The following is a 57,488-nucleotide window of genomic DNA, read 5'->3' as shown; positions in this document are numbered from 1 at the left end:
ACCTGGAACCCGACACCGTCGAGCGGGACCTGGTGAAACTCGTGCTCACCGTCGTGGAGCTGCTGCGCCAGCTCATGGAGCGGCAGGCGCTGCGCCGCTTCGACGAGGGGGACCTGAGCGAGGAACAGGAGGAGCGGATCGGCCTCACGCTCATGCTCCTGGAGGACCGCATGGCCGAGCTGCGCGACCGCTACGGGCTGCGGCCAGAGGACCTGAACCTCGACCTCGGACCGCTGGGGCCCCTGCTTCCCCGGAAGTGAGCACCCGGGAACGAGGGGAACGAGGGAAACGAAGGGAACGCGGCGCCGGGGTCAGACCTCCTTGCGGCACAGGATCTCGCCGTGCAGAACCGCGAACCAGCCGTCGTGCCGCCCGCCCCACTCCCGCCACGCCGCCGACACGGCCCGCAGCCGGTCCTCGGTCGCGTGTCCGCCGCCGACGGCGCGCCCGGCGTAGGCCGACGCCAGGGTGCGGTCGGCCCAGAGCCCGCTCCACCAGGCGCGCTCGTCCTCGGTGGCGTAGGTCCAGGTGCTGGAACCGGCCGTGACGTCGGTGAAGCCGGCCGCCAGCGCCCAGGACCGCAGCCGGCGTCCGGCGTCCGGCTCGCCGCCGTTGGCGCGGGCGACCCGCCGGTACAGGCCGAGCCAGTCGTCCAGTCCTTCCACCCGCGGGTACCAGCTCATCGCCGCGTAGTCCGCGTCGCGCACGGCGACGTACCCGCCCGGCTTCGTCACCCGCCGCATCTCGCGCAGCGCCTGCACGGGGTCGCCCACGTGCTGGAGCACCTGGTGGGCGTGGACGACGCAGAACGTGCCGTCGGGGTGGTCGAGGGCGTGGACGTCGGCCACCGCGAAGTCGACGTTGGTCAGACCCCGCCCGGCGGCCGTGGCCCGGGCCTGCTCCAGGACGCCGGGCGCCCGGTCGACACCCGTGACGTGCCCCTGGGGGACCAGGGCCGCCAGGTCGGCGGTGATGGTGCCGGGGCCGCAGCCGATGTCGAGGATCCGCATATGGGGCCGCAGCGAGCCGAGCAGGTAGGCCGCGGAGTTGGCGGCGGTGCGCCAGGTGTGCGAACGCAGCACGGACTCGTGGTGCCCGTGCGTGTAGACGGCCGTCTCCCGCTTCGGCATGGCTGTACCCCTTCTCGTCCCCTGATCCCCGTGGGGCCCGCGGCCCCCGGCGGCACGGATCACGGTACGCCTCCGCGCCGAATGGTGAGACCCTGGTTTCAGGATACGAGACGGATGGTGGGTGGGCGGTCAGTCGCCGGGGAGCGGCCGGTACACCGCCAGCGCCTCGGGCAGCTTCTCCAGCCACAGCTCGTCCGCCACCTCCATCACCTCGCCGTCGTGGGCGAGCAGGGTGCCGGGCGCGACACCGGTCAGACGCAGCCGTCGCACCTGGACCGCCGCGTGGGCCGGGGACCGGGTCAGCGGGCCGGCCAGGGCCGCGGACAGCAGGCGCAGGGCGGGCCTGCGGCCCCCGTGCACCACCCGGACGTCGAGCTTTCCGTCCGTCAGGTGGAGCCGGCGGCCCAGTGCGAGCCCCCTGCGGTGGTACGTGCCGTTCCCGGCGAACAGCAGCCACAGCGGGTGGGTGTGGCCCTTCACCACCGCCCGCAGCGGATGGCGGTCGGCACGCAGCACCTTCAGCGCCGCCAGCACCCCGGCCGGCCAGGTGCCGATCCGTCCGGCCAAGCGGTCGCGCAGGCGGACCAGTTCCGGGTACACGCCGAGGCTGAAGGTGTTGAGGAAGACGCCCCGCTTGCTCCCGGAGCGGAAGCGGCCCACGTCGACGCGGACTCCGTGACCGCGCTCCACGGCCCGGGCCAGGGCCCGCGCGTCCTCCACGCCCAGATCGAGGGCGAAGTGGTTCAGGGTTCCGCCGGGCAGCACCGCGAGCGGCAGGCCACGGCACAGGGCGACCTCCGCGGCCGTGTTCACGGTGCCGTCGCCGCCGCACACCCCGAGCACCCGGGCGCGGTCCGCCGCCTTCTCCAGCTCGGCCCGGACCTCCTCCGGCCCGCACTCGACGATCTCCGCCTCCGGCAGGAGATCCCCCAGCGCGCCGGCGCGGTCCGCGGTGCCCGAGGCCCGGTTGGCCACGAGTACCAGGCCCTTGCCGCCGGGCAGCGCCGGCAGGTCGGCGTGGGAGCGGGCCGGCGGATCGGTCCGGTCGCGGGTGGGCACCAGAGCCCGGGCCGCGAACGCGACGCCCGCCCCCAGCGCGGCACCCGCCAGCACATCGCTCGGGAAGTGGACCCCGGTGTAGACGCGCGAGAGCGCGACCGACGCGGCGACCGGGGCCACCGCCGCCCCCCAGGCCGGGGACTCCAGGGCGACGCCCGTCGCGAAGGCGGCCGCGGACGCCGCGTGCCCGGAGGGGAAGGACGTGGTGAACGGCTGCCGCTTGAGCCGGCGCATGAGCGGGACGGGGTCCAGGGCCGGCCGGTCGCGGCGTACCGAGCGCTTGCCGATCGTGTTGACGGTCAGGGACGCCAGGCTCAGCGAGGCCAGGCCGCGGGCCGCGGCCCTGCGGGCCCTAGGGCTGCGGCTCGCGGTGATGGCGGCCGCCACCGCGCACCACAGCACGCCGTGGTTCGCGGCCCGGCTCAGCCTCGGCAGCACCGGGCCCGCGCCGGGCCAGCGGCGCTCGGCCGCGAACTCGAACAGCCGGCCGTCCAGGGCCGACAGGCGGTGCAGGAGGGCGTGGGCGCCGGTCTTCGCGGCGGTGAGGTCGACGTCTGGGCTCATAGGGGACCGCTACCCTGAAGTGGCCGTTTCTTGTGTGCCCTGTTTCCGGTGCGCTGTTTCCGGTGCGCTGTTTCCGGTGCGCTGTTTCCGGTGGGCTGTGCGCCGTGTCCGGTGCGCGCGGGGCGGCACCGGCCGTCGTAGGGACCCCGCATGCGTCTGCTCCTCATCCGCCACGCCCAGACCCTCTCCAACGTGGGCCACCTGCTGGACACGCGGATCCCCGGGCCGGGCCTGACGCGGCTCGGCGAACAGCAGGCCGCGGCGCTGCCGCGGGCGCTCGCCGGGGAGGAGATCGAGGCGCTCTACGCGTCCACCCTGGTCCGCACCCAGCTCACCGCCCGGCCGCTGGCCGCCGAGCGCGGACTCGACGTGATCGTCCGCGACGGCATCCGCGAGGTGTCCGCGGGCGACCTGGAGACGGAGCCGGGCGACTCCGAGCGCGGCCGGACGTACATGCGCACGCTGCTGGGCTGGGCCGCCGGTGACACCCGGTCCCGTATCCCCGGAGGCGAGAGCGGCACCGAGGTGCTGGCCCGCTACGACGCCGTCGTCGCCGAGGCCACCGCGGACGGCGCCGGAACCGTCGCCCTGGTCAGTCACGGCGCTGCCATCCGCCTGTGGACCGCGGTCCGCGTCCGCAACCTCGACGCGGAGTTCGCCGCCACCCACCCCCTGGAGAACACCGGGGTGGTGGTCCTCCAGGGCTCGGCCCCGACCGGATGGACGGCCCTGGCGTGGGCGGACGCCCTCGTCACCCCGGCGCGGGAGAGCGGCCCGACGGGACGGCCCGTGGACTTCGGATAAGAGTTTGCCGGGCCCGTACGGCCGCCGTCAGAATGCCTGACCATGGGACATCTGGAAGCCGCGCACCTGGAGTACGTCCTCCCCGACGGGAGGACGCTGCTCGGCGACGTGTCCTTCCGGGTGGGAGAGGGGGCCGCCGTGGCCCTCGTCGGACCCAACGGCGCCGGCAAGACCACCCTGCTGCGCATGGTCTCCGGCGAGCTGAAACCGCACGGCGGCACCGTGACCGTCAGCGGCGGCCTCGGCGTGATGCGGCAGTTCGTGGGATCGGTGCGGGACGAGACGACCGTGCGCGAGCTGCTCGTGTCGGTCGCGCCGCCGCGGGTGAGGCAGACCGCGCGGGCCGTCGACGAGGCCGAGCACGCCATCATGACCGCCGACGACGAGGCCGCCCAGCTCCAGTACGCACAGGCGCTCGCCGACTGGGCGGAGGCGCGCGGCTACGAGGCCGAGACGCTGTGGGACATGTGCACCACGGCCGCGCTCGGCGTGCCCTACGACAAGGCGCAGTGGCGGCAGGTGAGCACCCTGTCCGGCGGCGAGCAGAAGCGGCTGGTGCTGGAGGCGCTGCTGCGCGGCACCGACGAGGTACTGCTGCTCGACGAGCCGGACAACTACCTCGACGTGCCGGGCAAGCGCTGGCTGGAGGAGCGGCTGAAGGAGACCCGCAAGACGGTCCTGTTCGTCTCGCACGACCGTGAACTGCTCGCCCGCGCCGCCGACCGGATCGTCTCCCTCGAACCCGGCCCGGCCGGCGCGGACGCCTGGGTGCACGGCGGCGGCTTCGCCACCTACCACGAGGCCCGCCGCGAGCGCTTCGCCCGCTTCGAGGAGCTGCGCAGGCGCTGGGACGAGAAGCACGCACAGCTGAAGAAGCTGGTGCTGAACCTGCGGCAGGCCGCCACCGTCAGCCATGAAATGGCCTCCCGCTACCAGGCCGCCCAGACCCGGCTGCGCAAGTTCGAGGAGGCCGGGCCGCCGCCGGAGCCGCCGCGCGAGCAGGACATCCGGATGCGCCTGAAGGGCGGCCGCACCGGCGTCCGTGCCGTCACCTGCCAGGGCCTGGAGCTGACCGGCCTGATGCACCCCTTCGACCTGGAGGTCTTCTACGGCGAACGCGTCGCGGTGCTCGGCTCCAACGGCTCCGGCAAGTCGCACTTCCTGCGGTTGCTCGCGGGCGAGGACGTGGCGCACACCGGCGCGTGGAAGCTCGGCGCGCGCGTGGTCCCCGGGCACTTCGCCCAGACCCACGCACACCCCGAGCTGATGGGCCGCACCCTGCTGGACATCCTGTGGAAGGAGCACTCCCAGGACCGCGGGGCCGCCATGTCCCGGCTGCGCCGCTACGAACTGACCGGCCAGGCCGAGCAGACCTTCGACCGGCTTTCCGGCGGACAGCAGGCCCGGTTCCAGATCCTGCTCCTCGAGCTGGCGGGCGCCACCGCGCTGCTCCTGGACGAGCCGACCGACAACCTCGACCTGGATTCCGCCGAGGCCCTCCAGGAAGGCCTGGAGGCCTTCGAGGGGACGGTCATCGCGGTCACCCACGACCGCTGGTTCGCCCGCTCCTTCGACCGGTTCCTGGTCTTCGGCAGCGACGGCCGGGTCCGCGAGACCCCGGAGCCGGTGTGGGACGAACGGCGGGTGCGGCGGGCGCGGTGACACCCCGCCCCAGCCGCCGGAGCGCTCACTTCCAGCGCAGGACCGCGCCGAGGCCGCCCGACGGGACGTCCTCGCCGACGGGGACCGCCGGGTCCAGCGACAGGGCCGTCGCGTCCTGGCAGACCGCCGAACGCAGCAGGGCGTCGTCGGCCCGGGCCGGCCAGGCGTCCCGCTCGCCGAGCGCCCTCAGCTCCGTACGCCGCACGGCGAGCTGGTCGGCGTCCTCGCCGATCCACACCTCGCGGTGGGCGTCGGCGCCGTCCGGGCGGATCAGCAGTTCCTCCAGACGGTGCTCGCGGGCCGCCTCGACCAGCGCGGACACCCCCTCGGCGGCCGCCGACCGGCCCTCGTCGTCCGGTGTGCGCGCCGCCCGGAAGCGGTCCAGCCCGGACTCCACACGCCGGCGCACGTGCTCGGCGCGGATCCGCTCCACGTCCTCGTCCAGCAGCCGGCTGCCGGTGCCGTGGGCGGCCTCGGCCACCCGGTCGTGCAGCCGCTTCGGCAGCCGCTCGCGCACCTCGCGCCGCTCCCGGTCCTCCCCGACCAGGATCAGCAGGTCAGCGTCCGCCTCCTCCTGGCAGACGCTGAGCGCGTCGGCGATCTCCGCCGCGTTGTGCTCCCAGGTGTTCTCGACCTTCAGCTGGAAGTGCCGCTCCGACCAGTCGGCGCTCCCCGTCAGGTGGATGGGCCACTCCTGCCCCACCACCGCCCCCGCGTCCTGCCGGCCCAGCGAGCTGCGCAGCTCGAAGTCCGCGCCCCTGCGGTCCACGTAGGCGACGATCGCGACCGGATCCTCGCCCGCCAGGTCGAGGAGCGGCGCCACGCGCGGCAGCGGCGCCCACTCCGCCCGGCTGCCGCCCTGCGGCGGACGGGCCAGCAGCGGGTCGAGCACCACCGTGCCGGCCCGCGCGAACAGCACTCGCCCGTGCGGGTCGGGGGCGTGGCGCAGCTCCCGCACGGCCGCCTCCACCGCACGGCAGGTGGCCTCGTCCGCGCCCTGCCGGGCCAGCTCGCGCCCCAGCGCCCTGGCCGTCAGCTCCAGCTGGTGCGCCGTGTCCTCCGCGTGCCGCGAGGTGTCGACGTACACGGAGGCCCAGGGGCCCGGCTGTTCGTACAGTGGATGCAGGAAGGCGAGATTCATGGCTCCCTCCCGGAGACCGTTCGGTGGTGCCGCACGCCGGGCGGGTACCCGGAGCGCAGTCACGAACACGACGAACGGGGCACCACCATGACCGGAGTCGACCCGGGACGGCTGGACGACCAGCAGCTGATGAAGGAGCTGGAGACGATCCACCGCACGCGCCACGACACGCTGCTGTACGGCTCCAACGACGCGCTGCGCGCCCACAACGAGCGCATGGCGCAGCTCGAGGGCGAGTACCTGCGCCGCAATCCGCGCCGCCCGGTCGCCTCCGGCCGCACCCGCGAGGGGGCCCGGGAACGCGGGTGCGGGGAGTCGGCGACTCCCCGCACCTGAAGAACGTCCCGGACGCCTCCGGGTTCGGCCCGCCTTCTACCCGCTTTCTAGTGCCGCGGCGGGCAACGTTTGCCCATGAAGGAGCGGCGTCCGGTGCGTGCTCTCGGCGTGCCGGCCGGAAGTCCTCGTACTGGACGTACTTGGGCTTTCGGCCGGTGCGGCGAGTGGGGGTCCCCCTGCTCGAAGAGCTCGGGGGAGCGTGCCGGGCGTCGCGACGGGGCGAACGTTGCCTGTCGGGGCACTAGGCGGCGAGGACGTCGAGGAACGTCTCGCAGAACGCCTTCAGATCGTCCGGCTTGCGGCTGGTGATCAGCTTGTTCGGGCCGTGGTCGCAGACCTTCACCTGCTCGTCGACCCAGACGCCGCCCGCGTTGCGGATGTCCGTGCGCAGACTCGGCCACGAGGTCAGCACCCGGCCCCGTACGACGTCCGCCTCGACCAGCGTCCACGGCGCGTGGCAGATCGCGGCCACCGGGCGTCCCTGCTCGAAGAACGCGCCCACGAAGGCCACCGCCTTCTCGTCCATCCGCAGGAAGTCCGGGTTGGCCACGCCGCCCGGCAGGACCAGCGCGTCGAAGGAGTCCGGGGAGGCCTCGTCGACGACCGCGTCCACGGGGAACGTGTCGGCCTTGTCCAGGTGGTCGAAGGCCTGGATCCGCCCGGACTTCGTCGAGACGAGCACGGGCTCGTGACCGGCGTCCTTCACCGCCTTCCAGGGTTCGGTGAGCTCGACCTGTTCCACGCCCTCGGGCGCGGTCAGAAATGCGATGCGCATGATGCTTCAACGTCCTTTCACCGCCCCGGGGACGGGCGTTGCCGTCCTCGGGGCGCTCTTCTCTGTTCGCCTCGGCCGCCGCACGGAGTCGGCCGTACCGCGTGCGTCCGGTCCGTACCGCGTCCGTCCGGTCCGCACCGCGTGCGATCCGGCCGCCAAGCTGGGCGCCGGCCCGTCGCGCGGGGCGTCGGCCCGTCCAACCGGGTGCCGTCCGGTCGTGGCGGGGACCGTCGTGGTCGGCCGGTGCGGCCGTGACATGCGGGGCCCGTCGTGGCGCCCGCCGGCTCGGGCCCGGTGGGCGGGCCCGAGCGCGTCGGCCTGGGCGCACAGGCCCGGGCAGGGCGGCCTGAGCCCGGACGGCCTAGGCGCGGTCCTCCCGTGCGGGCCGCTCGTTGTGCGTCAGCTCCCGGGCCAGCTCCTGCACATTGGCGTAGCGCGCCTTGTTCGGCAGCCGCTGGAGCGCCTCGATCAGCGCGTCGGGCGCGTTCTTGCGCCGCAACGCGCGGGCCAGTTCGCCCGGACCCGCGGGAAAGGCGCTGCGGCCCAGGATCCTGGCCAGCTCCAGGCGCACGGTCTCAAGCGACGCCCGGGAGCCGCCCGGCGCCACCGGTCCGCCCCACACCTCCGGGTCGTCCTCGGCGGTCGGCTCCGGGTCGTGCCACTCCTCGCTCCGCGTGGGATGTCCGGACCTGAGCAGCCCCTGCAGCTCGTGTTTCATCTCGTCGTCACGGTGGACACTCAGCCGGTCACTGCCTCGCTGCATGTCTCCCTCCAGATCGTCGGGGGTGGCCACCGCGTACCCGTGCGCGGCGGGCCGACACCGGTTTTCCGGGACGGAATGACGGCCGGGTGCCGCCGGTGCGCCGGCCGTCGCGCAGGGCCGTCCGGGTGGGGTGCGGGGGCGCCGTGTTTGGGCGCCCGGGACCGGGGGCAGGCGCGGACCCAGTGCTTCGGACCGTAGGCACGCCCGTGGGAGCGGCGCAACGCGCCCCACGGCGCGGCCGTCCGGTTCACGCGCCCGCGCTCCCACGGTGACCGTCCACCCGAGAGGACTGCGAGGGAGCTGCGACTCACCATGGCAACGCGAGCGAGCGCCAGGCATCACCCCCACGACGACGCACCCGACACCGCGGAGGCCTTCCGCCTGCTCGCCACGCTTCCGCCGGGGCAGCGGCGGAACGAACTGCGCGACGAGATAGTGGAAGCCTGGCTGCCGATGGCCGAACGGCTGGCCGGCCGGTTCCGCAGCCGCGGCGAGAGCTCCGAGGATCTGCGCCAGGTCGCCGCGCTCGGCCTGGTCAAGGCGGTCGACCGCTACGACCCCGAGCGCGGGAACGCCTTCGAGAGCTACGCCGTGCCCACCATCACCGGTGAGATCAAACGGCACTTCCGCGACCACATGTGGACCGTGCACGTCCCGCGCCGGGTACAGGAACTGCGCAACCGGGTCCGCTTCGCCTCCCAGGACCTGTCCCGGACGATCTCCGGCCGCGGCCCCACCCTCGCCGAGATCGCCGAGCACGCCCACCTCAGCGAGGAGGAGGTGCGGGACGGCCTCGAGGCGCTGGAGAGCTTCACCACCCTCTCGCTCGACGCGGAGCTGTCCGGCAGCGAGGACGGGTACTCCCTGGGCGACTGCCTGGGCTCCTCCGACCCCGCCCTGGACACCGTGGTGGACCGCGAGTCCGTCAAGCACCGGCTGGCGGCGCTGCCCGAACGGGAGCGGGCCATCCTCTACATGCGGTTCTTCGGCGACATGACGCAGAGCCGGATCGCCGAGCAGCTCGGCATCTCGCAGATGCACGTGTCCCGCCTGATCAGCCGGTGCTGCGACCGGCTGCGGGAGCAGGTGATGCAGGAGGGTGCGTAGCCGCGGCCCGTCGTCCGGGGCGGGGCAGCGGCACCGGGCGGCCGACGGCCGCGCCGTGGCCGCGCCCGCGCCCGCGCCGGCGTCACCCGATAGGCCGTTGGTGTCAGGCTAATGGGGCTCGGCCGCGCGCGACCCGCGGCCCCAGCGGCTGTGATGGCAGCGAGGGCACGAATCCGTGCCGTCAGCCGCCGCCGGTCCGAGGAGCCCCGCTCATGCGCCGTACCGTCCCCCGCGCCCTGCCCGTCGCCGTCCTGGCCGGAGTCATCGCGGGCGGCGCCACCTCGGCCGCCCTGGCGGCCCCGGCGGTACAGCCCCACCCGCCGGCCGAGGGTGCCGTCGCCACCGCGGCGTGCGCCCCGGCAGGCGCCGCCACCCCACGTGCCACGGCGGAGACCTGCGCACCGGCTCCCGCGTCCGGCACGAGCAGATACGGTGCGATGCCCGTGCCCCCGTCCACGACGGCTCCGCGTGCCCCGGGCGCGGGTTCGTCCGGGAGCGCGGTCCGTGACGCGGGCACGGCGGTGCCGGTGGACGTGGACGCGTCGCAGGATCCCGTCCCGCAGGACGTGTTGGCCCATGACCCTTCCCGTCTCCAGGCCGCGCGGACTCCGCCGCGTGATCCGGGGGAGGGCCGGTCCGCGCAGACTTGGCCCCGTGACCAGGCCCCCGGGCTGTCCGCGCAGACTCCTCCCCGTGACCCGGCCCCTGGGCTGTCCGCGCAGACTCCGCTCCGTGACCAGGCCCCCGGGCTGTCCGCGCAGGGCTCTCCCCGTGAGCCCGGCCCCGGCCCGGCCTCGCGCGACACCGCTCGTGACGTCCCGTCCTACGACCCGTCCCGGGCCCAGGCCGCGCCCGATCTCAACGGCGGTGCTTCCTTTGAACCCTCCCGCCCGCAGGAGTCACGGGACCCCGCCCGGGGGCCGTCCGCCGCCGACGCGGACCGGGACCCGGCCCAGCACGGCGTACAGGCCGGTTCGGGTGGGTCGTTCACCGCGTCCCTGCCCGCGCTGATCGGTGGCGGCGCGCTGATCCTCGCGGCGCTCGGCGGGGCGGTTCACCGGGCGTGGCGGCGCGCGAAGCCCGGCGGCTGACCTGACGGGCGGACGCCGTGCGGGGGCCTTCCCGGCCGGGCCGGTGGCCTTGGGACCGCGTCACCCGGGGTACACGGAGGCCCGAAGGCACGGCCCGCGCCGGGCGACCAAGCGGCGGCACCACACGGCATCAGGGACTTCGCGGAGGTACCCATGCGGCGGACGGAACCGGAAGGACACGGCCCCGTCCGCTACGGACCGTCCGCCCTCCCCGACGACGGACTGCCCGTCCTGCCGGAGGTGTCCGCCGCGCTCGCCGGGGCCGCGTACCGGACCCGGCGCAGACCGATCGGCGGCGGCCCGGAACTGCTGGACGCCGCCTGCGGCTACTGGCTGCGGCGCGGACTGCCCACCTCGCCCGGCCGGGTCGCGGCCGCACCCGGCGCCCCCGCACTGCTGCTCGCGCTGACCGCCGCACTCGGCGGCGACGTCCTGGTGCCCCGGCCCTGCGCGGCCTGGTGGGCGCCGTACGCACGCCTGCTGGGCAGCCCCGCCTTCCACGTGGCCACCCCTGCCGAGTGCGGCGGCGTTCCCGATCCGTACGCCCTGCTGGAGACCGTCCGCAGAGTCCGCGCCGAGGGCGGCGACCCCCGGCTGCTCGTCCTGTCCGTCGCCGACGACCCCACCGCCACCGTGGCACCGCCGGAGGTGCTGCACGAGACCGTCGAGGCCGCCACCGCCGAGGGACTGCACCTGGTCAGCGACGAGACCTGGCGGGACACCGTGCACGCGCCGCACGAGACGGTGCTGCTCAGCCCCGCCGAGATGCTGCCCGACCAGGTCACCGTCGTCACCGATCTGGCCGGCGCGTTCCTGCCCGCCGGCTGGCCCGCCGCGATCGCCCGCTTCCCCGCCGGAGCCACCGGCGAGGCACTGCACGCGCGCGTGCTCGACATCCTCACCGCGCTGGACGCCCGTATCGCCGAACCGGTCGCCGCCGCGGCCGCCTACGTCCTCGCCGAACCCGGTCCCGTCACCGCGCGCCGGACGGCCGCGGTAGGCCTGCACGCGCGCGTGGCGCGGGCCGTCCACGCAGCCGTGGTCGCCGCCGGCGCACTCGCCCGGCCGCCGCAGTCCGGCCGCCACCTGTACGCCGACCTCGGCCCGCTACGCGCCGCTCTCGACGCCCACGCGGTGGGCGACGCACAGGAGTTGGAGGACTTCCTCACCGCCCGCCTGCGACTGCCCGTGCCCGGCGGCCACCGCTTCGGCGACGACCTCGGCGCGCTGCGCGTACGGCTGTCCACCACGGAACTCCTCGGCCGCACCGACGAGGAACGCGCGGAATGCCTGCTGTCCCCCACGCCGTTGGAACTGCCATACCCGCAACGCGCGTTGCTCTCCCTGAATTCGGTACTCGACGATCTCCGTGACGACGCTCAGCGATGGGAGCCTCCTCGATGACGCAGCAGTCCGAGTCGACCACGTCCACGAGCACCACCCCGCAGGAGACCGGCGATCCGGCGGTCTCGTCCCTCCTGACCTCTCCGTCCGCCCCGGTCCCGCCGCTGGCCGAACCCCGGCCGCTGGGGGAGCGGCGGGTCTGGCCGCGTACCTTCCACGACCGCCTCACCGCCCCGCTGCCCGGGCTGAAGGCCTTCGCCCGGTTCGCCCGCGAGGGCGCCCTGCGGCCGGACAAGGAGGCCCTCGCCGACATTCCGCTGCTGCCGTACCGGCCCGCCGGACTGCCCCGCGTGGACACCCGTACCGTCGCCGTCAGCTGGGCGGGGCACGCCAGCTGGGTGGTCCGGATCGGCGGGCTGACCGTGCTGACCGACCCGGTGTGGTCCCGCCGCATCATCGGCACCCCGGCCCGGGTCACGCCCGTCGGTGTCGCCTGGGAGGCGCTGCCGCCCGTCGACGCGGTCGTCATCAGCCACAACCACTACGACCACCTGGACGCGCCCACCCTGCGCCGACTCCCGCGCGACACCCCGGTGTTCGTGCCGGCCGGACTCGGCCGCTGGTTCCAGCGGCGCCGGTTCACCCGCGTCACCGAGCTGGACTGGTGGGAGGCGGCCGAACTGTCCGGTGTCCGCTTCGACTTCGTCCCCGCCCATCACTGGTCCAAGCGCACGCTCACCGACACCTGCCGCAGCCTGTGGGGCGGCTGGGTGCTCACCGACCCGGACGGGCAGCGCGTGTACTTCGCCGGGGACACGGGCTACGGCCACTGGTTCTCCCGCATCGGCCGCCGCTACCCCGGCATCGACCTCGCCCTGCTTCCCATCGGCGCCTACGACCCCCGCTGGTGGCTCAGCGACGTCCACTGCGACCCGGAGGAAGCCGTCCGGGCCGCACAGGACCTCGGCGCCCGGCACATGGCCCCCATGCACTGGGGCACCTTCGTCCTCTCCGCCGAACCCCTCCTGGAGCCTCTGACCCGGGTCCGCAGAGCCTGGCAGGAGGCCGGCCTCCCCCGAGAGCGCCTGTGGGACCTCCCGGTGGGCGCCTCCCGCGTCCTGAAGCGAACCTGAGCCGGCGCCGCGCCGGACGGTCGGGGACCGTCCGGCGGCCCTGCCCCGCGTTCACTGCGAGCGCTGGGCCGGGATCAGGCGGCGCAGGCGGCGCCAGGCGGAGGGGGCCGTGCCCAGCAGGACGGTCAGTCCGATCGCGGTGGCCACGCCCTCCCAGGGCTCCTTGAACAGTGAGCCGCCGAGGATGCCGATCAGCTGGTACGTGACCGCCCAGGCCAGGCAGGCGGGAAGGTTGCCGCGGGAGAAGCGGCGCAGCGGCCACTTCGCCAGCAGACAGGCCAGCATCACCGGTATGCGGCCCGCCGGGACCAGGCGGGACAGGACGAGCACCGCGACGCCGTGCTCGTTCAGCTTCCGCTGCGCCTGCGCGAGCCGGTCCTCCGGGGCGCGCGTGCGGATCGCCTCCAGCCACCGCGACCCGTTCCGCGACCCCAGCCCGCGCCGCCCCAGCCAGTACAGGGCCGCGTCCCCGAGGAACGCGGCCAGCGACGCCGTCACGAACACCAGCGCCAGCGAGAACGGCGCCGTCTGGTGCAGCGCTACCACCGCCGCCGAACTGACCAGCGCGCCCGTCGGCACCACCGGCACCAGCGCCCCGATCAGCACCAGCAGGAACAGCGAGGGATACCCCAGTGCCTGCTGGGTGGACTCCGGTGGCACCACCGAGGTCACGGCGGCGGCGATCCGTATCACCGGGCGCCCTCCAGGCGCACACTCTCGCCGTGCCCGAGCCGGTGCACCGCGACCCCCGGCGCACGCTCGGCGGCCAGGCGCACGAACTCATCACCCGGCGCATGGAACTCATGGGGGCGCACGGCATCCATCCCGATCGGCCAGTACGTGCCGTAGTGCACCGGCACCGCGCTCCCCGGCGCCAGCCGGGCCAGTGCCTGCGCCGCCCGCCCTGCGTCCAGATGCCCCGCCCCGAGGTACGGTCCCCAGCCGCCCACCGGCAGCAGCGCCGCGTCGACCGGCCCGACCTCCTCGGCCATCGTCTCGAACAGGCCGGTGTCCCCGGCGAAGTACGTCCGCGCCTCGCCCTCGACGACGTAGCCGAGCGCGGGCGAGCGGTGCCGTCCGACCGGCAGCCGCCGCCCGTCGTGCCGGGCCGGCACCACCCGTACGACGAGGCCGCCGACCTCGACCCGGTCACCCGGCGTGACCTCGGTGATCCGCAGACGGGCGAGCCGCCGCAGTCCCGCGACCGCCCCGAGTGCGCCCCGGGGCACCAGTAGGCGCGTGCCCGGCTCCAGCCGGGCCAGCGAGGGCACGTGCAGATGGTCGGCGTGCAGGTGGGAGACCAGGGCCACGTCCGCGTGCCAGGCGGCGGGCGGCGGTGGCGCGCCGCGGCGGCGCCGCAGGTGCGCGAGCCGGCGGGCGAACAGAGGATCGGTCAGCACGCGCACGTCCGAGTCCTCGACCGTGCAGGTGGCATGACCCCACCAGGTGATCTCCACCGGCACTCCTTTGCCCCCTTCGTGCGACTCCCCCTGAGCCTACGGGCAGGAGTAGGGTCGGCGGCGGAAACCCGGAGGTGAGGGGGGACGCCATGGGAGAAGTGCGGGATGCCCCCGGCGGGGACGCCCCGGCGGTCGTCCGCGTCACGGCGATCGCGAGCCTGACACCCCTGGAGGAGCTGCACGACGAGCCCTTCCTGGTGGACTCCCGCAGCCAGCACGCGATGTGCGCCCGCTGGGCCGCCGAACACGGCTACGTGGTCGCGCGGGAACTGATTGTCCGGGGGCTGCGCGCCGACCACAGTGCCCTGTGGGAGGGAGTGCGCCCCGGCATGGACCTGTTCGTCGCGCCCAGCCGGCGGGTGCTGGAACGGGCGCTGTCCTCCGTCGAGGAGTTCACCGACGAGTGCGCGCGGCGCGGAGTCCGGGTGGAGACGGTGGGCCAGGCCGAGCCCTCGTACGACGCCCAGATGAAGGCCTGCGTGCACCGCCGCCTCTCCATGCCGACCGCCGGCTACGACGGCCGCTGACACCTGACTCGCTGACCCCCTGGCTCACCCCTCCGCCCTCACCGCTTTGTGGGTGTTACCGCAGGTCACGGTGGTTTGTGCGGGGGTATGACAAGCTGGGACGCGTCCGTGCGGAGGCACCGGGCGGGGCGGAAGCGGAGGATGTGCCAGGCATGGGTGGCGGGCGGCGGTGGCGGCGGGCCGCCGGTCAGGTCGGGCGCAGTGTCACGGTGTGGGCCGTCTCCACGGTCACCCTGCTGGTACTCGCCGGGATCCTGCCGGACTTCCGGTTGCAGTCGCCCGACGGCGACAGCGCCACCACGATCGCCGTGACCGCCGCACTCGGCGCGGGAGCCTTCGGTGTGCTGTCGGCCGTGGTGTGGCCGCTGCTCGTCCGGCTGCTGCTGCTCGTGCCCGCCCTGGTCCTCGGGCTGCTGGTGTTCTTCCTCAACGGCTCCCTGCTCCTGCTCGCCCTGCGCGTCACCCCCTCCGGCCAGGCGGAGTCCGCCCCCGAGACCGCCGTCATCGTGGCGGCGGCGATGTCCGCGGTCGCCTCGGCCACCGGCGCCGCCCTCGCCGTGCGCGACGACGACGCCTACCGGCGCCGGCTCCACCGGCTCGCCGACCGCCGCCGCGGACGGCTGCGGCCCTGCTCGCCGACCCCCGGCACCGTCGTCGTCCAGCTCGACGGCGTCGGCCACGACGTGCTGCGGAACGCGGTCGACGAGGGCCTGATGCCGACCGTGGCCCGCTGGCTCGGCGCCGGCGAGGGGGAACCAGGGCCCACCCACCGGCTCACCCCCTGGCGCACCGACTGGTCCAGCCAGACCGGCGCCAGCCAGCTCGGCATCCTGCACGGGTCCAACCACGACGTCCCTGCCTTCCGCTGGTACGAGAAGGACACCGGCGAGGTGATGGTCTGCAACCGCCCCAGCAGCGCCGTCGAACTCCAGCGCCGCGCCGTACGGCGCACCGGCGACGGCGGACTGCTCACCGCCGACGGGGCCAGCCGCGGCAACCTCTTCGGCGGCGGCGCCGGCGAACTCGCCCTCGTCCTGTCGGTGGCGGTCCGCCGCGACCGCGGCAGCCGCTCCCGCGCGGGCTACTTCGCCTACTTCTCCGACCCCGCCAACGCCGTCCGCACCTTCCTGTCCTTCGTCGCCGAGACCGGCCGCGAGATCGGCCAGTCCCTGCGCGCCCGGCTCCGCGAGGAGCGCCCGCGTGTCTCCCGCGGCGGCCTGTACCCGCTGGTCCGCGCCTTCGCGACGGTCGTCGAGCGGGACGTCGTCGTGGCCGCGGTGATGGGCGACCTGCTCGCCGGGCGCACCGCCGTCTACGCCGACCTGGTGGCGTACGACGAGGTGGCCCACCACTCCGGGCCGCACAGCCGGGACGCGGCGCAGGTGCTGCGGCGCCTGGACCGTTCGCTGGCGCTGATCGAGAAGGTCGCCGAGCACGCCCCGCGCCCGTACCGGTTCGTCCTCCTGTCCGACCACGGCCAGAGCCCCGGCGAGACCTTCCGCTCCCGCTACGGCCTGACCCTGGGCGACCTGGTCCGGGCCGGCTGTGGACTGCCTGTGCCGCGCCGGGCTGACAGGACACGCAGTGGCGCCGAGGCCCGGGCCGCCGTACGGGCCGCGCTGGGCCGCCCGGTCGAGGAGAGCGGCGAGGACCGGCGGCCCTCCCGCCGCCCCGAGCCCGTCGTGCTGGCCTCCGGGAACCTGGGCCTGGTCTCCTTCCCGGGCGTGCCGCACCGCATGAGCCAGGAGGAGATCGACGCCCGCCACCCCGCGCTGCTGTCCACGCTCGCCGACCACCCTGGCGTCGGCTTCCTGCTCGTGCGCAGCGAGGAGCACGGCGGTGTCGTCCTCGGCCCGCGCGGCGTACGAATACCGCTGGCCGAGCTGGACACCGACCCCGGTCCGCTGGCCGTCTTCGGCCCCGGCGCGGCCGACGCGGTACGCCGCACCCACTCCTTCCCGCACACCGCCGACATCATGGTCAACTCCAGCCACGACCCGGCCGACGGGGAGGTGCTCGCCTTCGAGGAGCAGATCGGCTCCCACGGCGGCCTCGGCGGCGCGCAGGGCCGCCCGTTCCTGCTGTCGCCGCTCGACTGCTCCCCGCCGGTCGCGGAGGGCGAGGAACTCGTCGGCGCCGAGCACGTCCACCGCGTGCTGCGGCGCTGGCTGCGCGAGGCCGCCGGAACCGGGGCACCGCTCACCGCCGAACCGGAGGAGCGCGCCGCCTGACCCCGGGATCCGCCCGGCCCCGGAGGAGGCGACCTCAGGGGCCGTTCGAGCCCGGCCGCCCGAGCCCGGCCGCCCGGGACTCCGGCCCGTTCGGTCAGTGGTTCAGCGGTGCGGCCAGAAGCCCGACCGGACCCGGCCGAAGTCGCTCATCACCATGACCGCGGGCGCCATGCCGCCGCCCGGCCCGTGCGGCTGGTCGCTGAACGACACCACCCTGTCCAGCGAGCCGGTCAGGGTGATCAGCTTCTGCAGGGTGACCTGGTCGTCGCGGAACTCCCGCGCCGGCAGCCGGCTGTGCGCGGCCCGCAGCACGCGGATGTGCTCCCGCAGCCGCTTCGTGGCCGTGTCCCGGTCGCGGTCGTACAGGTCGTCCAGCGCGTGGAAGGTGACCTCGCTGGTCCACAGGCCCACCGCGTGCACGGTCACGGTCTCCTCGGCGAGAGTGAGGCCCGCGGCCAGGTCGAGTTCGTGCCGGTGCCCCTCGCGGGCGACGGTGTCGACGTACTGCACGGCCCCGGTGCCCAGCGGACGTGGTTCACCGCCCGGTGGCACGGTCAGTTCGAGGACGATCCAGTACGTCTCCCCGAACGCGAGGTCGGGCGCGAAGATCCGGATGCCGGTCTCCTCGGTGACGAGGTCCGGGAGGGCCTCGGTGCCGTAGTCCCGCCGGGCACGCTCGGCCGCCTGGGCCGCCTCGCGCAGCACCGCGGCCCGCGCCCGCGGGTCGGTGACCAGGTCATGCCCGTACAGGTGCCGGATCTCCACGTCCGGGGCGATGTCGAGGCGCAGCTGGATGTCGATGGCGGCCAGATGGTCGCGCCGCTCCAGGTCGGCGAGCAGGTCCGTGCCCACCTGCTCGGGCCGTGTGACGAACGTCGAGTGACCGCCGGCCAGCCCGGCCAGCGCCGCCAGCTCGGGCATCCGGGCGTCGGAGCCGAAGCCGAAGCACGACACGGTCAGGTCGCCGCGGAGCTTGGCCGCGGTGTTCGTGCGGATCCTGACCCAGTCCAGTTCGCCGGAGGTCGGATCGCCGTCGGAGAACAGGTACAGGCAGTTGACCGTGCGTCCGTCGAGGGCGTTCCGGCCGATCTCGTCGATGCCGTACTGCACACCGAGGTCGAGGTCCGTGCCGCCGCCGGCTCTCAGGCGGGCCACCACCTCGGCGAACCGCTCGCGCGGCAGCTCCCGCTTGGCGGTGGCGGGCAGCACCGTGCGGACGTGGTGGTCGAAGGTGATCACGCCCAGGAAGTCCGCGGGCCGCAGCCGGTCGTAGAGGAGCTGGAGGGCCTCCTTGACGCAGTCGAGCTTCTCGCCGTGCATCGAGCCGCTGGTGTCCACGACGAGGACGAAGTTCACGGGCAGGGGCTCGGCGGGGGCGTCACCGGGGTGCGCCTCGTCGGCCTTGAGCGTGATCTCCAGGAAGTGGGTCGTCGCCTCGTCGGCCCTGAACTCGCCCTGCGCGGCCGCGAGCCCGTGGCTGACACCGACGGCCCGGCCGGGCGGCGGACCGGGCACCTGATCGGTGCGGGCGGCCACGAAGTCGTCGAACCGGATCTGCTCCTGCCCGATGATCACGCCCTGCTCGATGAGGTCCCGCACGCCGAGGGGCGAACGGGTGCCGAAGGCGCTGTTGCGGCGGATGAAGAGTCCGTCGTGGGGGAGGGGCCGCCCGGTGCGGCGGAACAGGGGCGGGTGGGGGTCATGGCTGATGGCGCGCCGCTGCGCGGGGGCAGCGCAGTCGCTTTCGTTGCCTCCGGACAGCGGTGACCCGACCGGCCCGGGGGACCCCGTCGCAGGAGGAGGTGTGCCGCGCGGCGGGTACGACCGGCCCGCCGGGGTGGAGAAGCGTTCCTCGTCAAGGTCCGGAGACGGACCACCCAGCCGGGTGACCCGGATGTCGGCGGACTGCTCCTGGGACGCCCTCAACGATCGCCGCTGGAGGAACCCGTCAACGTGCGGGGCGAACGCCGACCGGATCTCCCGGCCCGCTCGCAGCCATCCCCACAGCAGGGCGTCCGGGCTGTCCGGGGCGGGTGCCGTGATCCCGGGGTGCACGACCGCCGTCCGCGACAGGGGCCGGTACGCGGCCCGCCGCAGCTCCGCCGCCCAGTCCTCGACGTCCTCCCCGAGCACCGGTCCGGCCGGGAGGCCGATACGGGCCGCGAAGTCCCGGCACAGCGGCGCGCGCTCGGCGCGCAACGCCCGTCCGGACTCGGCCGGGGCGCCCTCCCGAGGCAGTTCCACCACCAGCAGCGCCAGCCGCACCTCGTCGTCCGGGCCCAGGGGCCCCGGCGACGAGGTGCCCTCCACGGCGGAGGCCTCCCGCGGGCGCGGGCCCGCGGCCACCGGCTCGCACAGCCGCAGTCCGGCTCCGCAGCGCAGGAGGTCCCACAGCGCGCCGCCCGGCGTGGGGCGCGGGCGGCCCGGGAGCCGGGCGCCCGGGTGGATCAGGAGCAGCGCGTCCGGATGCCGGGCGAGCAGCGCGTCGGCCTCTTCGGCCGTGCGGGCCACCGTGGTCACCGGACTCAGCCCCGCCCCGGCCGCCGAGAGCAGTGCCTCCCGCAGGAGAGCCTTCGGCCCGCCGTCCGCGCCCCCGCCCGCGTCGGTGACCGGCGCAAGGAGGACGACCGCCTTCCGCTCCTCCCTGGACCCGCTCCGCTCACTCCGCATGGACATCCTCCGCAGTACGGGTGGGGAGCGGGCACCGCGCCTCGAGTTCCGTGCGCGTGCGCACCCCACCGCCGAACATTCCCTCGGCCCGCAACCGGCGCAGCCAGGCGTCGAGTTCGCCGCTCAGGCCGGTGGTCTCGACCGACAGCCGAGCGGCTCGATCACGCCGCTCGGAGTCGCCCGCCAGCAGGAGCAGCTCTATCTTCAGCGCGATGCTGTACGGGTCACGGGCGTCCAGCCTCAGCGCCTCCTCCACATAGCCGTACGCCACGTCGAGGTTGGACCTGACCAGCGCGATCCTGGCCTTCCAGTACCAGAACCCGGACGACTCGCGGTCCGGCCGGGACGCCTCGAGGGCGCGTTCCGCCTGGTCGGGCTCCCCGCTCTCGACGTGCCGGCGCACCGCGGCGAGCCTGCGCTCCGCGCCACCGGCCCTCGTGCGGGCCGGGCCGGTGACCACGCGCACCGCGATGAACAGCACGGCCAGCAGGAACAGCAGCAGCATGCCCACAAGGACGAGGAACTGCCGCACGCCCCTGCTTTCGGCGAGGGTGGCGAAGATCCCGAGGATCGCCACGACGAAGGCCAGCACGACCACGGCCCCGAACAGGGCGGTCGCCTGCGCCGACGTGAGCGTCCTGAACATCCGCCTGCGGATGATGTCGCGCACGAGGTCCCGGTAGAGCAGGTAGAGGACACCGAGAGCGACCCCACCAAATCCCGCGATTCCCCCGAGGACTTGGAAGAGTTCGACCATGGCACGGACTGTAGGGCCTCCCCCCGGCGTCCGGCAGGCGATTCGCGCAGCTTCTCCGGCAGGTCGCGGCCCGGTTCTGTGGATGTACGTGTCGCGGATGTGATCGGATGGCGTCACGGAATCCCGGCAACGGGAACGTAGGCGAAAGGTATGGAACCACCGTGGCAACCACGCGAACCGCTCACACCGTCTGGGAAGGCAACCTGCTCGAGGGCAACGGCGTCGTCACCTTCGACTCCTCCGGCATCGGCGAGCAGCCGGTGTCGTGGCCGTCGCGCGCCGAGCAGGCGAACGGGAAGACCAGCCCCGAGGAGCTGATCGCCGCCGCCCACTCGAGCTGCTTCTCCATGGCGCTGTCGCACGGCCTGGCCGGCGCCGGCACCCCGCCCACCACCCTGCGCACGAAGGCCGACGTCACCTTCCAGCCGGGCGAGGGCATCACGGGCATCCACCTCAGCGTCGAGGGCACGGTCCCCGGCATCGACAACGACGCGTTCGTCGCCGCCGCCGAGGAGGCCAAGAAGAACTGCCCGGTCAGCCAGGCCCTGACCGGTACGACGATCACCCTGGACGCCAAGCTCGCCTGACGCGAGACGCACGTCCGACGATGCCGCGCCCCTCGTCCGGGGCGCGGCATCGCTGTTCCCGGGTGAAGCGGCAGGCGGCGGGTACGCGGCATTGACAACAGGGCACTCGAGTTCTGAGCTGGAGAGCAGGAGGCGCCCGGAAGGGGACGAAGATGGCACGTGCGGTCGGGATCGATCTCGGGACGACGAACTCGGTGGTGGCGCTGCTGGAAGGCGGTGAGCCCACCGTCGTAGCCAACGCCGAGGGCGCGCGCACCACGCCGTCGGTCGTGGCGTTCGCCAAGAACGGCGAGGTGCTCGTCGGCGAGGTGGCCAAGCGGCAGGCGGTGACGAACGTGGAGCGCACCGCACGCTCGGTCAAGCGGCACATGGGGGACGCGAACTGGCGCTTCCCGGACAAGGGCTCCGTCGACGGCACCCGCTTCACGGCGCAGGAGCTGTCCGCGCGCGTCCTGCAGAAGCTGAAGCGGGACGCGGAGTCCTACCTCGGCGAGGACGTCACGGACGCGGTGATCACCGTGCCCGCGTACTTCGACGACTCCCAGCGGCAGGCGACGAAGGAGGCCGGGGAGATCGCCGGCCTGAAGGTCCTCAGGATCATCAACGAGCCGACGGCCGCCGCGCTCGCCTACGGCCTGGACCGCGGCGAGGAGCAGACCGTGCTCGTCTTCGACCTCGGCGGCGGCACCTTCGACGTCTCCCTGCTGGAGATCGGCGACGGTGTCATCGAGGTCAAGGCCACCAACGGCGACACCCACCTCGGCGGCGACGACTGGGACCAGCGGGTCGTCGAGCACCTGGTCAAGCGGTTCAAGGGCCAGTACGGCGTCGACCTCGGCAACGACAAGATGGCGGTGCAGCGGCTGCGCGAGGCCGCCGAGAAGGCCAAGATCGAACTGTCGTCCTCCACGGAGACGACGATCAACCTGCCCTACATCACGGCCTCCGCCGAGGGCCCGCTGCACATGGACGAGAAGCTGACCCGCGCCCAGTTCCAGGAACTCACCGCCGATCTCCTCGACCGCTGCCGCACCCCCTTCCACCAGGCCGTCAAGGACGCGGGCATCAAGCTCTCGGCCGTCGACCACGTGATCCTCGTCGGCGGCTCCACCCGGATGCCGGCCGTGACCGACCTGGTACGGGAGCTGACCGGCAAGGACCCGCACAAGGGCGTCAACCCCGACGAGGTGGTGGCCGTGGGCGCCGCCCTCCAGGCGGGCGTGATCCGCGGCGACGTCAAGGACGTCCTCCTCCTCGACGTCACCCCGCTGTCCCTCGGCATCGAGACCAAGGGCGGCATCATGACCAAGCTCATCGAGCGCAACACCACGATCCCGACCCGGCGTTCGGAGATCTTCACCACCGCCACCGACAACCAGCCCTCGGTCGGCATCCAGGTCTACCAGGGCGAACGCGAGATCGCCGCGTACAACAAGAAGCTCGGCGTCTTCGACCTCACCGGTCTGCCGCCCGCCCCGCGCGGGGTGCCGCAGATCGAGGTCGCCTTCGACATCGACGCCAACGGGATCATGCACGTCTCGGCCAAGGACCTCGCCACCGGCCGCGAGCAGAAGATGACCGTGACCGGCGGCTCGGCGCTGCCCAAGGACGACATCGACCGCATGATGCGGGAGGCCGAGCAGTACGCCGAGGAGGACCGCAGGCGCCGGGAGACCGCCGAGACCCGCAACCAGGCCGAGCAGCTCGTCTACCAGACGGAGAACTTCCTCCGCGACAACGGCGACCGCGTCCCCGCCGACACCAAGTCGGAGGTCGAGGCCGCAGCCGCCGAGGTGAAGGCGCTCCTGGAGCAGCAGGCGGAGACCCCCGCGCTGCGCACGGCCATCGACAAACTGGCCTCGGTCAGCCAGCGGATGGGCCAGGCGATGTACGCCCAGGCCCAGCAGAGCGGCGCCGAGGGCACCGGACAGCAGCAGCCGCCGCCCGACGAGGACACGGTGGTGGACGCGGAGATCGTCGACGACGAACGCGACACGAAGGGCGGCGCCGCCTAGCCGGCCGCGTCGGATTGTCGGCCGCCGGGCGGGCTCAGAGGTTCTCGCGGTACTTCCGCAGCAGCTCGCGGGTCTGCTCGGCGGTGGCGGCGGCCGCCGTCATACGGTCCAGTACCTCCAGGTGCGCGGAGATCTCCGGGCGCGAGTCCAGGTACAGGGCGCCGGTCAGGTACTCGGTGTAGACCAGGTCGGGCAGCTCCGGTTCGGCGAAGCGGAACAGCGAGAACGGCGCGTACGTCCCCGCGTGCGGCCCCCGCGTGAACTCGGCGACCTGCACCGTCACCCGGTCCCGCTCGGTGTACCGGAGCAGCTTGTCGAGCTGGTCGCGCATCACCTCGGGGCGGTCACTCACCGGCCGCCGCAGCACCGTCTCGTCGACGATCACCCACAGGTGCGGCGGATCGGCCCGCTCCAGCAGCCGCTGCCGGGCCATCCGCAGCGACACGTGCCGCTCGACCGCGTCGGGCCGGCGCTGACCGACGGTCCCCGCCTCCAGCACCGCACGCGCGTAGCCCTCCGTCTGGAGCAGCCCCGGCACGAAGTGCGGCTCGTAGGAGCGGATCAGCCGGGCGGCGCCCTCCAGGCTCACATACAGGCTGAACCACTCCGGCAGCACGTCGTGGAACCGCTGCCACCAGCCCGGCGCGTTGGCCTCCTCGGCCAGTGCGACGAACGCGGCCGCCGCCTCGTCGCCCACCCCGTAGGCGGTCAGCAGCATCTGCACGTACGGGATCTTCAGCGCGACCTCGGCCGTCTCCATCCGCCGTACGGTCGCGGGCGCCACCCGCAGGACGCGCGCGGCCTCCTCGCGTCCCAGCCCGGCCTTCTCCCGCAGTTCCTGGAGTCTTCTGCCGAGCACCACCTGGCCCACGGTGGGCGCGGCCCGCCGCTCACTCACGCCCTGCCTCCCGGCTCTCTCCCGCCCACGACGAGTGAAGGTACTCGACGGTGGCCGGATCGGCGGGCAGGAACGTCTCGATCGCCAGTTCCGCCACCGTCACGTCCATGGGCGTGTTGAAGGTGGAGATGGAGGAGACGAACGACAGCACCCGCCCGTCGTGCTCGATCCGCATCGGCAGTGCGAAGTACGGCACCTCCCCGGGAGCCCGGGCCGCCTCCCGCGCGCCGCCGCGCGGCACCGGGTAGGCCGCCACCTCCTCGTACAGCTCGCGCAGCGCGGCCGAGCGGTGCAGCCCGAGCTGCCGCTCCATCTGGGCCAGCAGATGCCCGCGCCACTCGCGCAGATTGCGGATGCGCGGCGCCAGACCCTCCGGGTGCAGGGTCAGCCGCATCGCGTTCAGCGGCGGGGCGAGCAGCCGCTCCGGGACGCCCTCCAGGAGCATCGCGACGCCCCGGTTCGCGCTCACCACGTCGTACGTCGCGTCGACCACCAGCGCCGGATACGGCTCGTACCCCCGGATCAGCCGCTCCAGGCCCTCGCGCAGCGGACCCAGCGCCGGGTCGTCCAGCGGAGTCTGCCGGAACCTGGGCGCGTAACCGGCGGCCACCAGCAGGGCGTTGCGCTCCCGCACCGGCACCTCCAGGTGCTCCGCGAGGCGCAGCACCATCTCCTCGCTCGGCCGCGACCGCCCGGTCTCGACGAAGCTGATGTGCCGGGACGAGGAGTCGGCGCGCAGCGCCAGTTCGAGCTGACTGATCCGCCGCCGCTCCCGCCAGGACCGCAGCAGCGGGCCCACGCCCCCGGCTGCGGAGGCGGCGGGGGACGCGGTGGTGCCGGACGCGACAAGGGCCATACGCACGACCGTAGTCGAGGACAGGGCGTACGACCGAGTCGCGGGCCGCCGTCCCCGGCCGCGTGCGGGGCCGGCAGAACCGAGGGCCTGCTCCGTCCCGGGGACGCGGCGGCCCTCCTGTGGCAGTCTGAACAGGAGCGCGAGACCCGGCGGAGGTCCCGGCGGAAGTCCAGGAGAAGTCCAGGAAGGGAGCCGGTCCCATGCCCGTCGCACCGCTGTCGCACAAGGAGGTCGAGGACCGGTTGGCCGAGCTGCCCGGCTGGTCCGTCGAGGGGGACCGCCTCACCCGTTCCTTCCGGCTCGGCTCGCACTTCGCGGCGGTGGCGATGGTCGTGCACATCGCCCAGGTGCAGGAGGAACTCGACCACCACTCCGACCTCACCCTGGGCTACAACACGATCTCGCTCGCCGTGCACACCCACAGCGCGGGCGGCGCCGTCACCGAGAAGGACTTCGAACTCGCCCGCCGGGTTCAGGACCTGGCAGCGGGACACGGCGCGAGCTGAGCCGCGCCCGGACGGGGAGGGGGATCCGCGTGCTGGACTACGACGAGGAAGCCGAGCGCTACGACGCCTCGCGCGGCGGCGAGCCGAGAGCGGAGGCCGCGGCGGAGGCGGTCCTCGGGCTCTTACCGCAACGGACGCGCGAACTGCTCGACGTGGGCTGCGGCACCGGCATCGTGACCCGCCGCCTCGCCGCCGCCCGCCCCGGCCTGCGGGTGACCGGCGTCGACCGGGCGCCCGCGATGGCCCGGCACGCCGGGGCACGGCTGCCCGGCGCCGTCGTGCTCGCCGACAGCCGCAGCCTGCCCTTCCCGGACGGGCGGTTCGACGCCGTCACGAGTGTGTGGCTGCTGCACCTGGCGCCCGGCCCCGGGGAGGCGCGGGCGATGGTCGCCGAGTGCGCCCGGGTGCTCCGGCCCGGCGGGGTGTACGTCACCACGGTCGGCAAGGCCGCCGCGCACAACGTCGGCAGCGACATCGACGCCGTCCTCGCCTCGCGGCCCCGCAGCCCGGCCCGCGACGACGCCGGCCTGGTCACCGAGTACGCCGCCGCGCACGGTCTCGTCCCGGCCGGGGAGGCCCTCTTCCCGGGCCGCGACCAGGGCCGCAGCCCCCGCCGCACCATCGCCGACCTGCGCCGCGGCTGGTTCGTCACGCTGCCGCCGGGCGCCCCCCTCGCCGAGGTCTTCGCCGAGCGGCTGGCGGCCCTGCCCGACCAGGACCGCCGCCGCCCGGACCCGGTCTTCACCCTGAGGGCGTTCCGCAAGGGGGAGTGAGCCACAAGGGGCGCGTGCCGCGTCCGGCACGCGCCCCTCCCCCCGTCAGGAGACCTTGCAGCTCTGGCCGCCGACCGTGAAGGCGGCCGGTCTGCCATTGGTCCCCGTCCAGCTCCCCGTGAAGCCGAAGCCCACCGAGGAACCGGCCGCCACGGTGCCGTTCCAGCTCACGTTCCGCGCGGTCACCGAGGCGCCCGACTGGGAGTAGTCGGCGTTCCACAGCTGGGTGACCTTCTGCCCGTTCGGGAACGACCAGGTGAGCGACCAGCCGTTCCAGGCCGTGGAGCCGGTGTTGGTGAGCTGCACGTCGGCCTGGAAGCCGTCGGTCCACTGGTTGGTGACCTGGTACGTCACCGCGCAGGCACCGGCCGGCGGCGGTGTGCCACCGCCCGGGTCACCTCCGCCCGTGTCCCCGCCGCCGGTGCCGGAGGTGTCGCCGTAGATCACGCCGCGGCCGTTGGTCGAGACGTACACGCGGCCGTAGACCCGCGGGTCGCCCGTGATCGCCGCGCCGGTCCAGCCCCACTGGTGGGCGTCGTCGTTGATCCGGGTCCAGCTCGCGCCCTTGTCGGTGGAGCGGAAGATGCCCCGCACCCCGCCGATCTTCGCGCTCGTGTACAGCGTCTGGTACGACGCGCCGCTCGCCGCCTTGCCGAAGCCGATGGTGTCGGCCTGCTCGACGCCCGCGAGCTTGGTGAAGGACGAGCCCCCGTTGACCGAGTGCCACAGCCCGTACGCGCCGTCGCTCGCACCGCCCGCCAGCCAGACGTCGCCCTTCGTGCCCGGCAGGGCCTTGAAGCGCACGGTGTCACCGCTGGGCAGACCGGTGGCCGACGAGGCGGTGAACGTGGCGCCGCCGTCCGAACTCACATAGAACTTGCCGGACTTGAAGCCGTAGAAGGTCTTCGGGTCGACCCGGTCCGATTCCACGACGGCGCCCGTCGGGATGCCGGCCGAGGCCGACCACGAGGACCCGAAGCCCGTCGAGTACCGCACGCCCGTCCCCGCCGGGCTCCACACGAACCGGCTGCCGTCCGCGGCGGCCGCGACCGTCCCGCCGCCGCTCACGCCCGACGGGTCCGTGCCGGCGAACCAGTTGGCGCCGTTGTCGGTCGAGAAGGCGATGTGCGCGCCCGAGTCCGTGTCGCCGACCCGCACCACCGTGTTCGGGTTGGTCTCGGCGAAGTCCAGACTGGTGCTCGTGGTGAAGGCCGGAGATGTGAAGATCATCGACGGGACCTTCGTCAGATCCGTGTGCCGGAAGCCGCCGAGGTCGCCCAGCGCGCTGAGCAGCGGTGCTCCGGAGGGCGGGGAGGCCAGGTCGTTCACCGCCGTCTCCTCGAGGCCCTGCACCATCGGGCGCACCGCGAACTGGCCGCCGCTGTCCCACTTGGTGAGGTTCTCGGTGCCGTAGATCGTCGCGCCCGTGCCGTACATCATCCGGTTGGAGTCGAACGGGTCGATCTCCAGCGCCTCCGTCATCCACCCGAGTTTCGGGGCCTGTTCGGGCGGTGAGGGGTTGGTGCCGAAGGTCAGCCAGGGCGTGGACGACACGTCCATCGTGTAGCGGTTGGAGCGGTTCGGGTACGACGTGTAGTCCCAGGCCTGCGTCCAGGTCGCGCCGCTGTCGGTGGAGCGGAAGATCTGCGTGTCCGGCCACCAGGAGCTGTAGGCCGTCGCCATCACCGTGCCCGGGTGCTGCCGGTCGAGCGTCAGACCGCTGAAGCCGTAGTAGGTGTCGGCCACGGCGACCGGGCTGATGTTCGTCCAGGTGCCGGTCGCGGTCGCGTACCGCCACAACTGGCCCTTGCCACCGTCGTACGGTCCGCCCGTGTCGCTGTAGGCGAGGTACAGGTAGCCGTTCTTCGCGTCCAGGACGCCCTTGTGGGCCAGGTATCCGGTCGGCTGCCCCGGCAGCCGCTGCCAGGTCGCGCCCGCGTCCGTGGAGCGGTACACCGCGTTGTCCTTGTCGGCGACCCCGGCGTAGATGGTCTTCGTCGCGTTGCCCGAGGTGCCGGTGGACTCGTCGAAGGTGACCCAGACGACGCCCTGGTTGTCACTGGCGTAGCCGGACGTGTCATTCGGGTCCTGCGCGTAGTTGCCCGGGTTGGTGAAGCTCGTGACCCGCGACCAGGTCGCCCCCGAGTCCGTCGACCGCCACAGGCCCTTGCCGCTGGGCGCGCCCAGGTACAGCACGCTGTTCTTGTTCGGGTCGATCGCCAGCCGCTCACCCATCCCGCGGCCGGGCATGTTGCCGCCGAGCTTGAACGGCAGGTCGGCCTTCTTCCAGCTCGCGCCCCGGTCGGTGGAGCGCAGCACGGCGCCGTTGCCCGGGTCCCAGCTGTTGGTGTACGTGCCGACGGCCGCGTACACCCGGTCGGGCGCGGCGGAGTCGGAGGCGAGGGAGACGACGCCGGTGTGCCCCCAGTCGTCCCAGCCGACGGAGTCGAGCAGCGGGGTCCAGGTCTTCGTCGACTGCTGCCAGCGGTAGGCGCCGCCGATGTCGGTGCGGGCGTAGGCCAGGTTCTTCTCGCTGCGGTTGAAGACGATGCCGGGGACGAAGCCGCCCCCGTCGATACGGGCGTTCTTCCAGGTGTACGTGTCTGCCGCGAGCGTGGCCGGCGCGACGGGCCGGGCCACCGCGGACGGGGCGCCGGCGAGCAGTCCGGCGGCGAGGGCGAACACGGCTGTGAGCACACGGCCGGTGCGGGGCGTTCTTCGCACGGTGGGGCTCCTCTCGACGGAGGACGGAAGGCGGGAGGCCGGAGGGGAGGGGGAGGATGTGACGACCGGGCGGCTCCCCCCGTGAGGGAGCCGCCCGGTCGGGGTCCCGCCGGCGAATGACGGGCCCCGGTACACGGAGCGTTCAGCGGGGACTTATTCGAGGAGCTCCGCGTACGAACCCATGGCGAGCGCGATGTCCGCCTGCGCCCAGAACCGGTGGTAGGTGAAGACCGGGGCAGCGCCGCCCTTGAGGTAGGACTCGATCTTCGACCAGGCCGGGTCGTTCTTGTAGAAGGAACGGATGGAGCTGAACGTCGACGAGGAGTCGATCTTGTCGCCGTTCGGCATCGTGCCGGTCCAGCCGCTGGGCACGTACACCTTGTCGCCGAAGCGGCTGTAGTCGGTGCGGGTCTCCGGTACGGCGATGCCCAGGCTGTCCTGGTTGTTGTTCCACATGCCGTCCAGCAGCGCCTTCGCCGTCGACTTCGCGTTCGCGTCACCGGACCTGGCGGCGTAGTACGTCAGGGTCTTGGCGTACGAGGCCGCCACACCGACGTCGTTGGTGTAGTCGGCGACGGTGACGTGCAGCGAGTTGTTCGCGCCGGGGGAGGAGGCGTTCCAGGTGTCCGGTTGCCCCGACCACTTGAGGGTGGAGGGGATCTGGAAGGTGCCGTTCGGGTTGACCGTGGTCTTGGACAGTGCCCACTTGACCCACTTGTCGAGCACCGCCTTGGCGGTGGCGTCACCCGTCTGCTGGTAGTACTCGGCGACCCGCTCCATCGACCAGGTCTGGAAGCCGAACCACTGGTTGGACGGCGGGTCGTGGTAGACGGGCTGCCAGTCGTAGTACATGCCGTAGAAGGTCGGCGTGCCGGCCGGCGGAGTCGCGTAACGGCCCTGCCAGCTGTTGGTCGCGCCGCCCGCGATGGCGCCCTCGGAGGACTGCAGCCACCGGTAGAACTCCAGTTGCCGCTGGAGCGACTTGCTCCAGTCGGCCACGCCCGTCGACGACTTGGGCTTCAGGTTGGCGTTGCTGCTCAGCGCGTACGCCGCGAGCGGGTTCTGGTAGCCGCCGTGGACGTGGCTGGAGCCGATGCGCCAGGCCCAGCCCGCCGAGGAGTCGGTGGCGCCGCCCCAGGCGTAGTACCAGGAGAGCAGGTAGTGCGAGGCGTCCTTGCCGGTGCCGGCCGGGCAGGAGGAGGCCCCGACACAGTTGCCGATCTTCTTGAAGTACTTGTCGTACATCGAGTACCGCAGGTAGTCGCCCATCTTCGCCGCCTTGGCGACGGTGGCCGACACATCGGCGCTCTTGCCCTGCGCCTTGGCCCACACGTCCGCCCAGTACGCGGCTTGGACGGCACGCGCGTCGGCGTCGGGGGCGTCGGTGAACTTCCACTGCTTGGCGTACGAGGAGTCTCCGGTGAACAGGTCCAGGTAGCCGTTCTTGCCGCCGTACTTGAAGGCGTCGCAGGTGGGCTGCGGCACCGTCTCCCAGACCGACTCCTCGGGGCCGCGCTGGAAGGTGTTGATGTACGACGGTCCCTTGGCCGTGGGGCCGGCCTCGCACTGGCCGCCCGGCGTGTTGCCGTAGCCGTAGACGTTGTCGACGTCCTCGATCCAGTGCATGCCGTAGATGTCGTCCGTGCCGTACGCGGACTTCAGCTCACCCGCGATCGGGTCGGAGCCCACCGACGCACCGGTGTCCAGCTTCGCCGGGTACTCGTTGGGCGTGTCGTACTCGGGCGCGTACGTCGCCGGCTTGGAGGCCGTGTAGAAGGAGTTGGTCGCCTGGTCGGCGTGGGTGGGGATCATGTACTTCTCCATGATTCCCCAGGCGCCGTTGAACTTCGACCAGTCGCCCGTCACCTTGCCGTACATGGCCTGCAGCCACAGGAGGTAGCTGTACGCCTCCGACGTGGTCTCGTGACCGTGGTCGGGCGCCTCCACGATCAGCGTCTCCACCGAGTGGTAGGGGATGCCGTCGGGGGAGAAGTACCCGTTCGCCGGGTTGGTGATCTTGCCGTAGAGGTCCAGGAAGCGGGCGTCGTACGCCTTCGAGCCCGCCAGCTCCGTCACGGTGACCGTGGCCTTGGTGTAACCGGTCGCCGAGGCGGTGAAGACCGCCGAGCCGGTGCCCGAGGCGTCCGCGGTGATGGTCACCTTCTGCGCGGTGTTCCAGTTGGACGGCGTGAAGGTGAGCGAGGAGCCGCCGGTCACGGACAGGCCCGTGTTGCCGGAGGTACGGGTGGTACTCACCACCACGTTGGCGCTGGGCTGGTTCGACAGCTTGACGTCGAAGGTGCCCGTCTTGCCCTGCTGGACGCCCAGCTGGGTGGGCGAGACGACCACGGCGGGGCCGGAGGCGACCGTGATGCCGACCGGCGTGGACGCCGCGGAGGCGCCGAGGCTGTCGTAGGCCTTCGCCACCAGGGAATGACTGCCGGCGGTCAGGTTCGAGACGGAGAGCGTGTACGGCGCGGTGGTGTCGGTCCCCAGCAGCGTCGTGTCGTCGTAGAACTCGACCTTGGTGATGCTCGCGTTGTCGGCCGCCGCTGCGGTCGCCGCGAGCGGCACCGCGGCACCCTGCGTGTAGACCGCGCCGGGGGCCGGGCTGGTCAGCACCGTCACCGGCGGCTGGTGCGCGCCGGCGCAGGTGGTGCCGTTGACCGCGAAGCTCGTCGGGGCCGCGTTGGTGCCGCTGTAGCTGAACTGGGCACCGGTGTTCACGGCGCCGCCGGCGGCGACGGTCCCGTTGTACGACTCGTTCTTCACGGTGATCGTCTGGCCGGACTGCGACCAGATGCCGTTCCATCCGTTGCTGAGCTTCTGGTTGCCCGAGTAGCCGTAGGTGAGGGTCCAGCCGTTGATGGTGTCCGTGCCGCGGTTGGTGATGGTCAGGTCCGCGGTGAAGCCGGAGCCCCAGTCGTTGGTCTTGTAGTCAACGCTGCACTGCAGGGCCGCCGCGTGCGCGGTGGTCGACCCCGTCGACAGCATGGTGAGCGGAAGGGCGAGGGCCGCCACGGTGGCGGTCCACAGCCGCCGCACGCCGCGGCGTCTGCGTCGGGGATGCATGTGCTGGTTCCTCCTTGCGGCTCGGGGGAGGTGGGGGAGGATCGTCAAGCCGTGAACCAGTGGGAGCGCTCCCATAGTGCGGACGGGTGTCCAGGGGGTCAAGGTCCTTGAAGAGTCGAAAAGATTCGACGCTGTCCAACAGCCTTTAAAGGGCGTTGAGTTGAGGAAGTTCGACAAAAGTTCGCACACCCTCTGTCCTTCGCCGTCACTTGCCGCTACCTTCACTCGAACCAGTGGGAGCGATTCCATCAGTCGACGCGGCCGTGACGGCGCGCCAGAGCTGCAAGGAGTCGCTCATGCGACACCCCCCGCGTTCGGTCCTTTTAGGCATCGCCGGTGCGGTCGCGCTCGTCGGGAGCGTGGTCGTACCTGCGGTCACGGCGCACGGAGCCGCACCCGCGTGCACGGTGGAGTACACCGTCACCAGTCAGTGGGACGCCGGCTTCCAGGGCGACGTGAGGATCACCAACAACCAGGCTCCGCTGAGCAGTTGGAGCCTGACCTTCGACTTCGCCGGCGGACAGAAGGTCACGCAGGGCTGGAACGCGAAGTGGTCCCAGTCCGGTACGAAGGTGACCGCCGCCAACGAGAGCTACAACGGCTCTCTCGGCACCGGCGCGAGCGTCAGCGCGGGCTTCCTCGGCTCCAAGTCGGGGAGCAACCCCGTGCCGACGACGTTCAAGCTCAACGGCACCACCTGCAACGTCGACCCGGGCCCGACCACACCACCGACGGATCCGCCGCCGACCGGTGACGGCAAGGCACCCGCACTGCACGTCTCCGGCAGCAAGCTGGTCGACGCCGCCGGGAACAACCGCCGGCTGCTCGGCGTCAACCGCTCCGGCGGCGAGTTCATGTGCGTCCAGGGCTACGGCATCTGGGACGGCCCCGTGGACGACGCCGCGATCAAGGCGATCGCCGACTGGAAGGCGAACGCCGTCCGTATCCCGCTCAACGAGGAGTGCTGGCTGGGTCTTTCCAACATCAAACCCGAGTACGCGGGTGCCAACTACATCAACGCGGTCAAGGAGCTGGTGGCCCGCGTCGAGGCGCGCGGCATGACCCCGATCGTCGAACTGCACTGGACCTACGGCCAGTACACCGGCAACTCGGCGGGCTGCTCCGACGTGCACGCCACCTGCCAGAAGCCGATGCCCGACGCGCAGTACACGCCGTCGTTCTGGTCCTCGGTCGCCAGTACCTTCAAGGGTGACCAGGCCGTGGTCTTCGACCTGTTCAACGAGCCCTATCCGGACCGGGCGACCTCCAGCCTCACGGACGCCTGGAAGTGCTGGCGCGACGGCGGCACCTGCCCCGGCATCGGGTACAAGGTCGCCGGCATGCAGAGCCTCGTCGACGCGATCCGCGGTGCCGGGGCGAAGAACGTCATCCTCGCCGGCGGTCTCGCGTACTCCAACGACCTCGGTCAGTGGCTCACCTACCGGCCCAGCGACCCGGCGGGCAATCTGGGCGCCTCCTACCACGTCTACAACTTCAACACCTGTTCCAGCGCGAGCTGCTGGAACTCCACCCTCGTCCCGGTCGCGGCGCAGGTGCCGCTGGTGGCCGGGGAGATCGGTGAGAACACCTGCTCGCACGGGTTCATCGACCAGGTCATGAAGTGGTTCGACGACCGTGGCCTGTCCTATCTGGGCTGGACCTGGAACACCTGGGACTGCTCCTCCGGGCCGTCCCTGATCTCCGCCTTCGACGGCACGCCCACGGCGTTCGGCGCCGGGCTGCGCGACCATCTGCGCGCCCTCAGTCCGTGAGCCCCTCTCCGCGAGCCCCAGTCCGCACGTCCCTGTCCGAAAGTCCCGTAACCGCACATCAGGTTCGACAGAAGGAGCAAGTCGCACTCATGAGCCGCACCAGAACATCGATACTCGCCGCCATGGCACTGGTGGCCGGGGCGACGGGAACGGCGCTGACCGCCGCACCCGCCAGCGCCGCGGTCCCCTGTACCGTCGACTACAAGGTCAACCAGTGGGACAGCGGCTTCACCGCCGACGTCACCGTCAAGAACAACGGCGCCGCCAAGTCGAGTTGGTCGCTGAAGTGGACCTACGCCGGTAACCAGAAGGTCACCAGCGCCTGGAACGCGAAGGTCAGCCAGAGCGGTGCCAACGTCACCGCGGCCAACGAGACCTACAACGCCAGCCTCCCGACGGGCGGTTCCGTCAACTTCGGCTTCCAGGGCACCTACAGCGGCACCAACGCGATCCCGGCCTCCTTCAGCCTCGACGGCGTCACCTGCAACGTCGACAACGGCGGCGGCGACCCGGGCGGCGGCGACCCCGGTGGCGGCAACCCCGGCAACGGAAGCCGCGTCGACAACCCGTACGTCGGCGCCAAGGTGTACGTGAACCCGGAGTGGTCCAAGAAGGCCGCCGCCGAGCCCGGCGGCACCAGGGTCTCCAACCAGCCCACCGGCGTCTGGCTCGACCGCATCGCCGCGATCAACGGCGTGAACGGCGGCATGGGCCTGCGTGCCCACCTCGACGAGGCCCTGAAGCAGAAGGGCACCGGCGAAGAGGTCATCCAGGTCGTCGTGTACGACCTGCCGGGACGCGACTGCGCGGCCCTCGCCTCCAACGGCGAGCTCGGCCCGACGGAGATCGACAAGTACAAGACGCAGTTCATCGACCCGATCGCGGCCATCCTCGGCGACTCCAAGTACTCCTCGCTGCGGATCGTCACCACCATCGAGATCGACTCGCTGCCGAACCTGGTCACCAACACCAGCGGCCGCGCCACCGCCACACCGCAGTGCGACACCATGAAGGCCAACGGCAACTACATCAAGGGCGTCGGCTACGCACTGGCCAAGCTCGGCAAGATCCCGAACGTCTACAACTACATCGACGCCGGGCACCACGGCTGGATCGGCTGGGACGACAACTTCGGCCCGTCGGCCGACATCTTCAAGCAGGCGGCCACCAGTGAGGGCGCGTCCGTCAACGACGTGGCCGGCTTCATCACCAACACGGCCAACTACAGTGCCCTGAAGGAGAACAACTTCTCGATCACCGACCAGGTCAACGGCGTCTCGGTACGCCAGTCCAAGTGGGTGGACTGGAACCAGTACGTCGACGAGCTGTCGTTCGCGCAGGCCTTCCGCAACAAGCTCGTCTCCGTCGGCTTCAACTCCAACATCGGCATGCTGATCGACACCTCCAGGAACGGCTGGGGCGGATCGGCGCGTCCCGCCGGTCCGGGTGCCAAGACCAGCGTGGACACCTACGTCGACGGCGGGCGCTACGACCGCCGCATCAACCCGGGCAACTGGTGCAACCAGGCGGGAGCCGGTCTCGGCGAGCGTCCGAAGGCGGCGCCGGCCGCCGGCATCGACGCCTACGTGTGGATGAAGCCCCCGGGGGAGTCAGACGGTTCCAGCTCGGCCATCGCGAACGACGAGGGCAAGGGCTTCGACCGCATGTGCGACCCGACCTACGGCGGCAACGCCCGCAACAACAACAGCATGTCGGGCGCGCTGCCGAACGCTCCGGTCTCCGGGCACTGGTTCTCCGCCCAGTTCCAGGAGCTGATGAAGAACGCCTACCCGGCGCTGTAGTGACCCGCTCATGAGCCGGTGATCCGCCGGGACCGGCCCTGCCGGCCGGCCCCGGCGGACGGCTCCTCCCCACGGCCGGGGGGCACCTGCCCCCCGGCCGTACCTTCACGTCCGGCTCCTTGCCGTCCTTCCTTTGCCGTCGCTTTTGCGGCCTCGGCAACAGGAGTGGCCCTCTCCTGGTGCGTCGGCGCAGGCTGACCGCACCGACGAGAGAGGCTGATCGCATGGCGCACCTACCCCACGCACACCACGACCACCAGGAGGCCCACCCCGGCGGGCACGGCCCTCACGGCCACGGTCCGGGCGACATCGACTGGGCCGTCATGGCTCCGCTCCTCGAGTCCCAGGCGGAGCTGTTCACGCCCCTGTACGGGACGGTCATGGCGTGGCTGAGGGAGAAGGCGCCCGAGCCCGGCCTGATCGTCGACGCCGGCAGCGGGCCGGGTGTGGTCTCCTGCCTCTTCGCCGAGGCGTTCCCGGGCGCGCGGGTCGTCGCGGTGGACGGCTCCGATCCGCTCCTCGAGCGGGCCCGGGCCCGCGCGGCCCGCCTCGGTCTGGTCGACCGCCTCGGCACGCTCGCCGGTGAACTCCCCGGCGTGCTGGACGAGTTGGAGTATCCGGCGGATCTGCTGTGGGCCGGCAACAGCCTGCACCACCTGGGTGACCAGCGGGCCGCCCTCGTCGCGTTCGCCGAGCGGCTGGCGCCCGGCGGCACGCTCGCCCTGCTGGAGGGCGGCCTGCCCGCCCGGTTCCTGGCCCGTGACATCGGCATCGGCCGGCCGGGCCTGCAGGCCCGGATCGACGTGGTGCAGGAGGACTGGTTCTCGCGCATGCGGGCCGAACTGCCGGGCTCGGTCGCCGAGACCGAGGACTGGCCGGCGCTGCTGGCGTCCGCGGGCCTCGAGCCGACCGGCACCCGCAGCTTCCTGCTCGACCTGCCCGCGCCGGTCTCCGACCGGGCCCGCGCCTATGTCGCCGCCGAGCTGAACCGCCTCGGCGAGGCCCTGGAGGGCGGCATCGCCGCCGAGGACCGCGCCACCCTCGACCGCCTCCTCGACCCCGACGACGAGGCGAGCGTGCACCGCAGGAGCGACCTCTTCGTGCTCAAGGCGTACACGGTGTACACGGCGGTACGGGCCGCCTGAGAAATGGGGCCCGGCATACGCGCGCTGCCGGGCCCCGGCTCAGTCGGCGGCGACGAACTCCTTCGCCAGCTTCTCGCCCAGGGCGACCGCCGCGCTGTGGCTCTCGATCGGCGAGACACGGGAGTTCTTGAACAGGATGTAGGTCACTCCGGAGTCCACGCCGCCGGTGGCCGGGTCCGGGTTGATGCCGAGGGCCTTGGCGGTGGCGTACGAGGCCTCGCCGATGATCTCCGAGGGGCCGGTGTCGCCGACGGCCGCGTACTCGACCCGGTCGCCGTGGATCACGGCCACCACGCCGCCACCCCTGATGCCGGCTGCGGCGTAGTCCCAGATGGCGCTCGCGCTCGGCACCACCACGTACGGCAGCGACTCCGCCTCCAGCGGCCGGCCGTCGGACCGGTGGAAGGCCGTGTCGTCGTGGAACCAGGGGTCGGCGGTCTCGTTGCAGTGGGTGGTGCGCACGCCGTCGCAGTCGATGTCCATGTCGGCCTTCCAGAACACCACGCCGTTCCCGCCGCACACCGGGACCGTGGCCAAAGCCCCCTCGTCCGTGCGGTACTTGCCGTGGGAGATCTGCCGGCAGGCCGTCACCTTGGCGAGCAGCTCGGCGGCGCCGACCGAGCCCTCCCTGGTGGGCCGCGGTTCCCCGCCGCCGGAGGCGTGTGCGGGTGCCGTTCCGGTGGCGAGCAGGGCGGCACTCAGAGCCGCGGCGAGCGGAGGTCTTCGTATGTGCACGGGGAGACCCTTCTGTCAGGAAAGTTTCCTTACATATGGCGCGTCCCGATGGCGACGACGCGCGATGCGTCCGGAATCGCCGGGCGGCGGACCGGGACGCACCGCGCCAGGTGAGGATCAGACCACGCCGAACGTCGCCGGGTCCGGGCCCAGGCGCCGGTCCTCGTTCAGGGCGCTGATCGCCCCGAGGTCCTCGTCGTCCAGGCTGAAGCCGAAGACGTCGATGTTCTCCCGGATCCGGGAGGGGGTCACCGACTTCGGGATCACGATGTTGCCGAGCTGGAGGTGCCAGCGCAGCACGATCTGGGCGGGCGTGCGGTTGTGCTTCTGCGCGATCGCCACGATCGCCGGAACCTCCAGCAGGCCCTTGCCCTGGCCGAGCGGCGACCAGGCCTCGGTGGCGATGCCCTGCTTCGCGTGGTACTCGCGCGCGGCGTGCTGCTGGAGGTGCGGGTGCAGTTCGATCTGGTTGACCGCCGGGATCACCGAGGTCTCGGCGATCAGGCGCTCCAGGTGCTCGGGAAGGAAGTTGGACGTGCCGATCGCCCGGACGCGCCCTTCGGCGAGCAGCTTCTCGAACGCCTTGTAGGAGTCGACGAACTTCCCCCGGGCCGGCGTCGGCCAGTGGATCAGGTACAGGTCCACGTACTCCAGGCCGAGCTTGGCGAGCGACGCGTCGAAGGCACGCAGCGTGGAGTCGTACCCGTGCTCGCTGTTCCAGACCTTGGTGGTGACGAAGACCTCCTCGCGGGGGACCCCGGAGGCGGCGACGGCCTTGCCGGTGCCCTCCTCGTTGCCGTAGATCGCCGCTGTGTCGATGCTTCGGTACCCGGCCTCCAATGCCGTGGCGACGGCCCGCTCCGCCTCGTCGTCCGGCACCTGCCAGACTCCGAAGCCCAGCTGGGGCATCTCGACGCCGTTGTTGAGGATGATCGGGGGGACCTTGCTGCTCACTAGCTTCTCGATCCTTCGCTTGTCGTCCGGTGTTGCTGCTCCCATCGTCAACGATCACGGGCCGTACCGCATTCCTGGTCGGCCGTTCCGGCCGGAACCGGCCCGTGCGGTGCGGACCCCGCTCAGACCTGGTACAACGCCTCCACCTCGGCCGCGTACGCGTTCTCGATGGCCTTGCGCTTGAGCTTCAGGGACGGGGTCAGCAGACCGTGCTCCTCGGTGAACGGCTGGGCGAGGACACGGAAGGTGCGGATCGACTCCGCCTGTGAGACCAGCGTGTTGGCGGCGACCACCGCACGGCGGACCTCGGTCTCCAGATCGGGGTCGTGCACCAGCCGGCCCGCCGGCATCCGCGGTTTCCCGCGCATCATGAGCCAGTGCTCGACGGCCTCCTGGTCGAGGGTGACCAGCGCGGCGACGTAGGGGCGGTCGTTGCCGACGACGATGCACTGGGAGATCAGCGGATGGTCGCGCACCCGCTCCTCCAGCAGCCCCGGCGCCACGCTCTTGCCGCCGGAGGTCACCAGGATCTCCTTCTTGCGGCCGGTGATCGTCAGATAGCCGTCCTCGTCGAGGGAGCCGAGGTCGCCGGTGGCCAGCCAGCCGTCGTGCAGAGTCTCGTCGGTGGCCTTCTCGTTGTTGAGGTAGCCCTGGAAGACGTTGCCGCCGCGCAGCCAGATCTCGCCGTCGTCGGCGATGTGCACGCTGGTGCCCGGGACGGGCTGTCCGACCGTGCCGTAACGGGTGAGCCCGGGCGGGTTGGCGGTGGCCGCCGCGGTGGTCTCGGTCAGCCCGTAGCCTTCGTAGATCTGCACGCCGGCGCCCGCGAAGAACAGGCCGAGCCGGCGGTCCATCGCCGAGCCGCCGGACATCGCGTTGCGGATCCTGCCGCCCATCGCGGCGCGGACCTTGGAGTACACGAACGTGTCGAAGAACTGGTGCTGCATCCGCAGGCCGGCCGAGGGGCCCGGGCCGATGCCCCACGCCTTGGCCTCGACGGCGTCCGCGTACTTCACGGCGACCTCGACGGCCTTCTCGAACGGCCCGTCCCTGCCCTCCTTCTCCGCCTTGCGGCGGGCCGCGCCGAATACCTTCTCGAAGATGTACGGCACCGCCAGGATGAACGTCGGCCGGAACGCCTGGAGGTCGGGCAGCAGCGCGGAGGCGCTGAGCTGCGGCTGATGGCCGAAACGGACCTTGCCGCGGATCGCGGCGACCTCCACCATCCGGCCGAAGACATGGGCGAGCGGCAGGAACAGCAGCGTCGCCGCCTCGTCGCCCTTCCTGCTGTGGAACACCGGTTCCCAGCGTTCGATCACCGTGTCCGACTCGTACATGAAGTTGCCGTGCGACAGGACGCAGCCCTTGGGCCGGCCGGTGGTGCCGGAGGTGTAGATGACGGTCGCGATCGAGTCGGGGGTGACCGCCTCCCGGTGCCGGTGCACCACGGCGTCGTCGATGTGCGCGCCCGCGTCGTAGAGCCGCGGCACGATGCCGGTGTCGAGCTGCCACAGTTGGCGCAGCCGCGGGAGCCGGTCGATGACGGTGGCGATCGTCATCGCGTGCTCCTCGTGCTCCACGACCGCCGCCGTGACCTCGGCGTCGTACAGCGTCCAGAAGCACTGCTCCGCCGAGGAGGTGGGGTAGAGCGGCACCACCTGGGCGCCGATCGTCCACAGCGCGAAGTCGAACAGCGTCCACTCGTAACGGGTACGGGACATGATCGCGACGCGGTCGCCGAAGCGGATGCCCTGGGCGAGGAGGCCCTTGGCGAGGGCCAGCACCTCGTCGCGGAACTCGGCGCAGGTCACGTCCCGCCATCCGCCGAACTCGTCCTTGCGGCCGAGCGCGATGTGGAGCGGGTCGTCCTGGGCGTGCTGGAAGACGACGTCGGCCAGTCCGCCCACCGGCGGTGGCAACGTCGACGGAGGGCTGGTGAACTCGCGCAAACCCCGCTCCCGTTCCTTGTGACGCTCCGCACAGCGCCGTGAAAGCTACCCCAGCGCGGCGGGGGCGGCAGGGCCCGCGAAGGCCTCCGGCGCCCCCGCGGACGCCGGAAAATGCGCTCACAAGGGGAAGGGTCGGACAGGTTTCCTTACGGATGAGTAAGGTTCGGTGCCGTTTTCTCCACCGAATCTGTACTGCCCGCTTACGGCCCTCGGGGCGGGCCGGCCCGGGGAGGGGCGCGTTTCAGCCGACGCCGTGCCGGTGGAGGCGGTCGCCGCTGGAGAGGATGGCCGTGGCCAGGGCGTCGGCCGCGTGGTGGGGAGTGTCGTGGCGGCGGCCGTGGACGAGGACGAAGTCGACCCCGCCCAGTTCCGGCAGGCCCGCGCGGTCCGGGACGCGCACCAGGCCCGGCGGGATCAGGCCGCGGGAGTGCGCCATCACGCCCAGGCCCGCTCGGGCGGCGGCGATCAGGCCGTTGAGGCTGCCGCTGGTGCAGGCGACGCGCCACGGCCGGCCCTGGCGCTCCAGGGCCTCCAGGGCGAGGGCGCGGGAGATGCCGGGCGGCGGGTAGACGATGAGCGGCACCGGCCGGTCGGGGTCCAGGCGCAGCCGCTCGGCGCCGATCCAGACCATGCGGTCGTGCCAGACCGGGTCGCCGGCCGGGTCCTCGGGGCGCCGCTTGGCCAGCACCAGGTCCAGCTTTCCGGCGGCGAGCTGCTCGTGCAGGATGCCCGACAGCTCCACCGTCAGCTCCAGGTCGACCTCGGGATGCTCCGAGCGGAAGCCCGCCAGGACCTCCGGCAGCCGGGTCAGCACGAAGTCCTCCGACGCGCCGAACCGCAGCCGGCCGCGCACCCGGGCGCCGGTGAAGAACGCCGTCGCCTGCTCGTGCACCTGGAGGATCCGGCGCGCGAAGCCCAGCATGGCCTCGCCGTCCTCGGTCAGCTCCACCGAGTGGGTGTCGCGGGCGAAGAGCAGCCTGCCGGTCGCGTCCTCAAGACGGCGCACGTGCTGGCTGACGGTCGACTGACGCAGCCCGAGCCGCCGGGCGGCTCCCGTGAAGCTGAGGGTCTGGGCCACGGTGAGGAAGGTGCGCAGCTGGGCGGGGTCGTACACGAGGGCCACCGTACACCGGTCATCACGAGATGCGATGACAGTCAGAGTCGTATGACGGATTCCCGATCAGCGCCGTGAGGGGCACGATGAAGAGAGCATCAGGGGTCCCGACGGGCTCGTCGCTGCCCGTACCGACCCGAAAAGCACGAGCAAGTGGAGCACCGTGAAACGCCTGCGCCGGACGAACCTGCCGATCGATCCGTACATCGTCCTGCTGCTGGCGACGGTGGGCATCGCGGCACTCCTCCCCGCCCGCGGCGCGGCCGCCCATGTGGCCTCGGGCGCCTCGACCGGCGCGATCGCCCTGCTGTTCTTCCTCTACGGCGTCCGTCTCTCCACCCGCGAGGCACTGGACGGCCTGAAGCACTGGCGGCTGCATGTCACGGTCCTGGCCTGCACGTTCGTCATATTCCCGCTGCTCGGGCTCGCCGCCCGCGGCCTCGTCCCGGTGCTGCTGAACCAGCCCCTTTACCAGGGCCTGCTCTTCCTCACCCTGGTCCCGTCGACCATCCAGTCGTCGATCGCTTTCACCTCCATCGCCCGCGGCAACGTGCCCGCCGCGATCTGCGCCGGCTCCTTCTCCTCGCTGGTCGGCATCATCCTCACCCCGCTGCTCGTGGCCGTGCTGCTCGGCAGCGGCGGCGGTGGCTTCTCCGGACACTCGCTGGTCACGATCGTGCTGCAACTGCTCGTGCCGTTCGTCGCCGGGCAGCTTCTCAGGCCATGGATCGGCGGTTTCGTCGCCCGGCACAAGAAGATCCTCGGGCTGGTCGACCGCGGCTCGATCCTGCTCGTCGTCTACACCGCGTTCAGTGAGGGGATGGTGCGCGGCATCTGGCACCAGGTCAGTCCCGCGCGGCTCGGCGGCCTCCTGGTCGTCGAGGCCCTGCTGCTCGCCGTGATGCTCGCCCTGACCTGGTACGGCACCCGGGCCCTTGGCTTCTCCCGCGAGGACCGCATCGCCGTGCAGTTCGCCGGCTCGAAGAAGTCGCTGGCCTCCGGGCTGCCCATGGCGAGCGTCCTGTTCGGCGCCCATGCCTCGCTCGCCGTGCTGCCGCTGATGGTCTTCCACCAGATGCAGCTCATGGTGTGCGCGGTGATCGCCAAGCGCCGGGCGCGCGACCCCGAAGTTCGGGAGGGGACCGCCGGGCAGGCGCCGGCGTCGCGCGCCGGGGCCGCCACGGCGAACCGGCCCCGTTGACACCGGTCCCTTTGACACCTGCCTCGGTCTCGGATTCGGCTGCGACGGCCCCGCGCGGGTCAGCCGTGGGCGGACGCTTCCCGCAGGGTGATCCGCTTCTCGCCCGCGTACACGTTCATCGAGCTGCCCCGCAGGAAGCCGACCAGCGTCAGTCCCGTCTCCGCGGCCAGGTCCACCGCGAGGGACGACGGCGCGGAGACGGCCGCCAGGACGGGGATGCCCGCCATGACGGCCTTCTGCGCCAGTTCGAAGGACGCGCGGCCGGAGACCAGCAGGATGCTGCGGGACAGCGGCAGGCCGCCCTGCTGCAGGGCGCGGCCGACCAGCTTGTCGACCGCGTTGTGCCGGCCCACGTCCTCCCGTATGTCCAGCAGCCCGCCGTCCTCGTCGAACAGGGCCGCCGCGTGCAGCCCCCCGGTGCGGTCGAAGACGCGCTGGGCGGCGCGCAGCCGGTCGGGCAGGGCCGCCAGCAGTTCGGGCCCGACCCGCAGCGGGGGCGCGTCGGAGATCGGCCAGCGGGCCGTCGTACGGACCGCGTCCAGACTCGCCTTGCCGCACAGGCCGCACGACGAGGTCGTGTACACATTGCGTTCGAGGGTGATGTCGGGCAGGACGACGTCCGGCGCGGTCCGCACATCCACCACGTTGTAGGTGTTCGAGCCTCCCCCAAGCTCTCGGCTTCGCTCGAGCAGGGAGGGACCCCCACCCGTCGCGCCCGCGCAGTACACGATGTTCAGCAGGTCGGACGCGGCGCCCAGCACGCCCTCGCTCACCAGGAAACCGGCCGCCAGCGCGAAGTCGTCACCCGGTGTGCGCATGGTGATCGCGAGCGGCTTGCCGTTCAGCCGGATCTCCAGCGGCTCCTCGGCCACCAGTGTGTCGGGGCGGGACGAGACGGCTCCGTCCCGGATGCGGATCACCTTGCGTCGTTCCGTGACTCGTCCCATGTCCTGATCAGCCTCGGTTCTCTGCGCTCTTCGGCCGAAGCGGCCCCGACGGCGTCAATTGTCCTGCACGTGCGGCGGCCCCGGATGGTGAGGGCAGCCCCCGTCTGACGGAAGCCGACAAGCGGGGCCCGTCAATCCTGTGGCTTCACCTGCCGCCTTACCCGTGAGTCACTGATCAGACTGGGGAATTCCCGCTGTCCACGGTCACGAGGGGGATCACCCATGAACGGCTCACGCATCACCGCCGTCGGTCACTACCAGCCCGCCAAGGTGCTCACCAACGAGGACCTGGAGGGCATCGTGGCGACCAGCGACGAGTGGATCAGGAGCCGGGTGGGCATCCGGACCCGGCACATCGCCGGGCCCGACGAGCCGGTCGACGAGCTCGCCGCGCACGCCGCCGCCAAGGCGCTCGCGGCGGCCGGGCTCACGCCCGGCGACATCGACCTCGTGCTGGTCGCCACCTCCACGGCCACGGACCGCTCCCCGAACACCGCCGCCCGTGTCGCCGCCCGGCTCGGCGTGCCGCGGCCGGCCGCGATGGACCTCAACGTCGTGTGCGCGGGCTTCACCCACGCCCTGGCCACCGCCGACCACACCGTGCGTGCGGGCGCCGCGACCCGCGCCCTGGTCATCGGCGCCGACAAGATGTCCGACGTGACCGACTGGACCGACCGCACGACCTGCGTGCTCGTCGGTGACGGCGCCGGGGCCGCCGTGGTCGAGGCCTGCCGGCCGGGCGAGGAGCCCGGGATCGGGCCGGTGCTGTGGGGCTCGGTGCCCGAGATGGGGCACGCGGTGCGGATCGAGGGCACGCCCCCGCGGTTCGCGCAGGAGGGGCAGAGCGTCTACCGGTGGGCCACCACGCAGTTGCCGCCGCTGGCCCGGCAGGCCTGCGAGCGGGCCGGACTCGCGCCCGAGCAGCTCGCCGCGGTCGTCCTGCACCAGGCCAACCTGCGCATCATCGAGCCGCTCGCCGCGAAGCTGGGAGCCGTCAACGCCGTGGTCGCCCGCGACGTCAGCGTGTCCGGCAACACCTCGGCCGCGAGCATCCCGCTGGCGCTGTCCAAGCTCATCGAGCGGGGCGAGGTGACCACCGGCGACCCGGTGCTGCTGTTCGGCTTCGGCGGCAATCTCTCCTACGCCGGGCAGGTCGTGCGCTGCCCCTGAGCGGCGGACGTCGGGGTCGGGGACGCTCGAGCGCCCCGGCCCGCTGCGTGAGCGCGTCCGTGATCCGGCTGGAGCTCATCACCATCCGCGCCCTCCAGCCGGGCCGGCACTCCGTCGAGACCACACACTCGCCGGACACCTCGGCGTCTCCCGGCAGCCGGTGCGCCGGGCGCTCCAGCGCCTGAACGCCGAGGGGCGGTTCTATCCGCGGTCCGCCCAGGGCGCCTTCGTGCACGAGCCGGCGGAGCAGGAGGCCGGCCGGCTCCTCAGCGCGCGCGTGGTCCCGCAGGCCGAGGCGGCCCGCCACGCGGCCGCCTAAGCGGACCGGGACGCGTCGCCCGCTTCCACGCCAGGGTCGTCGGGCCGGCCGGCAACGCGGTGCATGCCGAGCTCGCGTCCCGGGTCGACCGGCGGGTGCGCTGGTATCGCACCTCCGGTGGCCCGGTGGCCCGGTGGCCCGGTGGCCCGGTGGCCCGGTGGCCCGGTGGTCCGGTGGTCCGGTGGTCCGGTGGTCCGGTGGTCCGGTGGTCCGGTGGTCCGTTGGTCCGGTGGCCCGTTGGTCCGGTGGCCCGTTGGTCCGGTGGTTCGGAGCCCGGTGCCGCCGGCAGCGCGGGCGCCGGTCCTGGATTGAGCACCGCGCGTTCATCGAGGAGATGGCGGACCGGGACGGAACGGCGCGCCACCCGCCGGACGCCCGAGCACACGGAGCCTGATTCCCGCGAGGACCCGGGTCGGGGTCCTCGCTCGGCATCCCCGACTTTGTCCTGTTCGTGGGAAAAGTTGGCGGCAATCCATGCGCAACTTCTTCCCAGTTCCGGCAGTCGCTGCTACGTTCCTCTCTCAAGCAGGCGGCCAGGTGGCCGGAATTACCGTGTGCGCAGGCCGAATTGAGGCGGGGAGGGGCACGTGAGACGTATGACGGCACGACCCGCCAACACCCATCAGGCCCGGCTGCTGAAGCTGTTGCGTGATGGGGGACCCAGCTCCCGGGCACAGCTCGGCGACCGCGTCGAGCTGTCCCGCTCGAAGCTGGCCGTGGAGGTGGACCGGCTCCTGGAGACGGGACTGGTCGTCGCCGACGGACTCGCCGCCTCGCGCGGCGGCCGCCGCTCCCACAACGTCCGCCTCGCCCCCGAACTGCGCTTCCTGGGCGTCGACATCGGCGCGACCTCGGTCGACGTCGCGGTCACCAACGCGGAACTGGAAGTGCTCGGGCACCTCAACCAGCCGCTGGACGTGCGCGAGGGACCCGTCGCGGTCTTCGAGCAGGTCCTCGCCATGGCCGCGAAGTTGCGGGCCTCGGGGCTCGCGGAGGGCTACGACGGCGCCGGCATCGGCGTCCCCGGTCCCGTCCGCTTCCCCCAGGGCGTCCCCGTGGCACCCCCGATCATGCCGGGCTGGGACGGCTTCCCCGTACGGGAGGCGCTCAGCCAGGAACTCGGCTGCCCGGTCATGGTCGACAACGACGTGAACCTCATGGCGATGGGGGAGCAGCACGCGGGCGTCGCCCGCTCCGTGGGCGACTTCCTCTGCGTCAAGATCGGCACCGGCATCGGCTGCGGCATCGTCGTCGGCGGCGAGGTCCACCGCGGTACGACCGGCAGCGCGGGCGACATCGGGCACATCCAGGCCGTGCCCGGCGGACGCCCGTGCGTCTGCGGCAACCAGGGCTGCCTGGAGGCCCACTTCAGCGGCGCCGCCCTGGCCCGGGACGCGCTGGAGGCGGCCCAGCAGGGCCTGTCGGCCGAACTCGCGACCCGGCTGGCGGCGAACGGCGCGCTCACCGGCGTCGACGTGGCCGCCGCGGCCGCCGCGGGCGACGCCACCTCCCTCGGCCTGATCAGGGAGGGCGGCACCCGCACCGGCCAGGTGATCGCCGGACTCGTCTCCTTCTTCAACCCCGGTCTCGTGGTGATCGGCGGCGGGGTCACCGGCCTCGGCCACACCCTGCTCGCCGCGATCCGCACCCAGGTCTACCGCCAGTCGCTGCCCCTGGCGACCGGCAACCTGCCCATCGTCCTGGGCGAGTTGGGGCCCGCCGCCGGAGTCATCGGCGCGGCCCGGCTCATCAGCGACCACCTGTTCTCGCCGGCCTGACCGGCGCGCACCACCTGGCACCACCTCGCACCACCGGTACGCCCCGCACCACCCGCACACAGCACGGCACCACCACCGGTACGTCCCGAGTACACCAGCCCGCCCCGTACACCAGCCACGCGTACGTCAGCCCTGCCCTGAGACCGGCCGTATCCGCCGAGGGGAACCACCATGGCTCCAGAACCACCCCTGCTCAGCATGTCCGGCATCACCAAGTCGTTCCCCGGAGTCCGCGCCCTGGACGGAGTCGACCTGGAGGTACAGGCCGGAGAGGTGCACTGCCTGCTCGGCCAGAACGGCGCCGGGAAGTCCACCCTCATCAAGGTCCTCGCCGGGGCCCACCAGCCCGACGACGGGACGATCGTCTGGCGGGGCGAGCCCACCACCCTGAAGTCCCCGATCGCCGCCATGAGCCTGGGCATCGCCACCATCTACCAGGAACTCGACCTGGTGGGACACCTGTCCGTCGCCGAGAACGTCTTCCTCGGCCACGAACCCACCACCGCCGGATTCGTCGTCCGCGGCCGCGAGGCCCGCTCCGCCACCACCGTCCTCCTCAAGCGGCTCGGCCACCCCGAGATCGACCCGGGCCGGCTCGTCGGCGACCTCTCCGCCGCCCAGCAGCAGGTCGTCTCCATGGCCCGGGCCCTCTCCCACGACGTCCGGCTCATCGTCATGGACGAACCGTCGGCCGCCCTCGATCCGGACGAGGTCGACAACCTCTTCCGCATCGTCGGCGACCTCACCGCCGCCGGCGTCGCCGTCGTCTACATCTCCCACCGCCTGGAGGAGATCCGCCGCATCGGCGACCGGGTCACCGTCCTCAAGGACGGCCGCGCGGTCGCCGGCGGACTGCCCGCCGAGTCCACCCCGACCCGCGAGATCGTCTCCCTGATGACGGGCCGCAACGTCGAGTACGTCTTCCCGCCGCGCCCGCCGGCCGACACCCATCACCTCCCGCCCGTCCTCACCGTCGAAGGGCTCGCCCGCGACGGCGAGTTCGCCCCCCTCGACCTCGAAGTGCGGCCCGGCGAGATCGTCGGCCTCGCCGGACTCGTCGGCTCCGGCCGCTCCGAGATCCTGGAGACCGTCTACGGCGCCCGCAGACCCAGCGCCGGCCGCGTCCTCGTCGACGGCACACCACTGCGCCCCGGCAGCGTGCGCTCCGCCGTCCGCGCCGGACTCGGGCTCGCCCCCGAGGAACGCAAGGCCCAGGGCCTGCTGATGCTGGAGTCCGTCACCCGCAACGTCAGCGTCTCCACCCTGTCCCGCTTCGCCCGCGGCGGCTGGCTCGACCGCCGCGCGGAACGGAACGCCGCCCGGCAGGCCACCCGCGAACTCTCCCTGCGCCCCGACAACCCCGACACGCCGGTGCGCACCCTCTCCGGCGGCAACCAGCAGAAGGCGGTCCTCGCCCGCTGGCTGCTGCGCGGCTGCCGCGTCCTGCTCCTGGACGAACCCACCCGCGGTGTCGACGTCGGCGCCCGCGCCGAGCTGTACGCGGTGGTGCGCCGACTCGCCGACGAGGGCCTGGCGGTGCTGCTGGTCTCCAGCGAGATACCCGAGGTCCTCGGCCTCGCCGACCGCGTCCTGGTGCTCCGCGAGGGGCTCGTCGTCCACACGGCACCCGCCCGGGAACTGGACGAACACCGCGTACTCGACCTGGCCATGGAAGGAACCCCCGTGTCCACGCAGTCCGTAACCGAGGAAGGGAGCGTGACGTCATGACGCAGCCCGCCACCCCGGCCCAGCACGGCGGACCCGACGCCGGGCCGCCGCCCGCCGCCCGCGCGGACGCCCCGAAGCGCGACGCCGGTCCGCTGCGCGTCCTGTGGGCGCGCGCCGACGTGCGCACCCTGTCGCTGCTCGGTGTGCTCGCCGCCCTCGTCCTCATCGGCGGCATCACCAAACCCGACCAGTTCCTGGACACCCGCAACCTGCAACTGGTGCTCACCCAGGCGTCCATCATCGGCGTCGTCACCGTCGGGATGACCTTCGTCATCATGAGCGGCGGCATCGACCTGTCCGTCGGCGCGATCGTCGGCCTCGCCTCCGTGTGGGCCACCACCGTGGCCACCCAGGAGTACGGCTTCGTGGGCGTGCTGTTCACCGCGGTGCTCGTCGGTGTCGGCTGCGGACTCGTCAACGGCGTCCTCATCGCGTACGGCGGCATGGTCCCGTTCATCGCCACCCTCGCCATGCTCGCCTCCGCACGCGGTCTCGCCCTGCAGATCACCGGCGGCAAGACCCAGATCGTCACCATCGACGGCATCCTGAGCCTCGGCAACCGCGACTCCTACGTCCTCGGCGTGCCGCCGCTGGTCCTCGTCTTCGCCGCGGTCACCGTCATCGGCTGGCTCGTGCTGAACCGCACCACCTTCGGGCGCCGCACCGTCGCCGTCGGCGGCAACCCGGAGGCGGCCCGCCTCGCGGGCATCGACGTGCGCCGCCAGCGCCTCTACCTCTACCTGCTGTCCGGGCTGTGCTGCGGCATCGCGGCCTTCCTGCTGATCGTCCTGGCCGGCTCCGGCCAGAACACCAACGGCAACCTGTACGAACTCGACGCCATCGCCGCGGCGATCATCGGCGGGACCCTGCTGAGCGGCGGCCGGGGCACCATCGTCGGCTCCGTCCTCGGCGTCCTGATCTTCATCACGATCAGCAACATCTTCGCCCTGAACAACCTCCAGAGCGACGTCCAGCAGATCGCCAAGGGCGCCATCATCGTCGCCGCCGTCCTCGTCCAGCGGCGCACCGCCTCGACCACCTAGTGCCGCGACAGGCGACGTTCGCCCCGTCCAGACGTCACCTGCCGCGGCACTAGCCCAGCGGCGCACCGCCTCCACCCCGTAGCCCAGCCGAGCCGCCCGCTCCGTACGGCCCTCACCGGAAAGGCCATCGCCATGCCCCAGACACCGAGCCGCAGAGGCCTGCTCTTCGGCGGCGCCGCCGTCGGCGCCACCGCCTTCCTCGCCGCCTGCACCAGCAACGAGCCCAAGAACGACAAGCCCGCGGCGAACGACCAGCCCGCCGCCGACGACCAGCCCGGCAAGGCCGTCACCATCGGCTTCGCCGGCCCGCAGGCCGACCACGGCTGGCTCAACGCGATCAACGAGAACGCCAAGAGCCGCGCCAAGAAGTACTCCGACGTCACCCTGGAGATCACCGAGGGCTCCAACGACACCGCCGCGCAGATCGGGCAGATCGAGACCCTCATCAACAAGAAGGTCGACGTCCTGGTGATCCTGCCCGCCGACGGCAAGGCACTCACCCAGGTCGGGCTGAAGGCGATGCGCGCGGGCATCCCCGTCGTCAACCTCGACCGGGTCTTCAACTCCCCGCAGGCGTACCGCTGCTGGATCGGCGGCGACAACTACGGGATGGGCTTCAACGCCGGGCAGTACATCGGCGAGCGGCTCAAGGGCAAGGCGAACGCGAAGGTCGTCGAACTCGCCGGCCTGGACAACCTGGAGCTGACCAAGCAGCGCACCCAGGGCTTCGACGACGCGCTGAAGAACTACCCCAACATCACCAAAGTGGCGCGCCAGGCGGCCGAGTTCACCGTCGAGTCCGGCCAGTCGAAGATGTCCCAGCTCCTCCAGGCGCAGAAGCACATCGACGCGCTGTGGAACCACGACGACGACCAGGGCGTCGGCGCGCTGCGCGCCATCGAGCAGGCCGGCCGCGACGAGTTCTTCATGGTCGGCGGCGCCGGCGCGCTCTCCGCGTTCGAACAGATCAAGCAGGACAAGGGTGTCCTGAAGGCCACCGTGCTGTATCCGCCCACGATGGCCGCGTCCGCGATCGACCTGGCCCGCGCGCTGGGCCAGGGCAAGGGCGTGTCCGGCATGGCGGAGTTCGAGATCCCGGCGTCCATCACCCTGTACTCCGCCGTGGTCGACAAGACCAACGTGGACCAGTACATGCCCACCGGCTTCAAGTGATGGACGCCGCCAACCCCCCACCTCGCAATCACGGCGTCCAGAACGCCGCTGCGAACGTTGACGAGAAGGAGTTATCGGTATGGGCCTGAAGGGACAGTCGGAGCAGGCCGAGAGCGAGCCCGCGGCCGGGAAGCCTCCGCTGCGTGTCGGCATGGTCGGCTACGCCTTCATGGGCGCCGCCCACTCCCAGGGCTGGCGCACCGTGGGCCGCGTCTTCGACCTGCCGCACCGGCCCGTACTGGCCGTCGTCGCCGGGCGTGACGGGGCGGCCGTGCGGGGCGCGGCCGCCCGGCTCGGCTGGGCCGACACCGAGACCGACTGGCGCGCTCTGATCGCCCGCGACGACGTCGACCTCATCGACATCTGCACCCCCGGCGACAGCCATGCGGAGATCGCCGTGGCCGCCCTGGAGGCGGGCAAGCACGTGCTGTGCGAGAAACCCCTCGCCAACTCGGTCGAGGAGGCGCGGGCGATGACCGAGGCGGCCGAGCGGGCGCGGGCCCGCGGCCAGGTCGCCATGGTCGGCTTCAACTACCGGCGGCTGCCCGCGACCGCCCTGGCGCGGCGCATGGTCGCCGAGGGCCGCCTCGGCACCCTGCGGCACGTACGCGTCAGTTACCTCCAGGACTGGCTCGTCGACCCCGAGTTCCCGCTGACCTGGCGGCTGCGCAAGGACGCGGCGGGCTCCGGCGCCCTCGGCGACCTGGGCGCCCACATCGTCGACCTCGCCCAGTACCTCGTGGGCGAGGCGATCGCCGGGGTGTCCGCGGTCACCGAGACCTTCGTCCGGCAGCGCCCGTTGCCGGCCGGGGCGGCGGCCGGTCTCAGCGGCGTCGGCGGCAGCGGCCTGGGGGAGGTCACCGTCGACGACGCGGCCCTGTTCACCGCCCGGTTCGGCTCGGGCGCGCTCGCCTCCTTCGAGGCGACCCGGTTCGCCTCCGGCCGCAAGAACGCGCTGCGCATCGAGCTCAACGGGTCCCACGGCTCGCTCGCGTTCGACCTGGAACGGCTCAACGAGCTCTCGTACCACGACCACACCGAACCCGGGGTGAGCGCCGGCTTCCGGCGGATCCTCGTCACCGAACCCGACCACCCCTACCTCGCGGCCTGGTGGCCGCCGGGCCACGGCCTCGGCTACGAGCACAGCTTCGTCCACCAGGCCCGCGACCTGGTGCTCGCGATCGCCGCGGGCACCGCGCCCGAACCGTCCTTCGCCGACGGGCTCCAGGTCCAGCGCGTCCTGGCCGCCGTCGAGGAGAGCGCGGCGAAGAATTCCCTCTACACGCCCGTCCCGGTCTAGGGAGGCCCGGTCATGCCACGTTCGTTCACCCTCTTCACCGGCCAGTGGGCCGACCTCCCGCTGGAGGAGGTCTGCCGGCTGGCCCGGGACTTCGGCTACGACGGACTCGAACTTGCCTGCTGGGGCGACCACTTCGAGGTCGACAAGGCGCTGGCCGATCCCGCCTATCTCGACGGGCGGCGCGCGCTGCTCGACAAGTACGGCCTCAAGTGCTGGGCGATCTCCAACCACCTGGTCGGCCAGGGAGTCTGCGACCACCCCATCGACGAGCGCCACCGGGGCATCCTGCCCGCCCGCATCTGGGGCGACGGGGAACCCGAGGGCGTACGGCAGCGGGCCGCCGCGGAGTTGAAGGACACGGCGCGGGCGGCGGCCGCGTTCGGCGTCGACACCGTCATCGGCTTCACCGGCTCCTCGATCTGGCATCTGGTCGCCATGTTCCCGCCGGTGCCGCCGGGCATGATCGAACGCGGCTACCAGGACTTCGCCGAGCGCTGGAACCCGATCCTCGACGTGTTCGACGCCGAGGGCGTCCGCTTCGCGCACGAAGTGCACCCCGGTGAGATCGCGTACGACTACTGGACCACCCGGCAGGCCCTGGACGCGGTGGACAACCGGCCCGCGTTCGGGCTGAACTTCGACCCGAGCCACTTCGTCTGGCAGGACCTCGACCCCGTCGGCTTCCTGTGGGACTTCCGGGACCGGATCTACCACGTGGACTGCAAGGAGGCCCGCAAGCGCCTCGACGGGCGCAACGGCCGCCTCGGCTCCCACCTGCCGTGGGGCGACCCCCGGCGCGGCTGGGACTTCGTCTCCGCCGGGCACGGTGACGTGCCGTGGGAGGACGTCTTCCGGATGCTGCGGTCCATCGACTACACCGGCCCCGTGTCGGTGGAGTGGGAGGACGCCGGCATGGACCGGCTCCAGGGCGCCCCCGAGGCGCTGCGGCACCTCAAGGCGTTCGACTTCGACCCGCCGAGCGCGTCGTTCGACGCGGCCTTCGGCCGGGAGTAGCTCCGCCGGTCGGCTCCGCCGGTTCGGCGGGGCGCGGAGCGCCGTTTTGGCGCGTGTCCGCAGGCGGCCGCGGGTGCGCTGTGGCTGGTCGCGCCCACGCGGCGGAGCCGCATGTCGACACAGCCCCGCGCCCCTTTGGGGCGCGGGGTGCGCCCCGCTGCCCCGGGCCCGCTTTGTCCTCACACTGGAAAAAGAGCAACTTCTCTTCTGCGCAAGGACTACCCGACTCCGACAAAGCCAGCTACGGTCCCGGAGTTGTACAGGTCCGCACATCTCCGGGGTGACGGCGCACCCCGGCGCATCGCAACCGCCCCGTACGACCCCCACCCTCCCGGAGGGATCTTCGTGCACAGGAAACGTCCCAGATTCCGCAAGGCACTCGCTCTTCTCACCGGCTCACTCCTCGCGGGCAGCTCCCTCGCGCTCGCCGCGCCGCCGGCGAGCGCCCACGGCCCCGGTGCCGACAGACCGGCCGCGGCGGCCGCCGAGGACTTCCAGCAGGTCACCCTCGCCAAGGGCGCCCCCGAGGTCGGCGAGCCGATGTCGCTGGCCGTGCTCCCGGACCGCAGCGTCCTGCACACCTCCCGCGACGGCACGCTGCGGCTGACCGACGCTCAGGGCAACACGTCCGTGGCCGGCAAGCTGGCCGTCTACAACCATGACGAGGAGGGGCTCCAGGGCATCGGGATCGACCCCGACTTCGCCGAGAACCGCTTCGTCTACCTCTATTACGCGCCGCCGCTGAACACCCCGCCCGGCGACGCCCCCGAGAACGGCACCGCCGCCGACTTCGCGCCCTTCGACGGCGTCAACCGGCTCTCCCGCTTCGTGCTGAAGCAGGACGGCACGCTGGACGTGTCCAGCGAGAAGAACGTCCTCGAGGTCAAGACGTCCCGCGGCATGTGCTGCCACGTCGGCGGCGACATCGACTTCGACAAGGACGGCAACCTCTACCTGTCGACCGGCGACGACTCCAACCCCTTCTCGTCCGACGGCTACACGCCCATCGACGAGCGGTCGACCCGGAACCCGGCGTTCGACGCCCAGCGCACCTCGGGCAACACCAACGACCTGCGGGGCAAGATCCTGCGGATCAAGGTCAAGCCGGACGGCTCCTACGACATCCCCGAGGGCAACCTCTTCGCCCCGGGCACCCCGAAGACCCGTCCCGAGATCTACGCGATGGGCTTCCGCAACCCGTTCCGGTTCAGCATCGACAAGCCCACCGGCACCATCTACATAGGCGAGTACGGGCCGGACGCCGGCGCCGCGAACCCCAACCGCGGTCCCTCCGGGATGGTCGAGTTCAACCGCGTGACCAAGCCCGGCAACTACGGCTGGCCCTACTGCGTCGGCAAGAACGAGGCGTACATCAAGTACGACTTCGCCACCAAGCAGTCCGGTGCGGCCTTCGACTGCTCGGCGCCGAAGAACACCTCCCCGAACAACACCGGCCTGGTCGACCTCCCGCCGGCCCAGCCGGCCTGGATCGACTACGACGGCGGCTCCATCCCCGAGTTCGGCAACGGCTCCGAGTCCCCGATGGGCGGCCCGGTCTACCGCTACGACCCCGACCTGAAATCGCCCGCCAAGTTCCCCGAGGCCTACGACGGGGACTTCTTCGCCGGTGAGTTCGGCCGCCGGTGGATCAAGCGGATCGAGCAGGACGACAACGGCACCGTCAAGTCCATCAACCCCTTCCCCTGGTCCGGCACCCAGGTGATGGACATGGCCTTCGGCCCGGACGGCGCCCTCTACGTCCTGGACTACGGACTGTCCTGGTTCGGCGGCGACGAGAACTCCGCGCTGTACCGCATCGAGAACGTCACCAACGGCCACGCGCCGACCGTGACCGCCACGTCGGACAGGACGTCGGGCAAGGCACCCCTGAAGGTGTCCTTCTCCGCGACCGGCAAGGACGCCGACGGCGACGCGCTCACCTACGGCTGGGACTTCGGTGACGGGACCACCGGCACCGGTCAGTCGCCCCAGCACACGTACCGCACCAACGGCACGTACACGGCCACCGTCACCGTGACGGACCCGACCGGCTACACCGCCACCGCCAACGTCCACGTGGTCGTCGGCAACACCGCGCCCGTCGTCACCTTCGAGACCCCGGCGGACGGCGCCCTGTTCGAGTTCGGTGACACCATCCCGTTCAAGGTGAAGGTCACCGACGCCGAGGACAGGAAGATCGACTGCTCCAAGGTCACCGTCCGCTACATCCTCGGACACGACAGCCACGGCCACCCGATCACCTCGGCCAACGGCTGCCAGGGCACCCTCGCCGTGCCGGCCGACGGCGAGCACGACCCCAACGCCAACATCTTCGGCGTCCTGGACGCCGAGTACACCGACAACGGCGGCGGTGGCCAGGAAGCGCTGACCACCCACGCGCGGATCGTGCTCCAGCCCCGCCACCGGCAGGCCGAGCACTTCAGCGACCAGAGCGGCATCCGCACCTACGACAAGACCGAGGCGCACGGCGGCAGGACCGTCGGCGACATCGACAACGGTGACTGGATCTCGTTCAAGCCGTACAACCTGAGCGGTGCCCGGACGCTCACCGCGCGGGTGTCCTCCGGCGGTGCCGGCGGGTACCTGGAGGTCCGCACCGGAGGTCCGAACGGAACCCTGCACGGCTCCGGGGTCGTCCCGGTGACCGGCGGCTGGGAGACCTTCCAGGACATCGACATCCCGCTCGGCAAGCTGCCGAAGAAGACCACCGAGTTGTACCTGGTCTTCAAGGGCGGTGACGGAGCGCTCTTCGACGTCGACGACTTCGTGATCTCCGACAAGAAGCCCGCGAAGAACGACAAGCGCGTCCTGGTCTTCTCCAAGACGGCCGGCTTCCGGCACGACTCCATCGAGACCGGCGTGCGGGCCCTGAAGGACCTCGGCGGGCAGAGCGGCATCACCGTCGACTCCACGGAGGAGGCGCAGCAGTTCACCACCGCCAACCTCGCCCGCTACGACGCCGTCGTCTTCCTCTCCACCACCGGCACCGTGCTGAACGCCGACCAGAAGAAGGCGTTCGAGAAGTACATCGCCGGCGGCGGCGGTTACATGGGCATCCACGCGGCGGCCGACACCGAGTACGAGTGGCCGTTCTACGGCGGCCTGGTCGGCGCGTACTTCGAGTCGCATCCGCAGATCCAGCAGGCCACGGTCCGGGTGCCCGAGCACGACCACCCGGCCACCAAGGGCCTCGACGACGCGTGGGACCGCACGGACGAGTGGTACAACTACCGCTCCAACCCGCGTGACCACGCCCGGGTACTGGCCACCCTGGACGAGAGCACGTACCGGGGCGGCACGATGAACGGCGACCACCCGATCGCCTGGTGCCAGGCCTACCAGGGCGGGCGCTCCTTCTACACCGGCCTCGGCCACACCAAGGAGTCCTACGCCGAGGACGGATTCCGCAGTCATCTGCTCGGTGGCCTGAAGTACGTCACCGGCCAGGAGAAGGCGGACTGCAAGCCGCGCAAGGCCTGACCGCCGCCGCCCGCCCAGGGCGCCCGAATCGGCGGCGGGCGAGAGACGCCGGACTCCCGCCCGCCGCCCCCACCCACGGGCCGGGGGCCCGCAGGCCCCTCGACGGGGGCCTGCGGCTCCGCCCCCGGCACCTGGCTCGACCCGGCGTCCCGGTCCAGGTCGGGTCCTGGCCCAGGCCGAGGCCCGGCCAAGGCCCGGCCCGACCAAGGCCCGGCGATTCGGTCCCGGCCGAAGCCCGGTCCAGGCTCAGTCCTGGTCCAGGCCGAGTCCCGGTCCAGGTCGGGTCCTGGCTCCGGCCCAGGCCCGGTCTGGGCCGAGTCCCGGCGACCCGGTCCAGGCCGAGTCCCGGTCCGGGCCGGATCCCGGCTCCGGCCGAGGGCCGGACTGGGACCTGGTGCCGGTGCCGGAGCCCGATTCCGGTCTCGGTTTCGGCCCGGCGGCCGGTGCTCGATCCGGGCCAGGCTTGCCTCGTCCCCGGCCGGGGGCCGGTCCTGGATCCGGTCCCGAGCTTGGTCCTCGGCTTGGTCCTTGGCTTGGGCCTGGGCCGTGGCCCGCTGGGGATCTGGGCCTGGGCCGGCAGGTCCGGGTTCCGGTCTTCGGTCCGGACCAAGCCGGGGCCGTGCCCGGCCGGAAATCCGGCGCCGGCATCAGATCCCGGTCTCGGACCTCGGTCCGGGCTCCAGTTCCGCTGCTGGTTCCGGGTGCCAGGCCCGGTCCGGCCTCGGGTCCGGTCCGGCCTCGGGCTCGGTCCGGCCTCGGGTCCGGTCCGGCCTCGGGTCCGGTCCGGCCTCGGGTCCGGTCCGGCCTCGGGTCCGGTCCGGCCTCGGGTCCGGTCCGGCCTCGGGTCCGGTCCGGCCT

44 protein-coding genes and 1 pseudogene (1 of these 45 only partly in view) are annotated in these 57,488 nt (G+C 72.4%); 27 read left to right on the top strand and 18 right to left on the bottom strand.

Annotated features, from left to right (window positions below):
- On the top strand, window positions 1-260 hold the 3' portion of the coding sequence (locus ACIOWN_RS13375) for a gas vesicle protein K (RefSeq protein WP_199836477.1). Its footprint begins 4 nt before the window's first position; 260 of the gene's 264 nt are visible here — the last part of the coding sequence; the start codon falls outside the window, past its left edge; the stop codon is at window positions 258-260.
- A 51-nt stretch (window positions 261-311) separates the two neighbouring features.
- Here the strand turns inward: ACIOWN_RS13375 and ACIOWN_RS13370 are convergent, their stop codons facing one another.
- Both ACIOWN_RS13370 and ACIOWN_RS13365 read right to left on the bottom strand, forming a co-directional pair.
- Complete coding sequence (locus ACIOWN_RS13370; protein ID WP_362353647.1) at window positions 312-1,130, bottom strand: class I SAM-dependent methyltransferase; 819 nt, start codon at window positions 1,128-1,130, stop codon at window positions 312-314.
- A gap of 129 nt (window positions 1,131-1,259) precedes the next feature.
- Window positions 1,260-2,753, bottom strand: coding sequence for a phosphatase PAP2 family protein (locus ACIOWN_RS13365; RefSeq protein WP_362353649.1), 1,494 nt, complete (start codon window positions 2,751-2,753; stop codon window positions 1,260-1,262).
- A 150-nt stretch (window positions 2,754-2,903) separates the two neighbouring features.
- Between ACIOWN_RS13365 and ACIOWN_RS13360 the strand changes: the two genes are divergently transcribed.
- Both ACIOWN_RS13360 and ACIOWN_RS13355 read left to right on the top strand, forming a co-directional pair.
- Entirely contained in the window at window positions 2,904-3,557 is a 654-nt protein-coding gene (locus ACIOWN_RS13360; protein WP_362353651.1) for a histidine phosphatase family protein, read from the top strand.
- 42 nt (window positions 3,558-3,599) lie between these two features.
- Entirely contained in the window at window positions 3,600-5,219 is a 1,620-nt protein-coding gene (locus ACIOWN_RS13355; protein WP_401982227.1) for an ABC-F family ATP-binding cassette domain-containing protein, read from the top strand.
- A gap of 25 nt (window positions 5,220-5,244) precedes the next feature.
- Here the strand turns inward: ACIOWN_RS13355 and ACIOWN_RS13350 are convergent, their stop codons facing one another.
- Window positions 5,245-6,360: a Vms1/Ankzf1 family peptidyl-tRNA hydrolase gene (locus ACIOWN_RS13350; RefSeq protein ID WP_362353654.1), complete on the bottom strand. Its 1,116-nt coding sequence runs from the start codon at window positions 6,358-6,360 to the stop codon at window positions 5,245-5,247.
- A gap of 87 nt (window positions 6,361-6,447) precedes the next feature.
- On the opposite strand from ACIOWN_RS13350, the gene ACIOWN_RS13345 reads away from it, so the two are divergent.
- The gene (locus ACIOWN_RS13345) at window positions 6,448-6,696 is read left to right on the top strand and encodes a DUF6158 family protein (RefSeq protein ID WP_100566769.1); all 249 of its coding nucleotides are present in this window, start codon (window positions 6,448-6,450) and stop codon (window positions 6,694-6,696) included.
- A 241-nt stretch (window positions 6,697-6,937) separates the two neighbouring features.
- Here ACIOWN_RS13345 and ACIOWN_RS13340 read toward each other — a convergent pair whose 3' ends face one another.
- Together ACIOWN_RS13340 and ACIOWN_RS13335 are read right to left on the bottom strand one after the other, a co-directional pair.
- Window positions 6,938-7,471: a type 1 glutamine amidotransferase domain-containing protein gene (locus ACIOWN_RS13340; protein WP_362353656.1), complete on the bottom strand. Its 534-nt coding sequence runs from the start codon at window positions 7,469-7,471 to the stop codon at window positions 6,938-6,940.
- Window positions 7,472-7,832: 361 nt separating this feature from the next.
- A complete protein-coding gene (locus ACIOWN_RS13335; protein WP_362353658.1) occupies window positions 7,833-8,234 on the bottom strand; it encodes a DUF2795 domain-containing protein in 402 nt (133 codons plus the stop codon).
- 312 nt (window positions 8,235-8,546) lie between these two features.
- Between ACIOWN_RS13335 and ACIOWN_RS13330 the strand changes: the two genes are divergently transcribed.
- From ACIOWN_RS13330 to ACIOWN_RS13315, 4 genes are all read left to right on the top strand, one after another.
- Window positions 8,547-9,341 carry an RNA polymerase sigma factor SigF gene (locus ACIOWN_RS13330; protein ID WP_362353660.1) on the top strand — a complete coding sequence of 265 codons (795 nt, stop codon included), beginning with the start codon at window positions 8,547-8,549 and terminating at the stop codon, window positions 9,339-9,341.
- 212 nt (window positions 9,342-9,553) lie between these two features.
- Window positions 9,554-10,432, top strand: a complete 879-nt coding sequence (locus ACIOWN_RS13325; RefSeq protein WP_362353662.1) for a hypothetical protein — start codon at window positions 9,554-9,556, stop codon at window positions 10,430-10,432.
- Window positions 10,433-10,585: 153 nt separating this feature from the next.
- Window positions 10,586-11,836, top strand: a complete 1,251-nt coding sequence (locus ACIOWN_RS13320) for an aminotransferase class I/II-fold pyridoxal phosphate-dependent enzyme (protein WP_362353664.1) — start codon at window positions 10,586-10,588, stop codon at window positions 11,834-11,836.
- Window positions 11,833-12,909, top strand: coding sequence for an MBL fold metallo-hydrolase (locus tag ACIOWN_RS13315; RefSeq protein ID WP_401982221.1), 1,077 nt, complete (start codon window positions 11,833-11,835; stop codon window positions 12,907-12,909). The genes ACIOWN_RS13320 and ACIOWN_RS13315 overlap by 4 nt, the downstream gene beginning before the upstream one ends.
- A 51-nt stretch (window positions 12,910-12,960) precedes the next feature.
- Here ACIOWN_RS13315 and ACIOWN_RS13310 read toward each other — a convergent pair whose 3' ends face one another.
- Together ACIOWN_RS13310 and ACIOWN_RS13305 are read right to left on the bottom strand one after the other, a co-directional pair.
- Window positions 12,961-13,602 (bottom strand): VTT domain-containing protein, encoded by a 642-nt coding sequence (locus ACIOWN_RS13310; RefSeq protein WP_362353668.1) that lies wholly within the window; start codon window positions 13,600-13,602, stop codon window positions 12,961-12,963.
- On the bottom strand, window positions 13,599-14,372 hold the full coding sequence (locus ACIOWN_RS13305) for an MBL fold metallo-hydrolase (protein WP_401982218.1): 774 nt from the start codon (window positions 14,370-14,372) through the stop codon (window positions 13,599-13,601). The genes ACIOWN_RS13310 and ACIOWN_RS13305 overlap by 4 nt, the downstream gene beginning before the upstream one ends.
- 86 nt (window positions 14,373-14,458) lie before the next feature.
- Between ACIOWN_RS13305 and ACIOWN_RS13300 the strand changes: the two genes are divergently transcribed.
- Window positions 14,459-14,896, top strand: a complete 438-nt coding sequence (locus tag ACIOWN_RS13300) for a hypothetical protein (RefSeq protein ID WP_362353672.1) — start codon at window positions 14,459-14,461, stop codon at window positions 14,894-14,896.
- 152 nt (window positions 14,897-15,048) lie between these two features.
- On the top strand, window positions 15,049-17,127 hold the full coding sequence (locus tag ACIOWN_RS13295) for a phage holin family protein (protein WP_401982216.1): 2,079 nt from the start codon (window positions 15,049-15,051) through the stop codon (window positions 17,125-17,127).
- A 102-nt stretch (window positions 17,128-17,229) separates the two neighbouring features.
- Here the strand turns inward: ACIOWN_RS13295 and ACIOWN_RS13290 are convergent, their stop codons facing one another.
- Together ACIOWN_RS13290 and ACIOWN_RS13285 are read right to left on the bottom strand one after the other, a co-directional pair.
- A complete protein-coding gene (locus ACIOWN_RS13290; protein ID WP_401982213.1) occupies window positions 17,230-19,797 on the bottom strand; it encodes a VWA domain-containing protein in 2,568 nt (855 codons plus the stop codon).
- On the bottom strand, window positions 19,787-20,554 hold the full coding sequence (locus tag ACIOWN_RS13285; RefSeq protein ID WP_401982211.1) for a tetratricopeptide repeat protein: 768 nt from the start codon (window positions 20,552-20,554) through the stop codon (window positions 19,787-19,789). Before ACIOWN_RS13285 ends, ACIOWN_RS13290 begins: the two co-directional genes overlap by 11 nt.
- 161 nt (window positions 20,555-20,715) lie before the next feature.
- On the opposite strand from ACIOWN_RS13285, the gene ACIOWN_RS13280 reads away from it, so the two are divergent.
- Window positions 20,716-21,141, top strand: coding sequence for an OsmC family protein (locus ACIOWN_RS13280; RefSeq protein ID WP_358730097.1), 426 nt, complete (start codon window positions 20,716-20,718; stop codon window positions 21,139-21,141).
- Between the two features lie 152 nt (window positions 21,142-21,293).
- A complete protein-coding gene (gene dnaK / locus ACIOWN_RS13275) occupies window positions 21,294-23,156 on the top strand; it encodes a molecular chaperone DnaK (RefSeq protein WP_401982208.1) in 1,863 nt (620 codons plus the stop codon).
- Between the two features lie 34 nt (window positions 23,157-23,190).
- Here dnaK and ACIOWN_RS13270 read toward each other — a convergent pair whose 3' ends face one another.
- Window positions 23,191-24,054 (bottom strand): helix-turn-helix transcriptional regulator, encoded by an 864-nt coding sequence (locus ACIOWN_RS13270; RefSeq protein ID WP_362353682.1) that lies wholly within the window; start codon window positions 24,052-24,054, stop codon window positions 23,191-23,193.
- A complete protein-coding gene (locus ACIOWN_RS13265) occupies window positions 24,047-24,910 on the bottom strand; it encodes a helix-turn-helix transcriptional regulator (RefSeq protein ID WP_362353684.1) in 864 nt (287 codons plus the stop codon). Before ACIOWN_RS13265 ends, ACIOWN_RS13270 begins: the two co-directional genes overlap by 8 nt.
- A 200-nt stretch (window positions 24,911-25,110) precedes the next feature.
- On the opposite strand from ACIOWN_RS13265, the gene ACIOWN_RS13260 reads away from it, so the two are divergent.
- Both ACIOWN_RS13260 and ACIOWN_RS13255 read left to right on the top strand, forming a co-directional pair.
- The gene (locus ACIOWN_RS13260; protein ID WP_362353686.1) at window positions 25,111-25,416 is read left to right on the top strand and encodes a 4a-hydroxytetrahydrobiopterin dehydratase; all 306 of its coding nucleotides are present in this window, start codon (window positions 25,111-25,113) and stop codon (window positions 25,414-25,416) included.
- A 29-nt stretch (window positions 25,417-25,445) separates the two neighbouring features.
- Window positions 25,446-26,189 (top strand): class I SAM-dependent methyltransferase, encoded by a 744-nt coding sequence (locus tag ACIOWN_RS13255; RefSeq protein ID WP_362353687.1) that lies wholly within the window; start codon window positions 25,446-25,448, stop codon window positions 26,187-26,189.
- Between the two features lie 45 nt (window positions 26,190-26,234).
- Here the strand turns inward: ACIOWN_RS13255 and ACIOWN_RS13250 are convergent, their stop codons facing one another.
- Entirely contained in the window at window positions 26,235-28,913 is a 2,679-nt protein-coding gene (locus ACIOWN_RS13250) for a cellulose binding domain-containing protein (RefSeq protein ID WP_362353689.1), read from the bottom strand.
- 153 nt (window positions 28,914-29,066) lie between these two features.
- Window positions 29,067-31,985 (bottom strand): glycoside hydrolase family 48 protein, encoded by a 2,919-nt coding sequence (locus tag ACIOWN_RS13245; RefSeq protein ID WP_362353691.1) that lies wholly within the window; start codon window positions 31,983-31,985, stop codon window positions 29,067-29,069.
- Between the two features lie 296 nt (window positions 31,986-32,281).
- Between ACIOWN_RS13245 and ACIOWN_RS13240 the strand changes: the two genes are divergently transcribed.
- The 3 genes from ACIOWN_RS13240 to ACIOWN_RS13230 all read left to right on the top strand — a co-directional run bounded on the left by ACIOWN_RS13240 (window position 32,282) and on the right by ACIOWN_RS13230 (window position 36,704).
- A complete protein-coding gene (locus ACIOWN_RS13240; protein WP_362353693.1) occupies window positions 32,282-33,757 on the top strand; it encodes a cellulose binding domain-containing protein in 1,476 nt (491 codons plus the stop codon).
- 89 nt (window positions 33,758-33,846) lie between these two features.
- On the top strand, window positions 33,847-35,559 hold the full coding sequence (locus tag ACIOWN_RS13235; protein WP_362353695.1) for a glycoside hydrolase family 6 protein: 1,713 nt from the start codon (window positions 33,847-33,849) through the stop codon (window positions 35,557-35,559).
- A gap of 224 nt (window positions 35,560-35,783) precedes the next feature.
- Window positions 35,784-36,704 (top strand): methyltransferase, encoded by a 921-nt coding sequence (locus ACIOWN_RS13230; protein ID WP_401982203.1) that lies wholly within the window; start codon window positions 35,784-35,786, stop codon window positions 36,702-36,704.
- 39 nt (window positions 36,705-36,743) lie between these two features.
- Here ACIOWN_RS13230 and ACIOWN_RS13225 read toward each other — a convergent pair whose 3' ends face one another.
- The 4 genes from ACIOWN_RS13225 to ACIOWN_RS13210 form a co-directional block, all read right to left on the bottom strand.
- Window positions 36,744-37,439, bottom strand: coding sequence for a glycoside hydrolase family 75 protein (locus tag ACIOWN_RS13225; protein ID WP_401982200.1), 696 nt, complete (start codon window positions 37,437-37,439; stop codon window positions 36,744-36,746).
- Between the two features lie 117 nt (window positions 37,440-37,556).
- The gene (locus ACIOWN_RS13220) at window positions 37,557-38,393 is read right to left on the bottom strand and encodes an aldo/keto reductase (protein ID WP_362353697.1); all 837 of its coding nucleotides are present in this window, start codon (window positions 38,391-38,393) and stop codon (window positions 37,557-37,559) included.
- Between the two features lie 122 nt (window positions 38,394-38,515).
- A complete protein-coding gene (locus tag ACIOWN_RS13215; protein WP_401982197.1) occupies window positions 38,516-40,342 on the bottom strand; it encodes an AMP-dependent synthetase/ligase in 1,827 nt (608 codons plus the stop codon).
- A 241-nt stretch (window positions 40,343-40,583) separates the two neighbouring features.
- The gene (locus ACIOWN_RS13210) at window positions 40,584-41,456 is read right to left on the bottom strand and encodes a LysR substrate-binding domain-containing protein (RefSeq protein WP_362353701.1); all 873 of its coding nucleotides are present in this window, start codon (window positions 41,454-41,456) and stop codon (window positions 40,584-40,586) included.
- 187 nt (window positions 41,457-41,643) lie between these two features.
- Between ACIOWN_RS13210 and ACIOWN_RS13205 the strand changes: the two genes are divergently transcribed.
- Window positions 41,644-42,657, top strand: coding sequence for a bile acid:sodium symporter family protein (locus tag ACIOWN_RS13205; protein ID WP_401982373.1), 1,014 nt, complete (start codon window positions 41,644-41,646; stop codon window positions 42,655-42,657).
- Window positions 42,658-42,716: 59 nt separating this feature from the next.
- Here ACIOWN_RS13205 and fdhD read toward each other — a convergent pair whose 3' ends face one another.
- Complete coding sequence (gene fdhD / locus ACIOWN_RS13200; RefSeq protein ID WP_362353705.1) at window positions 42,717-43,604, bottom strand: formate dehydrogenase accessory sulfurtransferase FdhD; 888 nt, start codon at window positions 43,602-43,604, stop codon at window positions 42,717-42,719.
- A gap of 222 nt (window positions 43,605-43,826) precedes the next feature.
- Between fdhD and ACIOWN_RS13195 the strand changes: the two genes are divergently transcribed.
- The 9 genes and pseudogenes from ACIOWN_RS13195 (at window position 43,827) to ACIOWN_RS13155 (ending at window position 56,630) form a co-directional block, all read left to right on the top strand.
- Window positions 43,827-44,774 carry a beta-ketoacyl-ACP synthase III gene (locus tag ACIOWN_RS13195; protein ID WP_362353707.1) on the top strand — a complete coding sequence of 316 codons (948 nt, stop codon included), beginning with the start codon at window positions 43,827-43,829 and terminating at the stop codon, window positions 44,772-44,774.
- A 43-nt stretch (window positions 44,775-44,817) separates the two neighbouring features.
- A pseudogene (locus ACIOWN_RS13190) lies at window positions 44,818-45,236 on the top strand (GntR family transcriptional regulator); the annotation flags it as partial.
- A 453-nt stretch (window positions 45,237-45,689) separates the two neighbouring features.
- Window positions 45,690-46,871, top strand: a complete 1,182-nt coding sequence (locus tag ACIOWN_RS13185; protein WP_362353709.1) for an ROK family transcriptional regulator — start codon at window positions 45,690-45,692, stop codon at window positions 46,869-46,871.
- A gap of 171 nt (window positions 46,872-47,042) precedes the next feature.
- On the top strand, window positions 47,043-48,599 hold the full coding sequence (locus ACIOWN_RS13180) for a sugar ABC transporter ATP-binding protein (RefSeq protein ID WP_362353711.1): 1,557 nt from the start codon (window positions 47,043-47,045) through the stop codon (window positions 48,597-48,599).
- Entirely contained in the window at window positions 48,596-49,642 is a 1,047-nt protein-coding gene (locus ACIOWN_RS13175) for an ABC transporter permease (protein WP_362353713.1), read from the top strand. The genes ACIOWN_RS13180 and ACIOWN_RS13175 overlap by 4 nt, the downstream gene beginning before the upstream one ends.
- A gap of 132 nt (window positions 49,643-49,774) precedes the next feature.
- Window positions 49,775-50,815, top strand: coding sequence for a substrate-binding domain-containing protein (locus tag ACIOWN_RS13170; RefSeq protein ID WP_362353714.1), 1,041 nt, complete (start codon window positions 49,775-49,777; stop codon window positions 50,813-50,815).
- Between the two features lie 79 nt (window positions 50,816-50,894).
- Window positions 50,895-52,115, top strand: coding sequence for a Gfo/Idh/MocA family protein (locus tag ACIOWN_RS13165; RefSeq protein WP_401982189.1), 1,221 nt, complete (start codon window positions 50,895-50,897; stop codon window positions 52,113-52,115).
- A 12-nt stretch (window positions 52,116-52,127) separates the two neighbouring features.
- Window positions 52,128-53,129: a sugar phosphate isomerase/epimerase family protein gene (locus tag ACIOWN_RS13160; RefSeq protein WP_362353718.1), complete on the top strand. Its 1,002-nt coding sequence runs from the start codon at window positions 52,128-52,130 to the stop codon at window positions 53,127-53,129.
- A gap of 345 nt (window positions 53,130-53,474) precedes the next feature.
- Window positions 53,475-56,630 (top strand): ThuA domain-containing protein, encoded by a 3,156-nt coding sequence (locus ACIOWN_RS13155; RefSeq protein WP_401982186.1) that lies wholly within the window; start codon window positions 53,475-53,477, stop codon window positions 56,628-56,630.
- Window positions 56,631-57,488 lie beyond the last annotated feature (858 nt).

It is taken from the genome of Streptomyces sp. NPDC087787, from assembly GCF_044743035.1.
Lineage (GTDB): Bacteria > Actinomycetota > Actinomycetes > Streptomycetales > Streptomycetaceae > Streptomyces.
Note: the sequence above shows the minus strand (reverse complement) of the source record. Positions and strands in the feature narration are given on the sequence as shown.

Coding starts and splice junctions, on each gene's coding strand:
- ACIOWN_RS13180 (WP_362353711.1), top strand. CDS start 47,043: ATGGCTCCAGAACCACCCCTGCTCAGCATGTCCGGCATCACCAAGTCG.
- ACIOWN_RS13175 (WP_362353713.1), top strand. CDS start 48,596: ATGACGCAGCCCGCCACCCCGGCCCAGCACGGCGGACCCGACGCCGGG.
- ACIOWN_RS13340 (WP_362353656.1), bottom strand. CDS start 7,471: ATGCGCATCGCATTTCTGACCGCGCCCGAGGGCGTGGAACAGGTCGAG.
- ACIOWN_RS13300 (WP_362353672.1), top strand. CDS start 14,459: ATGGGAGAAGTGCGGGATGCCCCCGGCGGGGACGCCCCGGCGGTCGTC.
- ACIOWN_RS13295 (WP_401982216.1), top strand. CDS start 15,049: ATGGGTGGCGGGCGGCGGTGGCGGCGGGCCGCCGGTCAGGTCGGGCGC.
- ACIOWN_RS13370 (WP_362353647.1), bottom strand. CDS start 1,130: ATGCCGAAGCGGGAGACGGCCGTCTACACGCACGGGCACCACGAGTCC.
- ACIOWN_RS13330 (WP_362353660.1), top strand. CDS start 8,547: ATGGCAACGCGAGCGAGCGCCAGGCATCACCCCCACGACGACGCACCC.
- ACIOWN_RS13315 (WP_401982221.1), top strand. CDS start 11,833: ATGACGCAGCAGTCCGAGTCGACCACGTCCACGAGCACCACCCCGCAG.
- ACIOWN_RS13165 (WP_401982189.1), top strand. CDS start 50,895: ATGGGCCTGAAGGGACAGTCGGAGCAGGCCGAGAGCGAGCCCGCGGCC.
- ACIOWN_RS13245 (WP_362353691.1), bottom strand. CDS start 31,985: ATGCATCCCCGACGCAGACGCCGCGGCGTGCGGCGGCTGTGGACCGCC.
- ACIOWN_RS13355 (WP_401982227.1), top strand. CDS start 3,600: ATGGGACATCTGGAAGCCGCGCACCTGGAGTACGTCCTCCCCGACGGG.
- ACIOWN_RS13285 (WP_401982211.1), bottom strand. CDS start 20,554: ATGGTCGAACTCTTCCAAGTCCTCGGGGGAATCGCGGGATTTGGTGGG.
- ACIOWN_RS13195 (WP_362353707.1), top strand. CDS start 43,827: ATGAACGGCTCACGCATCACCGCCGTCGGTCACTACCAGCCCGCCAAG.
- ACIOWN_RS13185 (WP_362353709.1), top strand. CDS start 45,690: ATGACGGCACGACCCGCCAACACCCATCAGGCCCGGCTGCTGAAGCTG.
- ACIOWN_RS13350 (WP_362353654.1), bottom strand. CDS start 6,360: ATGAATCTCGCCTTCCTGCATCCACTGTACGAACAGCCGGGCCCCTGG.
- ACIOWN_RS13360 (WP_362353651.1), top strand. CDS start 2,904: ATGCGTCTGCTCCTCATCCGCCACGCCCAGACCCTCTCCAACGTGGGC.
- dnaK (WP_401982208.1), top strand. CDS start 21,294: ATGGCACGTGCGGTCGGGATCGATCTCGGGACGACGAACTCGGTGGTG.
- ACIOWN_RS13320 (WP_362353664.1), top strand. CDS start 10,586: ATGCGGCGGACGGAACCGGAAGGACACGGCCCCGTCCGCTACGGACCG.
- ACIOWN_RS13170 (WP_362353714.1), top strand. CDS start 49,775: ATGCCCCAGACACCGAGCCGCAGAGGCCTGCTCTTCGGCGGCGCCGCC.
- ACIOWN_RS13160 (WP_362353718.1), top strand. CDS start 52,128: ATGCCACGTTCGTTCACCCTCTTCACCGGCCAGTGGGCCGACCTCCCG.
- ACIOWN_RS13260 (WP_362353686.1), top strand. CDS start 25,111: ATGCCCGTCGCACCGCTGTCGCACAAGGAGGTCGAGGACCGGTTGGCC.
- ACIOWN_RS13290 (WP_401982213.1), bottom strand. CDS start 19,797: ATGCGGAGTGAGCGGAGCGGGTCCAGGGAGGAGCGGAAGGCGGTCGTC.
- ACIOWN_RS13240 (WP_362353693.1), top strand. CDS start 32,282: ATGCGACACCCCCCGCGTTCGGTCCTTTTAGGCATCGCCGGTGCGGTC.
- ACIOWN_RS13345 (WP_100566769.1), top strand. CDS start 6,448: ATGACCGGAGTCGACCCGGGACGGCTGGACGACCAGCAGCTGATGAAG.
- ACIOWN_RS13325 (WP_362353662.1), top strand. CDS start 9,554: ATGCGCCGTACCGTCCCCCGCGCCCTGCCCGTCGCCGTCCTGGCCGGA.
- ACIOWN_RS13335 (WP_362353658.1), bottom strand. CDS start 8,234: ATGCAGCGAGGCAGTGACCGGCTGAGTGTCCACCGTGACGACGAGATG.
- ACIOWN_RS13230 (WP_401982203.1), top strand. CDS start 35,784: ATGGCGCACCTACCCCACGCACACCACGACCACCAGGAGGCCCACCCC.
- ACIOWN_RS13235 (WP_362353695.1), top strand. CDS start 33,847: ATGAGCCGCACCAGAACATCGATACTCGCCGCCATGGCACTGGTGGCC.
- ACIOWN_RS13365 (WP_362353649.1), bottom strand. CDS start 2,753: ATGAGCCCAGACGTCGACCTCACCGCCGCGAAGACCGGCGCCCACGCC.
- ACIOWN_RS13265 (WP_362353684.1), bottom strand. CDS start 24,910: ATGGCCCTTGTCGCGTCCGGCACCACCGCGTCCCCCGCCGCCTCCGCA.
- fdhD (WP_362353705.1), bottom strand. CDS start 43,604: ATGGGACGAGTCACGGAACGACGCAAGGTGATCCGCATCCGGGACGGA.